This is a genomic window from Candidatus Jettenia sp. AMX1, from assembly GCF_030263775.1.
In the GTDB taxonomy this organism is placed as follows: domain Bacteria; phylum Planctomycetota; class Brocadiia; order Brocadiales; family Brocadiaceae; genus Jettenia; species Jettenia caeni.
Genome location: NZ_SZPP01000028.1, coordinates 1 through 42,518, shown reverse-complemented (window position 1 = coordinate 42,518; position 42,518 = coordinate 1). Strand labels below are relative to the sequence as shown.

39 protein-coding genes are annotated in these 42,518 nt (G+C 41.9%); 10 read left to right on the top strand and 29 right to left on the bottom strand.

Going from position 1 to position 42,518, the window contains the following annotated elements:
* Nucleotides 1–1,438 precede the first annotated feature (1,438 nt).
* From FBQ94_RS09895 to FBQ94_RS09875, 5 genes are all read right to left on the bottom strand, one after another.
* Entirely contained in the window at nt 1,439–1,594 is a 156-nt protein-coding gene (locus FBQ94_RS09895; RefSeq protein ID WP_285442116.1) for a hypothetical protein, read from the bottom strand.
* Nucleotides 1,587–1,784: a rhodanese-like domain-containing protein gene (locus tag FBQ94_RS09890; RefSeq protein WP_007221386.1), complete on the bottom strand. Its 198-nt coding sequence runs from the start codon at nt 1,782–1,784 to the stop codon at nt 1,587–1,589. The genes FBQ94_RS09895 and FBQ94_RS09890 overlap by 8 nt, the downstream gene beginning before the upstream one ends.
* Nucleotides 1,785–2,266: 482 nt before the next feature.
* A complete protein-coding gene (gene nifJ, locus FBQ94_RS09885) occupies nt 2,267–5,854 on the bottom strand; it encodes a pyruvate:ferredoxin (flavodoxin) oxidoreductase (protein ID WP_007221385.1) in 3,588 nt (1,195 codons plus the stop codon).
* A 265-nt stretch (nt 5,855–6,119) separates the two neighbouring features.
* On the bottom strand, nt 6,120–6,827 hold the full coding sequence (locus FBQ94_RS09880; RefSeq protein ID WP_051006168.1) for a sulfite exporter TauE/SafE family protein: 708 nt from the start codon (nt 6,825–6,827) through the stop codon (nt 6,120–6,122).
* Between the two features lie 345 nt (nt 6,828–7,172).
* Nucleotides 7,173–7,952 (bottom strand): sulfite exporter TauE/SafE family protein, encoded by a 780-nt coding sequence (locus tag FBQ94_RS09875; RefSeq protein ID WP_040543645.1) that lies wholly within the window; start codon nt 7,950–7,952, stop codon nt 7,173–7,175.
* 284 nt (nt 7,953–8,236) lie between these two features.
* Between FBQ94_RS09875 and hsdR the strand changes: the two genes are divergently transcribed.
* From hsdR to FBQ94_RS09855, 4 genes are all read left to right on the top strand, one after another.
* Nucleotides 8,237–10,597 (top strand): EcoAI/FtnUII family type I restriction enzme subunit R, encoded by a 2,361-nt coding sequence (gene hsdR / locus FBQ94_RS09870; RefSeq protein WP_007221382.1) that lies wholly within the window; start codon nt 8,237–8,239, stop codon nt 10,595–10,597.
* 318 nt (nt 10,598–10,915) lie between these two features.
* Complete coding sequence (locus FBQ94_RS09865; protein ID WP_007221381.1) at nt 10,916–12,466, top strand: class I SAM-dependent DNA methyltransferase; 1,551 nt, start codon at nt 10,916–10,918, stop codon at nt 12,464–12,466.
* Complete coding sequence (locus FBQ94_RS09860; RefSeq protein ID WP_007221380.1) at nt 12,463–13,158, top strand: DUF1016 N-terminal domain-containing protein; 696 nt, start codon at nt 12,463–12,465, stop codon at nt 13,156–13,158. The genes FBQ94_RS09865 and FBQ94_RS09860 overlap by 4 nt, the downstream gene beginning before the upstream one ends.
* Entirely contained in the window at nt 13,155–14,348 is a 1,194-nt protein-coding gene (locus FBQ94_RS09855) for a restriction endonuclease subunit S (protein ID WP_007221379.1), read from the top strand. The genes FBQ94_RS09860 and FBQ94_RS09855 overlap by 4 nt, the downstream gene beginning before the upstream one ends.
* A gap of 39 nt (nt 14,349–14,387) precedes the next feature.
* Here the strand turns inward: FBQ94_RS09855 and tcmP are convergent, their stop codons facing one another.
* From tcmP to FBQ94_RS09835, 4 genes are all read right to left on the bottom strand, one after another.
* A complete protein-coding gene (tcmP, locus tag FBQ94_RS09850; protein WP_083849243.1) occupies nt 14,388–15,161 on the bottom strand; it encodes a three-Cys-motif partner protein TcmP in 774 nt (257 codons plus the stop codon).
* Nucleotides 15,158–15,922, bottom strand: coding sequence for a DUF5131 family protein (locus FBQ94_RS09845; RefSeq protein WP_007221377.1), 765 nt, complete (start codon nt 15,920–15,922; stop codon nt 15,158–15,160). Before FBQ94_RS09845 ends, tcmP begins: the two co-directional genes overlap by 4 nt.
* Before the next feature lie 924 nt (nt 15,923–16,846).
* Nucleotides 16,847–17,170 (bottom strand): hypothetical protein, encoded by a 324-nt coding sequence (locus tag FBQ94_RS09840; RefSeq protein ID WP_007221376.1) that lies wholly within the window; start codon nt 17,168–17,170, stop codon nt 16,847–16,849.
* Nucleotides 17,167–17,388 (bottom strand): addiction module protein, encoded by a 222-nt coding sequence (locus FBQ94_RS09835; protein WP_007221375.1) that lies wholly within the window; start codon nt 17,386–17,388, stop codon nt 17,167–17,169. Before FBQ94_RS09835 ends, FBQ94_RS09840 begins: the two co-directional genes overlap by 4 nt.
* A 271-nt stretch (nt 17,389–17,659) precedes the next feature.
* Between FBQ94_RS09835 and FBQ94_RS09830 the strand changes: the two genes are divergently transcribed.
* On the top strand, nt 17,660–18,028 hold the full coding sequence (locus tag FBQ94_RS09830) for a calcium-binding protein (RefSeq protein WP_007221374.1): 369 nt from the start codon (nt 17,660–17,662) through the stop codon (nt 18,026–18,028).
* Nucleotides 18,029–18,117: 89 nt separating this feature from the next.
* Here the strand turns inward: FBQ94_RS09830 and vapC are convergent, their stop codons facing one another.
* Nucleotides 18,118–18,519: a type II toxin-antitoxin system tRNA(fMet)-specific endonuclease VapC gene (gene vapC / locus FBQ94_RS09825; protein ID WP_007221373.1), complete on the bottom strand. Its 402-nt coding sequence runs from the start codon at nt 18,517–18,519 to the stop codon at nt 18,118–18,120.
* Nucleotides 18,503–18,748: a type II toxin-antitoxin system antitoxin VapB gene (gene vapB / locus FBQ94_RS09820; protein WP_007221372.1), complete on the bottom strand. Its 246-nt coding sequence runs from the start codon at nt 18,746–18,748 to the stop codon at nt 18,503–18,505. The genes vapC and vapB overlap by 17 nt, the downstream gene beginning before the upstream one ends.
* Before the next feature lie 181 nt (nt 18,749–18,929).
* Between vapB and FBQ94_RS09815 the strand changes: the two genes are divergently transcribed.
* The 3 genes from FBQ94_RS09815 (at nt 18,930) to FBQ94_RS09805 (ending at nt 25,033) form a co-directional block, all read left to right on the top strand.
* Nucleotides 18,930–20,735: an ATP-binding cassette domain-containing protein gene (locus FBQ94_RS09815; protein ID WP_007221371.1), complete on the top strand. Its 1,806-nt coding sequence runs from the start codon at nt 18,930–18,932 to the stop codon at nt 20,733–20,735.
* Between the two features lie 133 nt (nt 20,736–20,868).
* Nucleotides 20,869–21,609, top strand: coding sequence for an SPL family radical SAM protein (locus FBQ94_RS09810; protein WP_007221370.1), 741 nt, complete (start codon nt 20,869–20,871; stop codon nt 21,607–21,609).
* A gap of 769 nt (nt 21,610–22,378) precedes the next feature.
* Nucleotides 22,379–25,033, top strand: coding sequence for a M16 family metallopeptidase (locus tag FBQ94_RS09805; RefSeq protein WP_285442115.1), 2,655 nt, complete (start codon nt 22,379–22,381; stop codon nt 25,031–25,033).
* 172 nt (nt 25,034–25,205) lie between these two features.
* Here FBQ94_RS09805 and FBQ94_RS09800 read toward each other — a convergent pair whose 3' ends face one another.
* From FBQ94_RS09800 to FBQ94_RS09740, 13 genes are all read right to left on the bottom strand, one after another.
* On the bottom strand, nt 25,206–25,643 hold the full coding sequence (locus FBQ94_RS09800) for a hypothetical protein (protein ID WP_007221368.1): 438 nt from the start codon (nt 25,641–25,643) through the stop codon (nt 25,206–25,208).
* A gap of 48 nt (nt 25,644–25,691) precedes the next feature.
* Nucleotides 25,692–26,168, bottom strand: a complete 477-nt coding sequence (locus tag FBQ94_RS09795) for a hypothetical protein (protein ID WP_285442114.1) — start codon at nt 26,166–26,168, stop codon at nt 25,692–25,694.
* Between the two features lie 49 nt (nt 26,169–26,217).
* Nucleotides 26,218–26,373 carry a hypothetical protein gene (locus FBQ94_RS09790; RefSeq protein WP_285442113.1) on the bottom strand — a complete coding sequence of 52 codons (156 nt, stop codon included), beginning with the start codon at nt 26,371–26,373 and terminating at the stop codon, nt 26,218–26,220.
* A 262-nt stretch (nt 26,374–26,635) separates the two neighbouring features.
* Nucleotides 26,636–27,175, bottom strand: coding sequence for a peptidase associated/transthyretin-like domain-containing protein (locus FBQ94_RS09785; protein ID WP_007221366.1), 540 nt, complete (start codon nt 27,173–27,175; stop codon nt 26,636–26,638).
* 287 nt (nt 27,176–27,462) lie between these two features.
* On the bottom strand, nt 27,463–27,924 hold the full coding sequence (locus FBQ94_RS09780; RefSeq protein WP_007221365.1) for a sll1863 family stress response protein: 462 nt from the start codon (nt 27,922–27,924) through the stop codon (nt 27,463–27,465).
* Between the two features lie 125 nt (nt 27,925–28,049).
* Nucleotides 28,050–28,496, bottom strand: a complete 447-nt coding sequence (locus FBQ94_RS09775; protein WP_007221364.1) for a hemerythrin domain-containing protein — start codon at nt 28,494–28,496, stop codon at nt 28,050–28,052.
* Nucleotides 28,497–28,544: 48 nt separating this feature from the next.
* On the bottom strand, nt 28,545–28,766 hold the full coding sequence (locus FBQ94_RS09770) for a CsbD family protein (protein WP_007221363.1): 222 nt from the start codon (nt 28,764–28,766) through the stop codon (nt 28,545–28,547).
* A 73-nt stretch (nt 28,767–28,839) separates the two neighbouring features.
* Nucleotides 28,840–28,998 carry a hypothetical protein gene (locus tag FBQ94_RS09765; RefSeq protein WP_007221362.1) on the bottom strand — a complete coding sequence of 53 codons (159 nt, stop codon included), beginning with the start codon at nt 28,996–28,998 and terminating at the stop codon, nt 28,840–28,842.
* A 150-nt stretch (nt 28,999–29,148) separates the two neighbouring features.
* Nucleotides 29,149–29,583 carry a hypothetical protein gene (locus tag FBQ94_RS09760; RefSeq protein ID WP_007221361.1) on the bottom strand — a complete coding sequence of 145 codons (435 nt, stop codon included), beginning with the start codon at nt 29,581–29,583 and terminating at the stop codon, nt 29,149–29,151.
* A gap of 86 nt (nt 29,584–29,669) precedes the next feature.
* A complete protein-coding gene (locus tag FBQ94_RS09755) occupies nt 29,670–30,014 on the bottom strand; it encodes an ElaB/YgaM/YqjD family protein (protein WP_007221360.1) in 345 nt (114 codons plus the stop codon).
* 51 nt (nt 30,015–30,065) lie between these two features.
* Entirely contained in the window at nt 30,066–30,488 is a 423-nt protein-coding gene (locus FBQ94_RS09750) for a hypothetical protein (RefSeq protein ID WP_007221359.1), read from the bottom strand.
* 164 nt (nt 30,489–30,652) lie between these two features.
* Nucleotides 30,653–31,042 (bottom strand): hypothetical protein, encoded by a 390-nt coding sequence (locus FBQ94_RS09745; RefSeq protein WP_040543643.1) that lies wholly within the window; start codon nt 31,040–31,042, stop codon nt 30,653–30,655.
* Nucleotides 31,043–31,061: 19 nt separating this feature from the next.
* On the bottom strand, nt 31,062–31,682 hold the full coding sequence (locus tag FBQ94_RS09740; protein WP_007221357.1) for a glycine zipper domain-containing protein: 621 nt from the start codon (nt 31,680–31,682) through the stop codon (nt 31,062–31,064).
* Between the two features lie 1,334 nt (nt 31,683–33,016).
* Here FBQ94_RS09740 and FBQ94_RS09735 point away from each other — a divergent pair.
* On the top strand, nt 33,017–33,985 hold the full coding sequence (locus FBQ94_RS09735) for a hypothetical protein (protein WP_007221355.1): 969 nt from the start codon (nt 33,017–33,019) through the stop codon (nt 33,983–33,985).
* Between the two features lie 154 nt (nt 33,986–34,139).
* Here FBQ94_RS09735 and FBQ94_RS09730 read toward each other — a convergent pair whose 3' ends face one another.
* The 5 genes from FBQ94_RS09730 to FBQ94_RS09710 all read right to left on the bottom strand — a co-directional run bounded on the left by FBQ94_RS09730 (nt 34,140) and on the right by FBQ94_RS09710 (nt 41,345).
* Complete coding sequence (locus FBQ94_RS09730; RefSeq protein WP_007221354.1) at nt 34,140–34,478, bottom strand: YnfA family protein; 339 nt, start codon at nt 34,476–34,478, stop codon at nt 34,140–34,142.
* Nucleotides 34,479–34,636: 158 nt separating this feature from the next.
* Complete coding sequence (locus FBQ94_RS09725; RefSeq protein WP_040543640.1) at nt 34,637–37,729, bottom strand: efflux RND transporter permease subunit; 3,093 nt, start codon at nt 37,727–37,729, stop codon at nt 34,637–34,639.
* A gap of 4 nt (nt 37,730–37,733) precedes the next feature.
* The gene (locus FBQ94_RS09720; protein WP_007221352.1) at nt 37,734–39,068 is read right to left on the bottom strand and encodes an efflux RND transporter periplasmic adaptor subunit; all 1,335 of its coding nucleotides are present in this window, start codon (nt 39,066–39,068) and stop codon (nt 37,734–37,736) included.
* Between the two features lie 115 nt (nt 39,069–39,183).
* Nucleotides 39,184–40,518, bottom strand: a complete 1,335-nt coding sequence (locus tag FBQ94_RS09715; RefSeq protein WP_007221351.1) for a TolC family protein — start codon at nt 40,516–40,518, stop codon at nt 39,184–39,186.
* Nucleotides 40,519–40,964: 446 nt separating this feature from the next.
* Nucleotides 40,965–41,345, bottom strand: coding sequence for a hypothetical protein (locus FBQ94_RS09710; protein ID WP_285442112.1), 381 nt, complete (start codon nt 41,343–41,345; stop codon nt 40,965–40,967).
* 153 nt (nt 41,346–41,498) lie between these two features.
* Here FBQ94_RS09710 and FBQ94_RS09705 point away from each other — a divergent pair.
* A partial coding sequence (locus tag FBQ94_RS09705) for a cache domain-containing protein (protein ID WP_285442111.1) occupies nt 41,499–42,518 on the top strand: 1,020 nt, incomplete at its 3' end.

The following is a 42,518-nucleotide window of genomic DNA, read 5'->3' as shown; positions in this document are numbered from 1 at the left end:
TCTATATATCAGTGTATACACTCAAATTGCTCATCTTCTCCTTATATGTCAATATCTTATGACTTTGCTTCGGCTTTACTTTAGTAAAGTCACGCTAGAGAAAATATTACCATATCATCAAATCCCGAAGGGATGATACCTCAACACAGATATCCTATGTCACCCCTTCGGGGTTAAACGGCCTTTTTCTGCTTTTTCGTACCTGTCAAAATCAAAGATTATCTTTCAAGATCCTGATAGTAGAGAAAATGTGCGTGATACAAAGTATGAGATTGATTAAACGTAATTACTCAAAATAAGGTGCAAACCAGACTCGGAAGTTGTCCAAAGGTTATCTTTTCACAGTTATTGCGAGCAAGGCAAAGAAGAAGTAATCCCCCTTGATCCCCCTTTAGAAAAGGAAGAGACGTATGAATGATTGAGAAAAGGAGGAGATAGGTGAATGTTTTGAAAAGGCAGGGCTTGGGAAGATCTGTCAAGAAGGAGGAAATACAGGAATTGTTAATTCTCTTTCCTCTTTCCGAAACGAAAGAAATACCTACATTTCCCCCTTTTTTAAACTTATCTTTACCCACAAGTCAGAGAGATAAATTTGAGTAGTGCGATAAGACGAAACAAGGTGGCACGGACAAACCATGTCCCCGTATATCTTGAACGGGGACATGGTTTGTCCGTGGTGTTCGAATACACCCATGGATAGGGAATATACCACACTGACAAACAGAGTTTGTCAGTGCCACCCGGGAAGAGGCTTACAGAGAATAAAAATTTCCAGAGGGACACCCCCGGCAAAACATCTCTTCATAGTGTTCTAAAGATGTGGGTAAGGATATGTTTTTTAAAGGGGGATTAAGATGCTTCAGTCCTCCGCCATGGCGATGATACGATACTGCCTATTACCCTCTTGGACAGCCCTTATCCATACAACCCTTACGATCCAACAGTATTTTGAGCAACTACGATTAAACTTATAGATATAGTATCCAAATGATGAAACCGAACATATCATCAGATGAAGAAAGATTCCCCAGTCTGTCATTGCGAGGGTCTTTTCCGAAGCAATCTCTTCTGAACTATTCAAGGGATTGCTTCGGACACTACCCTTGCAATGACATTTTCAGAATCCTCTGCATTTCATACACTTACTTATTAGCCAAAGACTCAACCTTCTCCCTATTCTGTTCGGTTTCATCTATTGAATACTATAAATTTATTATATTACGGAAATTAACACTGTCAGGATTCTAAACCCCGACAGTGTTCTGTAATTTCAACAAACATTGAAATTTCTATACATTACATGAAGTTTTTTGTACACTTGCATTCATTTTTAGGGCTTTTTGGAAAATTCTACGAGCAGCCGCACAAACAGTTACCGTCAACTCAGATCGATTTTCCAGTTCCCGATAATAACGATTCCTGTTAAATTTTCTCAACATTACATTCTATTTCGAATAGCTACTTGCATGAACCATCGGATACCCTGCCTTTTTCCATGCCTCAACACCACCGCCAAGAGCCTTTGCATTTTTGTATCCTTGCTCAATATATTTTGCTGCCTGACCGGCAGCGCTGTTTTCATTCGGTCAGGCACAATAGAAAATAATTTCCTTGTCCTTAGCAAGTGAAGGAAGCCTGGATTTAAATTCTCTGAGCGAAATTGCCTCTTGCAACTGCATTTGTTTATATTTTACATCATCCTCATATGCACATACAAGAATGGCCTCATGAGATTCAAGTTTTTTATGAGCTTCTTCCGGGGTAATACGTATAGGTTGTATCATAATTGTCTACCTCCTTATTTTTTGAATTGTACATTCTCAAACGACCAAACACATGCTTCTCCTCCGAAATATATTGTTTATAGTATTCCAAGTATGAAACCGAACATATCCTCTCCTCAACAGAGGAAAGACTGTCCCGATGTCATTGCGAGGGTAGTGTCCGAAGCAATCCTTTGCATGTTTCAGAAGAGATTGTTTCGGAAAAACCCCTCATAATGACATGTTTAAGGATTCCGTATGTTCCCTACACCTGCATACAACGAAAGATTAACTTTTGCCACATTCTGTTCGGTTTCATCTCCTGGATGCTATAGTTTCAATCGTTAATCACTATAGCACTAATTTTGGTACAATTTAAACATCAAAATCTATGCCAAAAATATGGAAAAGCGGTTTTGTTCTTATGCATTTTCCAAAATTTGCATAAAAGCATCTCAAAAGATAAGGCGGCTATTTATTGTACCCTTTGCACTTTGATGATTTTAAGCATTGCCCGGAGACCACGCTGCCATATGCTTGAGAAGTATCCACCGCCTTTTTACATCAGCCCCGGCCTCCTTCATGAGGGCTGCTGCCAGTTCCGGATTACTTGCTCTTAGCGACCGATATCGGTTCTCATTATAAGCATACTCTTCAAAAGAAATCGTTGGCTCTTCGCTATCAATAACGAGAGGATTCTTACCTTCTTTTTCCAGTACCGGATTATAGCGGTACAGGGGCCAGTGGCCGCAGGCAACGGCTTTTTTCATAGCTTCAACCCCTTTGCTCATTTCAATACCGTGTGCTATGCAGGTTGAATAGGCAATAATCAATGCAGGTCCATGATACGCCTCAGCCTCAGAGATTGCCTTCACTGTCTGTATCTGGTTAGCCCCAAAGGCTACCTGTGCAATGTAGATATTTCCGTACGTAGCCATGATCATACCAATATTCTTCTTCGGAGTTCTCTTTCCACCTGCTGCAAACTGGGCCATAGCTGCTAAAGGGGTTGACTTGGACATCTGACCGCCCGTGTTTGAATAGACTTCTGTATCCAGAATCAAAATCTTTATATTTTCACCGGAAGCCAGGACATGGTCTAAGCCCCCATAACCAATATCGTATGCCCATCCATCCCCCCCAATTGCCCATACTGATTTCCTGACAAGATAATCGGCAAGAGAATGGAGATGCTTTGCCTCAATGGAACTATCTTTCGATACTCTCTTTTTCAATTCCTCAACACGGGCACGCTGTGCCTCGATACCTTCCTGAGTTGACTGATCGGCATTTTTTATGGAGTCAAATAACCCTTTTGCATCTGCATATGAAGGATTTGTAGCAAGTCTGTCTATGAATTCCCGTGCCTGCATACAAAACTTATCTGCCGTCTGTCTCATACCAAGACCAAATTCGGCGTTATCTTCAAACAATGAGTTCGACCAGGCAGGTCCCCTGCCGTCATCCCTTTTTGTATAGGGGGTTGTTGGCAAATTTCCACCGTAGATCGAAGAACAACCCGTAGAGTTGGCAATAACTAACCGATCACCAAAGAGCTGGGTAAGTAATTTTATGTATGGGGTTTCTCCGCAGCCGGCACATGCGCTGTGATACTCAAAGAGTGGTTTTGAGAACTGACTTCCTTTCACGGTTGTAACCTTATACTTAGCCGGATCAAGCTCAGGCAAACTGAGAAAGAACTTATAATTTTCAGCCTCTACACGCCGCCGCGGCTCCTGAAGTCTCATGTTGATTGCCTTGAAATCCGGAATCTTTTTTCCTTCTGCGTCCTTTTTATATGCAGGGCACGTAAATACACACGAACCGCAACCGGTACAATCTTCAGGCGCTACCTGAACGGTAAATTTAAGTCCCTTGAGTTCCTTGCCGGTAGCATCAATAGATTGAAACGTGGAGGGTGCGTTCTGTAATAATGAAGGGTCATATGCCTTTATCCTGATCGTTGCATGGGGGCATACAAAAGAACACTGGCCACACTGTATGCAAATATCAGGCTCCCAAACAGGTATTTCAGTTCCTATACTCCTTTTCTCATACTGTGTAGTTCCCGTTGGCCAGGTGCCATCGTCAGGCATAGCCGAAACAGGCAGGGAATCCCCTTTATTGGCAATCATCCTTGCAGTTACACGCTTGACAAAATCAGGCGCATCTTCAGGTACGATCGCACGCATTCTGACCTTGCTGGTAACCTTGTCAGGCACCACTACCTCTGCAATGCTCTGGATTGCCTTGTCTACTGCTGCATAATTTAATTTCACCACTTCCTCACCCTTTTTTGCATACGTCTTTTTAATCTCAGACTTGATCGATTGAATCGCATCTTCCTTTGGGATGACCCCTGAAATAACAAAAAATGCGGTCTGCATAATCATGTTGATCTTCGCGCCAAGCCCAAGCTCTTCTGCAATGGCGCTGGCATCGATTATAGAGAACTTCATTCTCCTGGAAATAAGTTGTTCCTGCACCTCAACGGGTAAAGTATCCCAGATCTCGTCCTTATTTCGTGAGGTCGTGAGCAGAAAGGTTGCGCCGGTATCCGCATGGGATAGCATGTCAATTTTTTCCAGAAATACGGGATTATGGCATGCAATGAAATTTGCTTTTGGAAGGAGATAGGGATGACCAATCTCATCCTTTCCAAAACGGAGATGGGATACGGTCATAGCTCCTGACTTCTTCGAGTCGTAAAGGAAGTAACCCTGCGCATAATTATCCGTTTCCGTCCCTATAATCTTAATAGTATTCTTGTTGGCGCTGACCGTACCATCAGAACCCAATCCATAAAATAAGGCACGAAAGACACCGCTTCCTTCTATAGAGAACGACTCATCATATTCAAGACTGGTACCCGTAACATCATCATGGATACCTATCGTAAAGTGATTCTTTGGCCTCTTCTGTGAAATATTATCGACTATAGCCTTTACCATAGCAGGAGTAAAATCTTTTGATCCAAGCCCGTAGCGGCCGCCAACAACCGTTGGATAATTTCCAAACGTGACCAATCCTTTCTCCATCGCCTCGCCAATAGCAGTCCTTACATCGAGATATAATGGTTCACCAATCGCGCCCGGTTCCTTCGTGCGGTCAAGGACGGCAATTGCCCTGACATTCTTCGGTAAACTACCGACAAAAGCGTCTATATCGAAAGGGCGGAAAAGTCTTACCTGGACGAGACCTAATTTCCCCCCTTGTGCATTTAACGCGTGAATCGTATGTAATACCGTTTCTCCAGAAGAGCCCATAGTAACAATGACACGTTCAGCATCAGGGTCGCCGAAGTAATCAAAGAGTTTGTATCTGCGGCCGGCTATACCAGCAAACTTGTCCATTGCCTTCTGGATAATACCCGGAGCAGCGTTATAATATTTGTTTACCGTTTCTCTGCCCTGGAAATATACATCCGGGTTCTGGGCAGTGCCGCGTATATTCGGCCGGTCAGAAGTGAGTCCTCTCATCCGGTGAGCAATAACCAGGTCGTTATCGATCATCGCCCGCATATCATCAAAACTCACCTCTTCAATCTTCCGGACCTCATGAGAAGTCCTGAAGCCATCGAAAAAGTGCAGAAATGGCACTCTTGATTCAAGCGTGGCAGCCTGTGCAATTAAAGCAAAATCCATTGCCTCCTGGACATTTTGAGAGCACAGCATGGCAAAACCCGTACTTCTTGCAGCCATTACGTCTGAATGGTCTCCAAATATCGATAATCCCTGACATGCCAGAGAACGGGCGGTTACGTGAAATACGGTAGAGGTAAGTTCGCCTGCGATCTTGTACATATTGGGAATGATGAGCAATAAACCCTGGGAGGCTGAAATCGTGGTGGCAAGCGCACCGGTGGTGAGAGAACCGTGAACCGCACCGGCAACACCCGACTCCGATTGCATCTGACATACCTTTGGCACCATCCCCCATATATTCACCTGACCATCGGCAGTTTTTGCATCACAGATCTCCGCAATAGGTGATGAAGGAGTTATGGGATAAATCGTAATAATTTCATTAACAGCATGCACCACATGTGCACACGCCGTGCAGCCGTCAACGGTTATTGTCTTTCGATCCATAGCATTCATTCTCCGTATTTATTTTGAATTATAAGTATGATAAAAATAACCACAAAACATACAAAAGCACTCTTATGAAACAAGTATTTTATGGAATAATACCCTATTTCTCGCCTTTTGTCGAACAGATGTTTCCGTATCCTGTCTCTTAACCCAAACACATCGGAAAAGAAAGTAGGGCGAGGCTTTAGCCTTGCCAGGCAACTCTGAAAACTTTACAACAGTGCTTTGTAATTCTTCACAATTAAAAATATCGCAACTGCAATTACCAGGGCAGCAAACCATTTTTCAAACTCGCCGCAGATATATGATGGGAAAGGGCCGTGCCGATACAGGCGCCGCTTATAGCGATTATCGTTACCAGCATTGTTATCCGGACATCGAAGCTCCCATAACGCAAATGACCAGCCAACCCCGCAGCGCAATTAACTGCAATAATCAGAAGAGACGTGCCAATAGCGTCCTTCATCGAAAGACCGCAGAAGAATACCAGCGCAGGCACTGCAAGAAAACCACCGCCTACACCAAGAAATCCTGTTAGTAAACCTACGATCAAACCTGCCGCCAATGTTTTCAACCTGCTCTGGTCCTGATGGGTAATTACGTCCCGGTCATCGCTTCGCTCGAATAACATTGCGATACTGACAAGAATCATCAGCACGGCAAATGAAAGAAGCAGCGCAGCAGGTGAAAGCAGATACGTCAGATACGAACCAGCATAAGCTCCAACCACACCGGATATGCTAAAGAATGCCCCGGTTTTTACCTTGACCGTCCCCTGCCGGTAGTGAAGCCCTACGCCGGCAAGGCTTGTCATCCCAACAATAGCCAGTGACATGCCAATTGCCTGATGAGCTCCAATGCCCATAACGTAAACTAAAACCGGCACCATAATAGTCGAACCACCGCCACCAATGAGACCAAGGGTTATCCCCATCACTGCGCTCAAGATAAATCCTGCAATCAGATACATCTCCACTTGTATGTTCCCCTTCAATTCTATTACTCATACGCAGGTACTCAAAATACTGTTGGGCCGTAAGGGTATTATGAACAAGGGCTATCCAAAAAGGAGCATCATATCATTACAAAGAAGGAGAGCCTGAAACATGGTATCCACCTTTGCTCTGACATCTCGCTTGCCCGTAATGACCTTTACCGGGTAACCTTTTCGGAAAACTTCCGGGTCAGGTCTGTGCCTTATTTTGAGTAATTACAATACACGTAGGGATAAAGCATTTGCAAAATCATATGAGAATATATTCATTTCACAACCACACATGCTTTCTCCCGGCCACCTGCTGTTTTGCCCCATGTGTTAGTTTGACAATTGTTTATACAGGGCTATATAATTCTTGACCGTTATAAATAACGCTACCGCAATGACAAAAACAACAAACCACTTTTTTAAGCTTGCCAGAGAGGCACGATATGAAAGGGCAGTACCAATAAGTGTACCATCGATAGCGATGATGGTGATTAACATCAGCATACGGAAATCAATATTTCCGTAATGGAGATGACCGAGCATCCCGGCGCCGCAATGTGCTGTAACAATAAGAAGTGATGTACCAATAGCGTCTTTTGAAGAAAGGCCATGGAAGATCATAAGTGCAGGCATAATCGTAAGGCCGCCACCTACTCCAAGAAACCCTGTCAAAAAACCTATTATTAAACTCGTTAACACCTCCTTCAACTTACTTCGGCTCTGTAAAGCAATGGTATTTTGGTTGGTGTATCTTTTCATTAATAGCAATACACCAATAACCATCTTCAGAGAAGAAAATGAGAGAAGCAATGCAATGGATGAAAGCTGGTGTGTTACATGAGAGCCAAGGTAGGCGCCCACCATCCCCACTCCACTAAAAAGTATTCCAGCCCTTAACTTCACTGAGCCTCGCTGACTGTGAAGCCCGGCGCCAATTAAGCTCACCACCCCCACCACAGCCAATGACATGACAATTGCCTGATGGGTTTTAATGCCTATAATATAAATCAGAATCGATAGGGCAATGATCGAACCGCCGCCACCAATAAGACCCAGGGTTATTCCTATCACCGCACTTAAAATAAGCCCTATCATGATATGAATTTCCATTCCAATACCCTTGAATCGTCAGGTGGCAATAAATGTTATTTTTCGTAAGTTTTAATCCCCTCCCTACGGTTTTATGAATCAATGTTACTATTCAACACAACCTCTTTATGTCATAGCCTACCTTATTTCTCCCCCTTTGTCGAGTAAATGTAATACGCCGTATATTTCCATTTTAAATTTTATAAAATTCTTGACGTCAGATAACGAGTCTGCTACTTTAACTCAGCAATAATTCCATATCTGTTACCTTTAAAAGTAATAAAATCTTACAATCAGAAGCACATATGATGACCGAAGCCGATACCTGCAGAAAATATGTCCTACCAAAGCTCTATACTGCTGGCTGGAACGATGATCAAATCAGCGAACAGAAAACTTTTACCGATGGCAGGATTGTCATTACTGGAGATAAATGCTTTCGAAAGAAACAGAAAAGGTCCGATTATTTACTCAAATACAGAAGGGGTTTTACCCTTGCTGTTATCGAGGCAAAGTCCGTATATAAAACACCCGGCGATGGATTACAGCAGGCAAAGGAATATGCAGAAATTCTTGGTTTGAAATTCGCATACTCCACAAATGGCAAAGGGATTATTGAGCATGATTTTATTACCGGTAAAGATACTGATCTAGAAGACTTCCCGACTCCAGACGAACTATGGGTAAGGCTTAGCCAATCCGAGAGTATACTACCTGAGGTTACTGAAAGGCTTCTTACACCATGCAATACCCTGCCCGGCAAAACCCTCCGGTACTATCAGGAAATTGCAATTAACCGTGCTATTAAGGCTGTTCTCCAAAACAAGAACCGGATTCTGCTGACTCTGGCAACGGGTACAGGAAAGACATACATAGCATTTCAAATCATCTGGAAACTGTGGCATACCCGGTGGAACAGAACTGGGGAACACAGACACCCAAAGGTACTCTACCTTGCAGATAGAAATGTTCTCATTGATGATCCGAAAGATAAGACCTTTGCTCCTTTTGGTGATGCAAGATGGAGGATTCAAGGCGAACCTGTCAAAAGCAGGGAGATATATTTTTCAACATATCAGGCAATTGCAAAAGATGAACGAAGACCGGGTCTTTATAAACAATATCCGAGAAGCTTTTTTGATCTCATTCTTGTTGATGAATGTCACAGAGGTAGCGCCAAAGATGAAAGCAATTGGCGTGAAATACTGGAATATTTTGAGCCAGCATATCAGATAGGTATGACAGCAACACCCCTCAGAGAGGATAACAGAGATACCTATCGGTATTTTGGAAATCCAGTTTATATTTACAGTCTGAGACAAGGTATTGAAGACGGTTTCCTGGCACCGTACCGCGTTCACCGTATTGTACCAAATGTTGACGCAACTGGCTGGCGTCCAACAAGAGGAGAGTTGGACAAATACGGTCGGGAAATTCCCGATGGTATCTATGGAACGAATGAATTTGAGCGAGTTGTTTCATTAAAAGCCCGTACCGAGGCAGTGGCAAAACATCTTACCGGCTTCTTAATGAAAACCGATAGATTTGCAAAGACTATTGTATTCTGTGTCGATCAGGAACATGCCGAAGATATGCGGAAGGCACTTAATAATGGTAATCTGGATATTGCACAACAGCATCCTGACTATGTTTGCAGGGTAGTTTCCGAAGAAGGCAGTGTAGGAAGGGGCTATCTTGATAAATTTATGGAGATCGAGACCAAAACACCCGTCATACTAACCACTTCACAACTTTTAACAACAGGAATTGATGCGCCAACCTGTAAAAATATCGTACTATTTAAGGTTATTAACTCTATGGTAGATTTTAAACAGATTATTGGCCGTGGGACGCGTGTTCGGGATGACTATGGCAAACTCTATTTTACGATACTCGATTATACAGGCAGTGCAACACGTTTATTTGCAGACCCGGAGTTTGATGGTGAGCCAGCTATGATTACAGAGGAAGAAATCGATCAAAATGGCAATATCATTGCAGAGACTACCGAAGAATTACCAGAAAATGGATCCACAGAAGAAACCGAATCTACTGTTCATGATCCACCGATGTCCGATGATTCAGAAGGAATGCCGAGGAAATACTATGTACATGGAGGCTCCGTTGAAATTGTGGCAGATATTGTCTATGAGCTTGATTCTCAGGGCAAAAGACTCGATGTTATTAAATATACCGATTACACGGCACGAGAGTTAAGGAGCATGTACACATCTGCTGCAGATTTTTATCCGAAGTGGAGCAATGCTGATCAACGCCAGCAAATACTATCTATCCTGAAGGATAAAGGAATCACCTTTGAACAATTAGCCGAGGCCACAAAACAATACAATGCAGACCCTTTTGACCTTTTATGCCACGTTGCATACAATGCCCCACTGCGTACTCGAAGAGAACGCGCAGAAAGGGTTCTCAAGGAGAAGAAGGATTTCTTTGAAAAATTTGGAGATGAAGCAAGACACATCTTAAACGAAGTCCTTGATAAGTACATAGATTACGGAATTGAACAGCTTACGGATATGAATATCTTTAAAATACCGCCTATATCACGGTATGGGAATCTTATGGAAATCTCCGGGCTGTTTGGTGGACCAACAGCGCTAAGAAATAGCCTTGAAGAATTGCAAAATCTCATATACTCAAATTAGACAGGATTCACAGGATTTACAAGATTTAATTAAAATTTTTGCTGAAAATATTAAAAATACGTTTTACCATACTCAGCACCATATCACTCCTCTGGCGCTTTATTCTCATATTTTGTGTTTTAGCTGCGTATATTTCACCCCTACGGGGTTGTCTTTATTGAAGTATTACAAATTTATAAATCTTGCTTCTTTAGCAAAGTTTTTCTTCGTGAACTTCGTGTTCTTCGTGGTTAAAATCTTTTTGGTTGTGGCCTCGCCACGTTGTAATATTCCGTGTTTATCCGTGGTAAATTTTTACTGAATGAAAAATAAATTCCTATGGCACGAAAGTCAAAAACCGAAACGCCAAAAACTACAGCGCAGCAGCTTGGCAGTTTAATCAAATCTGCGCGTGATATTATGCGCAAGGATAAGGGTTTAAATGGCGACCTGGACCGCCTCCCAATGCTCACCTGGATACTGTTCTTAAAATTCCTCGATGATATGGAGAAGATGAGGGAAACCGAGGCAACACTTGAAGGAAAAAAGTTTAAGCCGGCAATCGAACCTCCCTATCGATGGAGGGATTGGGCTGCAAAAGAGGATGGAATTACCGGAGATGAACTCATCGCATTTATAAACAACGAGGAAACAAGCAGGCCTGATGGAACAATCGGACCGGGTCTATTTACCTACTTGAGGGATTTACACGGTGCAAACGGAGGTGACAGGCGCGATGTAATTGCCACGGTATTTAAGGGGACAATAAACCGTATGGTTAACGGATATCTCCTGCGTGATGTTATGAATAAAGTCAACAACATCCATTTCACCGCTTCTGAAGAAATCCATACCTTATCTCATCTTTATGAGACCATGCTAAAAGAGATGAGAGATACCGCAGGAGATTCAGGAGAATTCTACACGCCTCGTTCGGTAATCCGTTTCATGGTTGAAGTAACAGATCCGAGGCTAGGCGACGTAGTGCTCGATCCTGCCTGTGGTACGGGAGGATTCCTGGTTGAGACATTTGAACATCTCAGGAAACAGTGCAAAAGGACAGAAAATGTTCGGAAATTACAGAAGGAGTCAATTTTTGGCGCAGATGCAAAACCACTACCCTATTTACTATGTCAGATGAATCTACTCCTTCACGGCCTTGAGTATCCACAAATAGATCCAGGGAATTCACTCCGTTTCCCATTAAGGGAAATAGGGGATAAGGATAGAGTGGATGTCATACTTACCAATCCGCCATTTGGAGGAGAAGAGGAACGAGGGATACTTTCGAATTTTCCGGAGGACAAACAGACCGCCGAGACGGCGCTGCTTTTTCTTCAATTGATAATGAGAAAATTGAGAAGGCCAATAGGTGGAAAAAAAGGTGGTAGATGCGGCATCGTCGTTCCTAATGGTACCCTGTTTGGGGACGGCGTGTGTGCCCGCATCAAAAAAGAACTACTGGAAGAGTTTAATCTGCATACCATTGTACGCCTGCCCAACGGCGTCTTTGCGCCTTATACAGGAATTCCTACAAATCTGCTATTTTTTGAACGGGATGGCGCTGCCAGAGAAATCTGGTATTACGAGATACCCTTACCTGAAGGCCGGAAGCAGTATACCAAAACGCAGCCCATGCAGTTTGAGGAATTTAAACCGGTTATTGAGTGGTGGAAGGACAGACGGGAAAATGAGCATGCGTGGAAGGTTTCTGCCGGGAAGATCATCGAAAACGGTTATAACCTTGACGTCAAAAACCCAAACGGTAAGCAGGATTTAGAACACCTGCCGCCAGAGCAATTAGTTGAGTCCATCCTTAGGAAAGAACTCAGAATTGCAGAAATCATGAATGAGATCAAACAGATTCTGGCAGAAGGCATAAAACCATGAAAAAGAATTCAAAGAAAACCGTTCCAATCAATAACCGCACCACCACAAAAAGCTATGATGCCATCCTATCCGAGGTCGTTGACCTGCTCGAATCAGCACGCAGAACCTCAGTACGTACTATCAATACCATTATGACAGCCACATATTGGGAAATTGGGAGAAGGATTGTGGAGTATGAACAAGGTGGGATCGGCAAAGCCGATTACGGAAAGAAACTTATCGATCATCTAGCCATAGACTTGACTAAAAAGTTCGGACGTGGATTCGGGCGTAGTAATCTTTTTCAAATGCGTTCCTTCTATCTGGCTTACTCTACAATTGTCCAGACACCGTCTGGACAATTGAATAGCAATAACCCATCTCAAATATTCCAGACATCGTCTGGAGTATCCATGAGTATGAGCCATAACCAGATTAGCCAGACGGTGTCTGGCGAATCAAAATATGAGTTCGCTGGAAAACCATATCTTCAGACATTGTCAGAAAAATCGCAGATAGTGTCTGCAAAATCATATCTGGCTGAACTTGCAACGAGACTCCAACACCTTACGGGTTCAGGTTTGCAACCTGAACCCTTTATTTCGATATTTCCAGAGCACTTTGAATTTAAGAATACTATAAGCTACTTTGGATGTGCAAACTCTAAGGATTCAATTTACAAAATTGAACCCGCAAGAGAGCGGATGCAATGACTAAAAACTTCCCTAGAGTACCTTTAAGAGAATTACTAATACCTGTCAGTAGGCCAGAATCTGTTGACACTGAGAAGGAGTACCGCATTCTTGGAGCACACTGGTATGCTAAGGGGCTGTACGTAAAAGATATCAAATCAGGATCAGAGATTCAGGCTAATAAGGTCTATCGTGTTGAAAAGGGCGATTTTGTATATAACCGCCTTTTCGCCTGGAAAGGTTCTTTTGCCGTTGCAACAGATGAAAACCATAGTTGCTACGTATCAAACGAGTTTCCTTGCTTTAAAGTAAATCCAGAACGGATTGATGCTCAGTATTTATGGCATTATTTCAGTCGTGCTGTAGTTTGGGAAGAAGCCCTTGGGTTGAGCACTGGTGGAACACCTACAAGTCGAAACCGGCTAAAGGAAGAGAAACTCCTTGCTATGCAAATCCCTCTTCCCCCTCTTCCAGAGCAGCGCCGCATTGTGGTGAAGATTGAGGAACTGGCTGCTAAGATCGAGGAGGCATGCAGGCTGCGGCAGCAAGTAATGAAAGAAACCGAAGCACTATTGTGTGCAGAAATGACTAAATTCTTCAATAATGAACAGAAAAAATGGACTGTCTTACCTATTAGAGAAAGCCCGATTGAATTGAACCGAGAAACACGTAACCCGGCGAATACGAATCCTAATGACGAATTTCAATATCTCGATATTTCTAATGTGGAAGGAGGCACAGGGCGTATATTAAATACACAGATACTATTAGGACGCGATGCTCCATCCAGAGCACGGAGAGTTATACGGCAAGACGATATTGTTATGTCAACCGTACGTCCAAATCTGAAAAGCTTTACAATTATTCCTTCCGAACTTGACAATCAAATATGTTCAACAGGTTTTGCAGTATTTTCTTGCCATACTGATATCGAGCCTAAATTCTTACTATACCAAATGTTTTCTAATTATTTTGTTGATCAATGTACTGAGAGTATGAAGGGAGGGCATTACCCAGCAATAAACGAAAGAAATCTTCTGCGAGTCAATTTAATCCTTCCGCCTATTTCCGAACAGCGCAAAATCGTTGCCTACTTAGATAGCATTCAAGCAAAGGCAGACCACCTCAAATACCTTCAGGCTGAAATAGAAGCCGAGCTTGATGCCCTGCTGCCCTCAATCCTTGACAAGGCATTTCGAGGTAAGCTATGACTGGATTTATAAATAGAAAACAAGAAGCTTCATAGCCATCTACGGAAATTTTATAAATACACCTGAGGGAAAAGTTCCCTTTATCCACTTCTTACCGTTTTGCTTTTCTGGTCGTACCGTAATGCGTTCCACAGAGGGCAAATTTTCGTCCAGGTGCCTCTTTAAGGTAGCTTTCATGTGTGTTTCCAGGAATGCAGTGTCTTCTTCAACGAATTTAAGTATAGAATCAGTTAAAACCTCTTGCCCAGTAAAATGTCCTCGAAGAATAGGCCATAAAGTATCAGTGGGATCTAGCTCGAAAAAAACTGTTTGATAAGGATTAGTCGCGTCCGAAAATCGGAATTCACCTTTTAAATCAACTTCCCACATTGTCTCTTTCATTTTTACATAGCCAAGGCGATGATTACTTGCGAAAAATAAATAGTAAATGGCTCGATTATCGTAGTCCAGCATTTCAAAATACCTGACGTATTTTACCTCCCTTCTGAGTTGCTCTTGGTAGAGATTACACAAAGCGGCAATGCGATCGGGAGATTGCTTAATAATATCAAAACAATCGGATGTCCCAAACAATTCTGAAATATGATCTGTTATCTGTTGATCGGGATGATCTATCCATCGGTTAATCGAATCTACCATGAATGTTATTAATACTTCGCAACGTGGCTTGCTCAGCAATCTTTTAATTAGCGCAAAAGGCACACCTGAAAAGCCAAACGGGTCTATAAAAGCAAAAGTAGGAGCTATCTGTACCTGCTTTTTATCCAAATTATCTAATACAACGGATAGTTTCTCGTGAAAACATCCAGTTATTTAAGATAACCGATATTAAACCGAGATATAATAACTTCGGTCAGATTAGGATATTGATTCCAAATACGACCATCAAGTAGATTTCCACCAGACTTCGGTCGAATCCCACCCCATTGTTTGAAAAAGAAAGCGACACCTTTTTCATTACATTGGTCTCGAATCTCTCGAACCCATTCCGTCTTAAGGGGACGAAACCTTGGACCGCTTTCTCCACCTACAATAATCCAGTGTATTCCTTTAAGATCGAGTTTGTCGAGAGGCTCTAACAATGGTTCTAAGGAAAGAAATCGAACGTTTGAATTAGTCTGTTGTAAATGTCCAACTCGTGATAAAACAGAACGTTCTTCAACAGATACTCCGAGCCAGATATGTGAAGGTACAGACGAGTTTCTATATCGATCATTTATAAAATCTCTCATTCTAGAGCTACGCTTCGTTAAGATATGATAAGTATGCCATCGCGCTTTCTCCATAGTGTCAAAAATTTGTGAGATAAAATCACGGGGAATGCTCTCATGAAAGAGGTCGCTCATGGAATTAACAAAAATATAGCGAGAGCGTTTCCACTCAAACGGTAAATTTAAACGACTCGGCCATAGCTTTAAATCAAACCCTTGCTGATAAGGATGATCCTTTACTCCACGGAAGCGCTCTGAGAACCGTTTTGCATAGCAATGCTCACATCCCCTGCTTACTTTAGTACATCCAATAACAGGATTCCAAGTTGCGTCAGTCCATTCTATATTGCTTTTATCGGCCATAATATTCTCTTACTCAATACTATTTTAAACAAACGAAACATAAACCACAAAAAACTTAAAAACACACCTTAATAGAGATAACATACCATACTTTATCATATATATGCAACCATGTGATACTCATTAGCTGAAAGGTCTTTTGATACCAGGGATGTCCAGATTAATGGCGTACTTGCCCATTGACATTGAGGGCCATGAATTATGATCTTTAATCTTTCTATTTAAACCTCTTTTAATTAATCTATTCAAGATAGAGCAATTCACTCAGTTTTCAAGCAATCTGGCATAAGAGGTAAGATTGAGTTCTTGTAGGGAGAGGTTATGTCGTGTGTAAAACTGGAATACCTTCTTTACGGCACGGTAGCCTGCCTGTTCAGCATTCGGAACCGCTCCAAGCAAAGCATGGAGACAGGTACTGCACTGCTGGATTTCTCCCCACTGAAGAATACTGTACCTTCATTCGCGTGGGAGAAGAAGAGGTCGTAAGGAGGATGACCGGAGATGGCCTCGGCATTCCGAAGTTTATTGATAAACGCTTGCACTTCCTTGAGAGCTCGATTAGCCTTGTGGTTCGCCATCATACACAGTATGAGGAGTAAACTCAACAATCACAATACGGAAAGTATTCAATATGCTTAACATTAGGACAATGAACAACCACGAATAAAAAACCCCGAAGGGATGACACCAATACGCAAGTTTCTCATATCACCCCTTCAGGGTTGAAAATCTTTTTTCTGTTTTCCTATAATCATGACATCCCTTTGGGATTGAGAAAGAAAAAATACCTTATACCATAATCATGATTTCTCTTACCGTTCGGTTTCAGTCGTTGATCACTATAAAATATGAAGGTCCTCAAACACTTATGACCCTGCACGTTCAACAATTCTTGTCAATGTGACTTAAGACCGGGACCACATATCAAAGGCTTTTTGTTTCATCGCGATTTCGTAGTTGCGTTCTGACGGTATGAGGATCACGTGCACAATGGAAGAGACCAAATACAATAATCTGGTTGTTTTCTATTTTAAAGTAAATAGCGTATGGAAATCTTCTCAGCAGACGGCGGCGAAATTCGCTATAAACCTTTGGACAAAGTAAAGGATCATGTGAAATTTCATTAACGCAGGCATAAAAGATCCGAAGGAATTCCTCGCCAAGTCCAACCGACTTAGTCTCATACCATATATATCCACCAAAGACATCCTCCTCAACTTCAGGGAGAAAACGCAGGATATATGTCATTTTCTTTTTTCGATTCTTGTTTGAAGCTCCTCAAGAGATAATAAATTTCCCGGGGTAGATTCGTAGCCATTTAACCTTCTTTCCAACTCTTCCATGTGGCTCTGCGGAACAGGTACAACGGATTCATCTGCAGCGATACTATCCCACAGATCCTCTACCAGTAAGATTTTTTCTGCAGTGCTTAATTTCTTAATTTCGGGAATATCCTTCACATTCATTTTTATCTCCTCTCTTTGTAAGTATTTTTATAAATAATTTTTTTGGCTTTGATTAAGTAGTCATCTAACAAATTATTATACAGTTTTTGTTTTTTATCAGAGGCAAATAGGGAAGTCAAGAAAAAACAGTGAAAAGACAGAGATGATAAAACCATGGAGATTGTTTCAGGTGAACATTATTTTTATTAATCTATTCAAGATAGAGCAATTCACTCAGTTTCCAAGCAATCCGGCATAAGAGATAAGATTAAGTTCTCATAGGGAGATGGTTATGTCGCGTGTAAAAAAGGATACAATAAGAGAACATCGTATAGATATGGAAATAATTGTTGATGCCTATCACGAAGAAGAACGTGCAATGGGATGGTACTATTATCTTGAAGATAATCTTGCATTCCCATGTAAAGCAAAATGCACTGCGAAAAGGAGTATTTCGCCACTAAAGACAGGAGAGATTGTTGAGGTAACAGGCATGGCACCGGAGGAAGAATGTATGCATGAGATGTTCGTTGAAATCCAATGGGAGAAACAGAAATTGGCTGTACCTTTATCACAGTTGAAAGGTATCTCAGTTACCGATGAAACAAGGCAGGCAATTGAAGATTGGCATTATTGGGTATCAATGGGTTATCAGTTTTAGTTCTCTCATACATTCGTTGTGTTAACTTTTTACGATATTTGTATCGAGGCTAATCCTTCCCGTCATCCAGATTTACCCTTTCAAACTCCTCAGGCAGTCCAATCCACGACCTTTAAACTCTTTATATGCTTAAATTCCCTGATATTATTAGTAACAAGGGTTACGCCGACACTCAGGGCATGCGCCCCTATTAAGGTGACCAGAGAGCCTGTGGGCTTACCGGCCTTCTCAAGTTGTGAACGGATGATTCCATACATCTCTGCCGCCTTTTCATCAAAAGAGGCAATTTCAAGAGGCAGAACAAATGATTCAAGGGCAATTCTGTTTTGTTTCCTGTGCTGACTTTTGGCTACACCGTACCGAAGTTCTGCAAGGGTGATAGAAGAAATGCCTACTTCGCCTGCGGTATGTTTTTTTAAATGCTCTATAATTTTCTCGGACCGGCATTTGATGAGGTAAATGCAGATATTCGTATCAAGCATGAACTTCATCAAATAGGTCCTCCCGCTTCTGCGTTTCAGGCTGAGTTCTTTCACTCATAAAATCACCAGAAAATTTTTCAAGGCTCTTGATAAGGGTATCCCATGTCTTTTTTTCAGGAATAAGGATCACTATGTTACCCTCTTTTTTGATAAACACACGATCACCTTCGAATCTGAACTCCTTTGGCAATCGCACTGCCTGGCTCTGGCCATTTTTAAAAAGTTTTGCAGTCTTCATGTTTCACCTCCCTATAGTATATACCATAAATATATACTGTTTATATATAACTTACAAAGGTAAAAACAATTTTATGCAGCCAAACCTTGCGTTTCAGGACATTGCTGGTAAAATTATTACGAAATACTTTTCGCTGAATATTTTCAGGAATGGGTGAAAAAATTATGTCGGGAGGACATGCATGGCATTGTTAAGCTTACAGGATGTAAGTATGGGTTTTGGAAGGCCTTTATTACTTGAACAGGTGAATTTGCAGATAGAGCGGGGTGAGAGGGTGTGCCTTCTTGGTCGCAATGGCGCAGGCAAGTCTACTCTGCTAAAACTGATCAACGGAGATCTGCTGCCCGATTCAGGCGAGGTTGTCCGTCAAAAGGGGATGTATACCGCATATCTTTCTCAGGAAATTCCCGGAGAATTGCGCGGAACCGTGTCCGATGTTGTATCCGATGGGCTAAAGGTATCAGATCGTTATCAATCCATACAAAACAGAGATCAGGGATGGAAAAAGCAGCATCAGGTCGAAAAGGTAATCTCGCAGATGCAATTAGATGGTAATACTGAGTTCAATACCCTTTCCTCCGGCCTTAAACGCCGGGTGTTACTTGCCAGAGGATTGGTATGCGATCCTGATATTCTGTTACTCGATGAGCCGACGAACCATTTGGACGTTGATTCTATCGGCTGGCTGGAGGAGTTCCTTCTGCGTTATGGCGGAACGATACTCTTTGTTACCCACGACCGTACGTTTCTGAAGAAACTGGCTACCCGCATTATTGAACTTGACCGGGGAAATCTGGCAAACTGGGCGTGTGATTATGAGACCTTTCTGGTGCGCAAACAGGCAGTCTTTGACGCAGAAGAACGTCAGCATGCTGTTTTTGATAAGAAATTGGCACAGGAAGAGATATGGATCCGGCAAGGAATCAAGGCGCGGCGCACCAGAAATGAAGGGCGGGTACGGGCGCTGGAAGATATGCGCAGGGCCCGGCAGGAACGGAGGCAGGTCATGGGTACGGTGCGCATGCAGGCCCAGGAAGCTGATCGCTCCGGTGCACTCGTGATAAAGGTTGAAGACGCCACGTATAGCTATAATGCCAAACCGATTATCAGAGGTTTTTCTGCAGCAATTATGCGGGGCGATAAGATAGGGATAATTGGCCCCAATGGATCGGGGAAGACCACACTTTTGCGGCTTCTGCTGGGAGAATTGATTCCCCAACAGGGTAATGTGCGGCATGGCACTCGTCTCAACATTACCTATTTTGACCAGCTCCGCGCTCAATTGAAAGAGGATGCATCGGTATTTGATAATATAGGAGACGGGAACGACTTCATTACCTTTAACGGTAAACCACGGCACGTTATCAGTTATTTGCAGGATTTTCTGTTCCTTCCCGACCGTGCACGCATCCCTGTAAATGCCCTTTCAGGCGGAGAGCGCAATCGTCTCCTTCTGGCGCGGCTATTTTCCAGACCATCCAACGTCCTTGTGATGGATGAACCCACAAATGATCTGGACCTGGAGACCTTAGAGCTGTTGGAAGAATTACTTTTAGATTATCAGGGCACACTCCTCCTTGTCAGCCACGACCGAACCTTCCTCAATAATGTAGTAACCAGTACCCTTGTGTTTGAAGGAGAAGGAAAGGTGAATGAGTATATTGGCGGGTATGACGATTGGCAACGCCAGAGCGAAGGAAAAAAGAAAAATACCCTGGAGAAAACCTCATCGAAGACAGAATCTTTCCGCAAACAATGTGAACGACCCCGCAAGCTTAGTTTTAAAGAACAACGTGAACTTGAGACTTTACCGCAGCGTATTGAAATCCTGGAAACAGAGCAACAGCAATTGTATCAGGTTATGGGCGACCCCCTGTTTTATCAAAAAGGGAAAGACGAGATTGCAAATATCAAGGCCAGGGTATCATCCCTGGAATGCGAATTGGCTGAGGCTTATCAACGATGGGAGACTTTGGAAAAGTTTTAATTATTGGGTTTCACTCTGCTCAATCCCACTACAGAATTGGTTAAATCGTCCCCGGTTGCACCACATTATGTGGGCAGTTCTCTGTTTCAGTAACCCAGTGACAATACTATCTTTCCTGTGTTAAAATTATCATATGAGCTTAATCATTCAGGAAAAAACTGTTAAATCCGTTCTTAGTAAATCAGGCATTCCCGGTATTGACTACTGTATCAATCCCTACGTAGGCTGCTCTCATGGCTGCAGGTACTGTTACGCAACATTCATGAAAAGGTATACCGGCCATACCGAGAAGTGGGGAAGTTTTGTGGATGTTAAGATAAACGCACCGGAAATTCTCAAAAAACAGATGAAAAGAGCAGCACGGGGTACTATTATCATTAGCTCCGTAACGGATGCCTACCAGCCCATTGAGGCAAAATACAAACTCACAAGGCAGTGCCTTGAAGCTCTTTTACCGTATCAGTTCCCTATAGATATACTCACAAAATCCCCCCTGGTTTTGAGGGATATGGACCTGATAAAGCAATTTAAAGACAGAGAGGTTGGCATCACCATTCCAACTGATAACGAAGCGATCCGGAATATTTTTGAGCCACATGCACCATCCATTGACATGAGAATTCAGGCCCTAAAAGCGCTTCATGATAGTGGCATAAAGACCTATGCATTTATAGCCCCGATTCTGCCTATGAACCCTGAGGCACTTTTAGAGAGGATACGTCCTTATACCGGCAGCATCCTTATCGACAGAATGAACTATACCTCAAAGACTCTCGGTATATACAAACGAACAAATCTGGTCAGATGGCTTGATAAAGACTTTGTGGATACTATTATCAGGAAGTTAAGGACGGATCTACCGCCAAATCGGTAAGTATAGATACCCTTATGAGAATTATGGTATATCCTCATTTTCCTGGCTAGGAATTTCATTTCCGTGGGGCAAACCTTTCGGTTTGCTACCTCCCCGTGTATGGTCAGACGGCATATGCATTAAGATAATTTACAACAAGAGGCTCTGGAGTATTTATCATTGCGAGGGGTTTTTTCCCGAAGCAATCTTTTCTCAACTATGCAAGAGATTGCTTCGGACACTACCCTCGCAATAACACGTTAAACACAACACGGACAAACCATGTCCCTGGAGGGATCGTTTGTCCGTGCTTGTTTCAATACCGGAGCGAACAGGCAATATCATACACTGACAAACAAAGTTTGTCAGTGCCACCGTGGCTAAATAATACCTTGATACATATAGGATCAGACGGAAAGAGCAAGGCTAAAGCCTTGCCCTACATTAACTCCTGTTTTCTCATGAGAAGAGGCCGTAAATGAGAGAACAATGGCCAGGAGTGTTTCTCTTTAAGATATCTATAGCTACTGAAAAATGTATCCATACAAGCCGAAGAATGTATTTTCCTTTACCCTAAACCCTTCCCGACAATCTTCCGGAAAAAATTCCTGTGCCGTTTTTGTTTTGATTCCCGGCAAGTCATTGATAGAATACATGCACTCCCCTATAAAAAGCTGTAAATAAAAATCTGTCGAATATTCAGGGAGTCATTCGTAATAACGAGAAAAGTGAGGGAAAGTCTATGGTATGTATTCGCAAATTTTGTCGCTTGTTGAAACCTGTATATTTTATGAAAAAAATGAAAAGAGGGTTGAAAAACTGTATCACCATTCTGGCGCTGTTCTTTCTCATAAGTTATATGTGCTATGGCGAACATAGAGAAAACAAGGCATCTGATCTGTTTCAGAGAACACAACAGGCCTCGGTATTTTATCTCGATAATGGCATGGAGGTCATCTTTATTGAAAACCATGCCAATCCCATGATCGCAGCGGTTACTATCGTTAAAACCGGCAGCCGTAATGAGGATGCCGCCAGTAATGGATCAGCCCATTTTCTTGAACATCTGCTTTTTAATGGCACAAAAAAACGTACCCAGGAACAGATATATAGCGAAATAGATTTTTACGGCGGCTACAATAATGCCCATACTACCACAGACCACACGAATTATATGATTCTCATGCCGAAAGAGTATATCGCCCAGGGAATGGATATCCAGGCAGATATGCTGTTTAATTCCACCCTGCCTGTTGAAAAATTTGAGAAAGAGCGTGGCATCGTTATTGAAGAAATTGGAAAAAGTGCAAACCAGCCAACGTACCAGGTACAGAATCATTCCCAGCGAACTTTTTATACCGATACACCTTATGAACGTCCTATACTGGGAACGGTCTCCACTATCTCACATTTAAAACGAGACCGGGTGCTGACCTATTACCAAACCTGGTATGTACCGAACAATATGACCTTGATGGTAATTGGTGATTTTACAACCGCGGAGATGCTGGAACTGGTTAAAGAAAAATACGGCCTGTATCCGCCAGGACCGCTTCCCGACCACGAGTCCATCCAACTGAAACAGCCATCACATTTCCGTATCGTTCGGGCACATGGTGTAGGGAAATTTCCCGACAACCAGCAGTATCTTACCATGACCTATCTCCTGCCGCCGCCAGCTTCCGTAGACTTCGCTTCATTAGGATTCCTGACAGAATTTCTTGGTAGTAAAGAAAACTCCATCCTGGAGATGCTTTTCAACCAGGAACCTTACAAGGATATGGTTAACACCATCAGCGCAAGTCTGGATTTTAATCGTGATTTTTCTACCTTGCAAATTTCTGCAGAACTCCCTCTGAATACCGATGTGGACCGTGTGGTTGAATTAATTACACAGTCCGTACAGAATATGGCAAAAAATGCTATTCCTGCCAACGAAATATCATCAGCCCTGATAGCACAACAGACACAAGAGATTTATTTACTGGAGCAACTGCACTACTATGCCATGATGAAATCAAACTATCTTGTAGCAGGCGGTTACCCGTTTCTTCTGGATTATATGGATAAGGCGCTGCAGGTAACACCATTGTCTATCCGGAAAGCAGCAGAACACTATCTGCGAGACCGGATACCTATGGTTACTCTCATGTCACCTCCACTTCAGATTCCTGACATCACCAAAGCTCAGTCGCTCAATCAATACCACAGGGAAACCCTGGTAAATGGCTTAACCGTAGCGGTAAAAGAAAATAAGGATAGCCGGGTTACCGGCATTCATCTGCTCGCGAAGGAACGAGGCCTGAGCGAGGGAAAAGATGCATGGGGAATGACGGAGATTTTACAGCGGATGCTCCTTGAAGGCGGAACAGACAGGCATCCGGGCAAGGCGCTTTACCAGGAGTTTGAGTCTATTGGCGCCGAATTGAAGGTACATGACAATCCCTATATCCCCTTCGATGATTATTACCATACACCACAATTTGCTTATATTCGCTTGAAATCAATCGATACCTTTTTCGAAAAAGGACTAGAGTTGCTTGCTGAAATGGTATCACAGCCAAAACTCACAAAAGAGGCCTTTGACCAGGCAAAAAAACAGGTTATACCACTTTCTGCCACTGATGCTATGAGCACAGGAGCGGTTGCTTATCGGCTCTTATACGATAACCTATTCATAAGAAATCCCGGCTTCGGCTGGTTACTGGGCGATACAAAAAGGCTGGAAAAACTTCAACTGCATGAGGTACAAGCATTTCACCGCACGTTGTATAATCCTGCAAATTTGATGCTGGTCATCTCAGGCAACCTTCCCATAGAGGAGGTAATGAAGGTAGTTAAAAATTACTTCAGCAGTACATGGGGAGAGGCTGGATGGCAACCACCGGAATTTACACCACAGTTTGGTAAGCTCGGCACTACAGTACACGAAAAGATAGGCAAACCACAATCGTATATCGCTCTTGCAAATACGTTTGAGATGAAGGAAGAAGACAAGCCTGCAGTAAATATTTTGGGAAATCTTTTTTCTGACCGGCTTGCATTCAACCTCCGTGAGAAACAAGGGCTCGCCTATACGATTGGCATACAGCTTGGAAAATACCGGGATGCTCATTGGTACACGATTAGCATGGGTACCCGACCAGAAAATATCAAGCGTGCCATTACGGGTATTCAGGAAGAGATATCCCATATACGGAAAGCAACCTTTGAGGCAGATGAAGTGCAAAGAACTATTAATGCCGCTATCGGACGCCGCGGTATGAGGCGGTTGGATCGTGTGAACCAGGCCTATTACATAAGCATGGAGCTACTCGATGGTAATACACCTGAAGCAGATGACCAGTATAACGAACGATTGAAGAAAGTTACCCCGCAAGATTTAAAGCGTCTGGTACATAAGGTCTTTCAGAATGATAACCATCTCATTGTGATTGTGGAATAGGCGCTGCCCCTTCTCCGATTTCTTTCTCTTCGTTCCTGGAAATTATAGTATCCAATAGATGAAACCGAACAGAAGGGGAATCTTTCTTCAGTTGAGGATATGTTCGGTTTCATCATTCGGATACGATAGAACACGGAGGGACAGGTTTCAAACCTCTCCCTCCCTATAGAGCTTATTGCCCTTGTTCTCCTCTTCCTTCATCTTCTTTAAAGATCTCTTTTAGTTTTTGCTCATACTCATCATGTTTTTTCTCACATTTCCTCATTTCCTTATACTTATCCATCATGGCATTAACAAAAAGCTCTGCTACTTTATCTAATTTCTCCCCTATTTTTGCCTCAAGATGTGCCTTCATCTTTTCCTTTAACAGTTCCTTTTTCGCGCAATGCACCAGCGCAAACATTTCAGATGCATAATCTCCATCATGGGAGTGCCCGCAGCCGTATGATTTACATTTACTTCCATGAGAATCGCAACAATTACCTCCATGCGGATTTCCCGATTTTGACATTTCATCTGCCTGAGCAGCTTTTAATCCCGTAAAATTCATGACATAACACGATACAACTACAACTATGATACTGAATGGTATTCTTAATCTCCGTAACATATTTCTCTCCTTTCTGTTCTTTTGTCCATTACATTCAGGGCTTATTTACTATCTTTCTTTGCGCAAATACCGACCCTCTTGTGTGCCACCTGGATATTTCTCCGGTGCTTCGACATCCCGGATATGCTGGTGACAATCTATACAAATCATAACCATATGAGTATATTTATTTTGCACACCTTCCAGATTTTTATCTCTTGCCAGAGTTGCGAGTTCTTGCGCAATTTCATGGAATTCTGTATCGTGAGTCTCGAACTTACCTTTTGTCTTCTCTTCGGTCCAGCCTACCGTTTCACATACTGCCACAAGATTATCAGCGCTCTTCTCGATCTTTCCAAAATCCTCAACAACAACGCCCTCAAGCAATTCCTGGGCGTTCTGCAATTTCTTTCTCATCTGCTCCTTTAACTCCTTCTTTGATACTCCAGACTCTTTCCCAGTTTCCCCTGCCTGTATCACATGTATTGAACTTATGAATAGACAGAAAATACTCAATAAAGCAATAACACTTATACTCTTCCTCATAATCATAACCTCCATTTCATACGGTGCCTCCAGGCATAGACACCAATAGTTAACGAACGATACCTTGCCTGCTAAAGATAACATGATTAAAACACGGAAAGAGAACTTTATTTTGCTGTGCCATGACCGGACGAACAAATGTACTGTTTACCATACCAGCTATCATTACAACAATTGCAAGATGGCACTTAAATTTCTTTAACATTCTTTCCTCCTGTGTTATAAAATAAGAAATTCTCTGGCGGCAACTTTGCTGATTCAAGAGTTCCCGATTAAACCAGTATGGAAGCCTGAATCCAAAAAAACATTCTATAGATACTTTTATGAGAGTTATCGTGTACCCTCGTTTCCTGGTTAGGGATTTCATTTCCGCAGGGCAAACCTTTCGGTTTACTACCCACCGTGCATGGTCAGACAGGGGAGCAAGGCTAAAGCCTTGCCCTGCATTAACTCCTGTTCCTTAAGCTTTATAGATTAACAGGGATTAATACAAGATCGAATTTACTCTCAAGCTGTCCCTGGAGAGGATAGAATTGTGTGATCAATGGATGGTAGCCTTTTGCCTCAACTTTTATATGAATGTGTGAGGGTCTGCCGGAATAAGGGGGGGGAAAATGGCTTTCAAATCTGTATTCCCCGGTTTTCTTGGAAAACATTGTGGCACGGTAATTATCGTTGTATTTACCATCAGGACCAGCCAGCCAAAGTTCGATACGTACACCCTCAAGGGGTGAGCAATCCTTACTTGACCGGACAACACCGCTCAGCACATGGCCCTTACCAACAGTTACCCGCTCCGGTGCGTTTGGCTCATAAAACGGGCCTAATACATCAGAAGGGGTAGGCTCACACGGAAGGGCTGGCTCTGTCTGAGATGTATGAGTTCCTGCTTCTGCTTTTGCCTGCGTTAGTTCAGGTAAAAAAGTCTCTTTAGGAAAATTTCCAAAGCCTGTAAGGAAAAATACCGGAAAGCACAGAATACCATAGGGCATTACGAATCGGTTCATACTCTATTCTCCAAAATTATGCAACTATATCCTGATCCCTTGTCAACATAATTTACCATAAGAGGTTCTGGAGTATTTGTCATTGCGAGGGGTTTTTTCCCGAAACAATCTTTTCTCAACTATGCAAGAGATTGCTTCGGACACTACCCTCGCAATGACACGTTAAACACAACACGGATAAACCATGTCCCCGTACGCCTTGAACGGGGGCATATCCCTGTAAGGATCGTTTGTCTGTGCCACCCTGAAAACCGCTTACATACAATGAAAATTCCTCTGCAATTAAGTTACCGAAACTGGGAAAACTCCCTGTCATAATAAAGCGCCAGATCGGCCATAGAACCGTCTAATTGCATCTTTACATCCTTCCAGGATTTACTACTTCCTACTTTTAATTCCTTTAACTTCTCATAGGCAGCATGTTTCTTATGCTCAAATTCTGCCCTTTTGTCAATATACTTGACCCTGGTTTCCGCCTTAAGATTTGCAGATTTCGCATTTAATTCGCTTACAATGCTATCGTATTCCCTCAGCTTAGATTCTATAAGCCGTTGATATTCTTCTTTTTGTTGATCTGTGTAATCCGTTGTAATTTCAAGAGATTCTTTTGTCTCTTCTCTTACCCTTTCAAGAGGGACAACACCTTCTTTTGCTATCTCATGGTCATGCTGATAATGCTTTTTACATGAAGCACATAGGCCTATACTTAAAATACTGAGTAAAATCATGAAAAATTTACCTTGTTGCATTGTAAAATCCTTCCTGTGCTATTTTTTCTCTTTTGAAATTTGTGGAGAATTTTTATTGACGTAAACAGATGTGTACACGATAGCGCGCGCTATCATTTTTATGCCGTGAACTCTTTCAGAATATTTTAAGCCATTTGATAGACATTCTTCTTTTCTTCCTCAAAGCGATTGCACATCTCTTGCGCCTGTTCTTTATTTAAAACTTTACGCGCCTTTTTGAACAAGCCACTTTCCTCTTCCTTAATATGGTGGGTTACAATCTCTTTTAACACTATTAACTTAGCAGCCCATTTCTCATCATCTCTTGATATTTTACCCATGTCTTCGATTATTCTTTTGACAACATGATGTTCCTCATACGACTTAAGTATATCCTCCCGCATAGTCTCATCCTGCTCAAGAGCCGGATAGAATAATTTCTCTTCACCTTCCATATGCATATGCAATTCTTTTTCAATCTCTGAAAAGAAATCCTCCTGAGGTTCCTGAGCGGTCTTCGTTTTCCCTTTTATCTTTTTAAACAGATCCTTAACCTTACTATGATCTTTTTTTAACAATTGATAAATATCCATATTCTTCCTCCACTACAGTTATTTTAAAACTTTAACATTTACATACTTTTATCTCTTTTCCTTGCTTTCATCAGCATACAAGTCGAGAAACTGATCAACTTCCTCTTCTGCCTGCTCCCTGGAATAACCATATTTCTCTTGTAAAATGCCTGCCAATTTATCACTCTTTCCCTCAATCCCCATGATATCATCGTCGGTAAGATCTGCCCAGCGTTGTTTTATCTCACCCTTTAATTGTTTCCATTTTCCCTGAAAGATATCTTTATTCATATTCCCAGTCTCCCTTCTTGCTTAAAAATTTTAAATCTCAGATAAGCGGCACAGCATCCAACTCGTATCATTTTTAATATTCTTCATCATGATAATGATACTGTTGTTTAACCCTTAATTTCTTTGCCGCCTGTTTCCGATATCTATTTTTCTTATGAAAATGTTCTCTTATACGCTCATATCCCTCTATTTCATCATCATCTAATCCTCGTAGATACTTTTTTGTTGCCATATTGCCTTCCTCTCTTTCTTTCTGATTTCATTAACATTTTTTATGAAATATTTTCTGTTTATTACAATTTTCAGTCATCTTTTCATCCCCTTATCCTGAGAGATTTCAGAATTTGTACTCTCTGAAAAAATCACTTCCTTTCACCTTAATCTAACACCGGTACTTTACTTCTGAACGCATGGAGCCACTCATCATATAACCGGAAAGGAAGAAACCCACTGCTACCATGCCTAAAAATAACCAGGGATTATTATGCACCCTTTTGTCAATATCTGTTGTCAGTTCTTGTATTCTTTCCTTTCCATCCGCTACGGCTTCATTAAAACTCTGTCTCTTTTCCTGTACCACTTCTCTATACGATTCTGTTGCCTCATACATAACTTCTCTTACATGAGAATATTTTTCGGCAAGTAAATGACCAAGCACTTCCTTCTTTTCCTCTGCTGCTTCATTCAGCAACTGAAGCGCTTCCTGTATTTTCCAAGTGCCGCGATGTTCCCTCGCTTTTTTTGCAATACGGCTTTCTCTCGGACTGATCAGGACATCTCTACCGCATTTGGGATTCTCTTTGACTTGATAACCCACAATACATTCTCCTTTCCCATGAATTTCTTGTTTCAGAGTTACTTCTCATACCCTTGCATTACCCATGTACAACCAAAATTTTTGTTTTATCGTTTGCGACTTTCAAAAACATAGCCTAAAAGGAAACCGGCGGCAGCAGCAATACCTACCGATGTCCAGGGATTTTCACGAACCCTTGTATCGACACCTGTCGCCATCTCTCTTGCCTTTTCCTGTCCACTGGCTACAGTCTCTGTCACTTTGTGTTTTGCTTTTCCCAGTGTCTCTTTGCTCGGGTACCATTGACTCATAGTCTCCTTAAGATTTGAATACTTTTCACTAATCAACCGGTTAATCTCATCCTTTTTCCCTTTTATTTCCTTATTAAGGAATTCAAGCGCTTCATCAACATTTAACTTATCTTTCGAAGTCTCTTTCGTCTGTTCATTCATAATAACATCCCCTTTCGTAGGTATTTTGTTTTAAAAAATTTTTCTCTTCTGTTATTTCTCTTCCGGAGATTTAGAACCGTGTGTCATATAACCCCACAGGAAAAAACCTGCTGCAGCAAGGCCTAAATATAACCATGGATTCTCACGAACTTTTTTATCGATGTCTGCCGTCATTCCTTTTAACTTTTCTTCTCCGCCTAACAGGGCCTCGCTTACGTTATGGATTATCTTCTCCGTTATCTTATTTTCACCTGTCACTCCACTCACCATATCTTTGATATGTGAATATTTTTCAGTAATCAACCGATTAAATTCTTCTTTTTTTTCCTGTACTGCCTCGTTCAGTAAATCAATTACTTCGGTAATTTTCTCAGGGCCTCTCTGCTCTTTCGCTTCTTTTGTGCCAATAGCTTCTGCTGGATTGTTGAGGACATTTACACCCGACTTCTGACCTCCTTTTGCCTGGTTACCCATACAACATTCTCCTTTCTCAATCAGGCTGCCTTTTTGATAGCAAACCTTTAAGCTCCTCTCTAACAAGAGGAAATGGAGGGTGTGTTAAAGCTAATGTACACCCCTGAATCCCCTTTTTTACAGGGGGATTTATACAAGATTAATCCTATACGCAAACTTAATCATCAGCCCCTATCAAGAACCTTATCTACCAGCTTATTGGCCTTTGAAAGCTTCATCCAGACTTTTTGTGAAGTAAAGTAGAAAAGCGCTCCTATTGGGATCACGAAATAGAAAATACCGAGCGAAAATATAATTAAGGTTTTTACCTCTTTACTCAAAGGGAAATAATAAAGGAATGAAACATGCAGAAACATAAAACCATTAATCATTACAATGAAACTGAGGATGAATAGAAATATGCCAATATAGACCGACCTTACGACTTTAATGGCCTTGACGTAATAAAATACCGCTTTGATTTTTGCAAAACCTAATGATGTTTGGTGATATTTCCTTACAAGGTCCGTTGCCATACATAAAAGATAATTGAAAATCGTTTGCCTGGTTTTCATAATACCCCCTAACTATTCCTTATGTCTGATTTTTATTTCCGGCAATCACATAGCCCAGCAAAAACCCTCCGGCAGCGGCAATACCTATATATAACCATGGATTTTCATGAATTTTTTTGTCAATATCCGTTGTCATTTCTTTCAATTTCTCTTCTCCGCCTGCCATAGCCTCGCTCATATCGTGTTTTATTTTTTCCATCACTTCACTTGTACCTGTTGCCCTGATCATAATGCCTTTCATAGCAGAATATTTCTCACTAATCAATCGATTGATCTCCTCTTTCTTTCCCTTCGCTTCCTCATTGAGAAATTCAAGCGCTTCGTTTATTTTTGATGAATCGCCTTGTCCTTGTGGCTCTTTCGCACTACCACCCTTTTTCTCTTTACTAAGATCGTCTGTATCCTCTTGCCGACCCTCTTCAGTCTGATCGCTCATAACGCCAGCTCCTTTCCTCTTCGTTTTGTTACCTTTTGAACTTCCTGTCTTTCTTATGCGTTGTTTTGCTATGGCTTTCTCATCGCTTCTTTTTTCGCGTTGCTCTCTATGTTTATCTCCTTTTTTTTCATTTTTTCTTATCATTTTACTCTCGCGCCGCTTTCTGGTACCCGGGCTTTTTAAGCCTTCTTTCTTTAATGGCATAAGTAAAATCTCCTTTTATTTTTATGATAGAAGAGGAGGGATGCCCGCCAATGGGATTGGGAGTATGGCGGAAGTCCCTTTGCTTATAATCCGAGGAGTTAATCTGCAACCTCTTCTTTTCATAAGTATGTTATTCCATCGCCCTAACGATCGTCTTTCTTTGTAAAGATGTTGAGAAACTTTTCTACATCAATCTTTTATTGTATCCTAACGCCTAACCTTCGTACAACAGGAACAGGCGGACACCAGTCCTGAACCATATGCCGGAACTTGAAAATAAATCCTTATCTCCCACGATCTCTATTCATAATCATTGATTCCAAAAAGCTCATGCTGTATTTACAACATGCCATCAAGAAAGCTTATCTCGTATAGTACAAACAACATGCCTGCTAAAGAAGCTACGCACCGGGAAATTTTTATAAGAATAAAATTCATATGTAACTATTTAAATAGCTATCTATTACATTCAAATACGGTATTTATTATTTTATTTTTAATCAGGAAAGGTAGATCGTATTTTCCGTATGTATATAGATACAGAATTTATCTTTATCGTATCTAAGCGATTGCTGCACATAAACATATGTTACAGCTTATATGTTGGTAAAAACATACTCCTGGTAGGTAATTGCATGCATCTTTCTTTAAGAAATATTGATGTACTGATTTTCTCTGGTTCTTTCGATGGAGCTAACTACAAAATAATATTGTTGAATAAACGAGGAATAAAAACTTTAACCAAAACCGACAGGATGTGCCATGTCACAGATGTGTATCAGATGAGAAGTGTACTCTGTTACATTCAGGGTAATGTCATTAAGCATTTTTATTAAGGGAATGGTAAAAGTGCTAAGAGGCTGTCTGCGAAGTGCATATTCATGTCTGGAATTTATCCATCATTGCATCGTAATGACATTGGGTGGCAGGGTAGACCCTATCTCGGTGTGCAGGGATTATTTGTCCATGCAGGGTATCATCTCCACTTTTTTAGTTTTTTGTTTTTATTTACTGGTGTTTGTACTCTCATGGTACACATATTGCGCACTATTCTATAACGATATCAAATTTTCTCATTTGGAAAATTGGAAAAGAGGTAAGAATTATGAGGGAATCAGAAAGGGCACAGGATATTCAGATTACAATTTAAACATCCGGATAGGCATGTTAACAGAAATTTGACTATCAGCTTTTCCCACTGTTTTTTCAATACATCATAGTACTAAACTTCATATCAATAAAGTCATTAAAAGTCAGGTTGTTTTCATCAAGAGAACTTTTGTTTTTATCTTTATAACTATTTTTCATCCATTAATTAAAGGAAAGGAGAAGTTATGGTTAATTTAATCGATAAAGGTACTGAAAGAAGATTAAGTGAAAGACGGGTAGGATACTTCGAAAGCGGCATAGCAGCTTTCAAACGGATTTCATGGGGAGCCGTATTTGGAGGGCTTGTGATAGCATTAGTTGTTCAATTAATGCTTAGTTTGCTGGGAATAGGAGTTGGAATGGGAACCGTAGACCCATTACAGGAAAGCAACCCCTTCGCCGGATTAGGCATAGCCGCATTAGCCTGGGGCATTCTTAGTATGTTGTTAGCGCTCTTTGCCGGAGGTTTAGTAGCAGGGCGTCTTGCCGGTATTCCAAGAACAATCGACAGTGTACTACACGGTTTACTAACATTTTGCCTTTTTACCATAGTCGTGTTCTATTTAATTACAACAACTGCCGGTTCTATTGTAAGCGGTATTAGCGGTCTTGCCATGCAAACCTTATCTGTAGCAGGTAAAGGAGTCGGCGCTGCTGCAGGTAAAGCAACTGACAAAATTGCTCAAAACGGTGTTGATTTAGGCGATATTAAAAGAGAAGCAAGAGCACTGTTAATGCCGGCAGAAAAGCCTGAATGGAATCAGAATACGGCAGGCGCGGAATCCGATAACCTTATTGATCAGTTATTCAGCAATGGGGATAAAAAGATCGATAAGGAAGCTGTTGTAAATGCTATCGTAGCCCGTACTGGTAAAAGCCATGAGGAAGCTAACAGAATAGCTGATAACTGGATACAGAATTATCAAAATGCTAAAAAAGAATTGAATGAATTTAAAGCAAAATCAGAACAAGAAGCGCGTGAAGCCGGGGCTGTTGCTGCTTCTGCCACGTCTAAAGCAGGTATTTTCTTATTTGTCGGATTAGTACTTGGCGCTGCTGCCGCTGCTGCCGGAGGTAAATTAGGCGAGCCTCATACCGCTGCTTTACGTACAGAGACAGAAAGCACTATCAGTTCAGAACGTAATTACCGATGAATAAAAGAAAAGCTGTCGTGATAAAGCACAGAAACTTGTTATAGACCCATTCCTTCATCTTTATGAAACAGGGTAGATGGAACAAGCAGGCAAGATAGATGTCTCATCTCTCCTGTTTATCCTGTCTACCCCTGTTTCACTCGTTTATCCAAAATTATCCTCTTGGCCAATACATGATGATACATACACCGATGAGGGCTATAAGAGCACCTATCAGATCGAATGTATCAGGGGATATCTTATCAACCTTCCACCCCCAGAAAATAGAGAGAACTATAAATACACCACCATAAGCAGCATAAACCCGCCCAAAGCTTGCAGGTTGAAAGGTTGGAATAATTCCATACATAACTAATACGATTGCTCCAAATAAGCCATACCAGATATTCTTCCCTTCCCGCAGCCAGAGCCATACCAAATATCCTCCCCCTATTTCGCAAAATCCTGCAAGGATAAAAAAGAGAAGTGATTTAACCATAGTAATTTTTTCCATTTTTTACCTCATCAAATAAAATTAAACGTAAATAGTAAAAGAATAACAACGGAGCATTTCTCCTTAAGTTATCTATAGGTACTCAAAATACTGTTGGATCGAAGCATCTTACCTCTTGCATCTCTATTTATCTCCGTGTCCTCTGCGGTAAAACTATCTTATGCAAACTCAATCCTTTTCGGAAACCATTGATAGAGGGAAGGGATCACGAAAAGGGTTAAAAAGCTTGAGAAACATACCCCGCCAACGATCACGGTTGCCAGGGGTTTCTGTACCTCAGCCCCTACATCAGTAGACATGGTCATCGGCAATAATCCAATAATGTCTGTTATAACAGTTATCACGACAGGTCTCAGTCGTGTTGTAGCAGCCTCTACGACGGTATCTCTCGTCTCTTTTCCTTTTTGCAAAAATTCATTAATACACGATACCATGACCGTGCCGTTTAATACGCAGAGCCCGAAGAGAGAAATAAATCCCACCCCCGCAGAAACGCTTAAAGGCATATTCCTTAAGAACAGCGCCACAATCCCGCCTGTTGCTGCAAAAGGAACGTTTATATAGATAAGGGCAGCATTTTTAAAAGAACGGAAACTCATATAAAGGAGTATGAAAATCAATCCCATGGAAATGGGGATAACGATTGCGAGGCGATTCCGCGCCTGCTGCATATTCTCGAACTGACCGCCCCAATCGAGGTAATACCCGGACGGGATATCTACCCTCTCCTGTATCTTCTTCTGCGTCTCTGACACAAAGCTGCCGATATCCCTGTCCCGCACATTACACTCGACCACGATACGGCGATGCCCGTTCTCACGGCTGACCTGCGCCGGTCCCTCCTCAAGAGAGATATCAGCCAGTTGAATAAGTGGCACACGCACACCGCCTGGGGTACTAATCAGGATATTTTTAATTTCCTCTATGTTGTTCCTTGCCTCCTCAGTGAAACGAACCACAAGGTCAAATCGCATCTGACCTTCCAGTACCTGCGATGCAGCCTTGCCGCCAATGGCTGTTGTAATAACATCCTGTATATCCGATACGTTGATCCCGTAACGGGCAATTGCGCTTCTGTTAATCTTTATTTGTATCACCGGTAATCCCGCCACCTGTTCCGCCTTCACATCTTCAGCTCCCCGGATAGAAGTAACAACCCGTTCAATCTCTTCAGCTTTTGACTTCAATACTTCAAAATCCTCACCAAAAAGCTTAATGGCAATATCAGAACGAACGCCGGCTATCAACTCGCTAACCCGTAATTTAATGGGTTGTGAAAAACTGTATCGCATGCCTGGTATCTTTTCCAGATCCTCTTCCATACGGGCAATGAGGCCTTCTTTGGTCCTTGCCGTCTGCCACGTCTTCTTCGGTTTGAGCATCACAAAAACATCACTAATTTCCTGCCCCATAGGATCTGTGGCAATTTCTGGCCGCCCTGTCTTGGATACAACCGTCTCTACCTCCGGATACTTCATAAGGGCCTTTTCTATAAGGGCAGAGAGATCTACTGATTCCTTTAAAGAAACACTGGGCAGGCGTACCACATTGATTGCAATAGCGCCTTCATCCAATTCGGGCATAAACTCTGAACCCAAAAAGGGAACAAGAGCAAGACTTGCAAGGAAACATGAGGCCGCAATACTTAAGGTTAACCTGGGATGAGATACAACCTTCTGTAATAGCGGCCTGTAACGATTCTTTAAGAACTGCATTATCCGATTATCCGTTTCCTCCGTGTGCGCCCTTGTCTTTGTCCCCTTTCTGAAGCTAAGCGAGCACAGGGTAGGCATGATGGCCAGGGCAACAAAAAGGGAACTGAGCATAGCAAGACTTACGGTAAGTGCCACGGGCTTAAACATCTTGCCTTCAACACCCCGGAGGGTCAGGAGGGGCAAATAAATAATAATGATAATGCTCACGGCAAAGAAGATGGGGCGCCCCACCTCCTGGGCTGCATGCTGTATTGTTTCCTTGTAACTCTTGTTACTTTTTCTGAGGGTAAGGCGTTGGAGGATATTTTCCACAGTACACACTGAACCATCGGTAATATTGCCGAACCCCAGAGAGCCAACGCTCATTACTGTAGCAGCAATCCCTGCATAATACATACCTGAGAATGTTAAAAAGATCGTTAAAGGTACGGAGAAAGCCACAAGGAGTGATACCCGCCAGTTTCCTACCGTCAGGGTAAGAACAATAATAATCAGGAGGATACCTGAGATGACGTTGGTAATAACCGTATGAATAACATTGCTGACAAGATCAGCCCGATCATAAAATGGTATGATATCAACACCTTCCGGCAGGTTTTGCCTGATCTCTTCAACCTTTTGCTTTACCCTTTCCACTACAGTACGGCTATTCTCACCCTTGAGCATCATGGCAATTCCCGTAACGACCTCTCCTTTACCATCTTTGGTAACTGCTCCATAGCGCACCTCAGGACCTAATACCACATCTGCTACATTTCTTATATAAATGGGAGTGCCCTCTTCCGTCGCATGAACGATGATATTTTCAATATCCTGCATGGTATCAATAAGACCTATTCCCCTTATGAGATACTGTTCTGAGGCATGTTCTATGTATTGCCCGCCGGCATTTGCATTATTGGCAGCCAGGGCATCAAAGACCTGACGGAGGGTGATATCATAGGTGATAAGCTTTTGGGGATCTACCAGCACCTGGTACTGCTTTACAAAACCACCAAAACTATTGACCTCAATAACCCCTGGTGTGGTGAGCAGCCTGGGTCTGATAATCCAGTCCTGGATGGTCCTGAGTTCCATAGCATCTTTGCCCTTACCAGTAATCACGTACTGATAGATCTCTCCAAGACCTGTGCTAATTGGCCCCATAACAGGCTGAGCCATGAAAACCTGCGGGAGCTGGTCTTTTGCCGTTTGTAAACGTTCCAAAACTAATTGGCGGGCAAAATAGATGTTTACATAGTCAGCAAATATTACCGTGACTTGAGAAAGCCCTGTCTTTGAAAGGGAGCGTACTTCCACAACGTCTGGTAAACTACTCATGGAAAATTCAATAGGAAACGTAATAAGCTTTTCCGCTTCAACGGGACCGAGCCCAGGTACCTCAGTATTAATCTGTACCTGATTTGTGGTAACATCAGGGACGGCATCAATCGGCAAATGGACAATGTAGTATAAACCGAGCCCTATAATGACACATATTACGACAATAACAAGGAATCCCTGCTTTAATCCATATTCGATAAGTCTGTTGATCATGAGATTAGTGCGCGCACCCCTCCCCAAACCTTTCCTTCATAATTTCAGATTTGAGAAGAAAACCACCTTTAACAACCACACGATCGTTATCGTTTAAGCCACTGATAACCTTCACATAGCCATTTGCCCGGGATCCCAGGATTACATCCCTTCTCAGAAAATACCCCTTATCAAATGACACAAAGACAAAGTGTTTTTGCCCGTCTGTCTGGACAGTTTCCTCTGGTATTACCGGCGCATTATTACCTGTTTTTGGTGAAAGTTGGAGCATTACCCTGGCAAACATGCCGGGCTTTAACTTCTCATGGCGATTGTCTACCTCAGCCCGAACCTTCACGGTACGTGTCTTTTCATCAACCACAGCTCCTATATACGTAACAATACCCTCAAATTGTTCTCCTGGATAAGAGGCTACCGATATCATTACATTATTTCCTATCTTAACCTTTTGAATATCTTTCTCATAAACATCAAACCATACCCATAAATGGGTAAGATCCGTGAGGGTAACAACAGAAGTAAAGGCATCCTTCAGTTCGCCAATGGCAACATTTTTCTCAATTACCGTACCGTCAAAAGGAGCTGTGAGGATAAAGAACGGAGAAACAGAATCTTCTGTTATATTCCGGATATCACGTTCCTGTTGGCCTATGAGCAGTAACTTTTCTTTTAGCGCTTTTAACTCTATCTCCGCCTGCTCGTAAGCGCTTTCGGCCTCCAGAAAATGTTTTTTTGAAGAAATATTTTGATCATAGAGAGATTTTTCCCTCGAATAATTCTTCTTTGCCAATCTCAGCATCGCCATCGCTTTTGTGTAATTAGCCCTTGCCTCTCCAAGCTCTATACTGTCCAACAGGGCCAGTTTCTGCCCCTTCCTCACATAATCTCCCCAGTCTACAAACATCTCCTTAACGACTCCGGGTATTCTGGGAGAAACGATAACAAAACGGTCCCTGTTTGGCCGTACCTCACCGGTTGCAATGAGAGAGGCGTTGATATCTAACGACTCAACTTCTTTTATGGTAATAACCTCTCCCAGTATCGATGTATCAACCTTAACGGCTCCAACCTCATAGCGACACCCGTCACACTCGATGATGGAGATATTATGTTCACATTGTTTTTTTAACAGTTCCTCATACGTATTGCCTTTCATAATAGGGTTACACGAAGAACATGCTCTTTCTGAAACGCCATGCTCAGGGCATATTTCGTCTTTATGCGTATCCTGACAACCCTGATGCGCAAAGATGTTCGCAAGGGGAAGGATTCCCATAAGGAGGAAAAAAATAATTACCCGTGTAATCGTTCGTATTTTATATGTTGGTAAATATGTCATAGATTCCCTTTACTCAAAAATAGGTAAAATGGTGAAAAAAATAACTATCTCATTATGAAAATAGATGCAGAAGGAAAACGAAGCCGTTTCGATACATAAAGTATCTCGCCTCATGTTATTGTTTCCCTATTTTAGTCACTGCCAGCCTTTCAATATCGGCGATTAACAGGTTTAAATCTTTTAAGGATTCTATGTATGAAATCCTCGTGTCAGCCCAGGTTCTTTGGGCATCCAGCAGATCCATATAGTCAAATTCACCCTCTTTATATCCTCTTGTAATTAACATAAGTGACTCTTCCGCCTTGGGCAGAATAGTATCTCTGTATTCAAGAACACGTCTCTTCTCTACATTGTATGAGTTAAAATTCCTTTTTAGCTGAGAGAGCAAATCATGGTAAACGGATTGATTATCATGTTTAGCCTTTTTTGAGAGAGCCTTGCCTCTCTGTATGTTGCCCTGATTACGATTAAAAAACGGAACGGGTATCTCAATACCCAGCTGGACGGTATCCAGTTCTTCACGACTAAGCCGCTTATAACCAGCGGATACAAGAATATCAGGTATAATTTGCCGCTTCTCTAACGTGAGCTGAGTTTCCGCTATTTCAATATTCTTCTTTGATACCTTAAGGAATGGTTGATTATTCCTCATCCTGGATTCAAGATCCTGAAGCGACAACTCTGCAGGTTTTGTAGAAAGCCTTCCCGACGCACCGGCAAGGGTTTCTTCCGGAATACCCATTACTGTCAGTAATTCCTTTATTGAATTTTGCAGATTTCCCTCTGCTATAAAAACAAGGTTCCGCGCTTTTGATAGTTCTACTTCCCCCCTGAGGACATTCGTTGCAGGAACCTCGCCTGCTTCAAACCTTACTTTCTCACTCTCGTAAATTTGTTTTGCAATTTTTTCCGTTTCCTTTGCTATGGAAAGCCCTTCCTGATCTGCAATAGTCCTGTAAAATGCCTTCTTTGTATCAGCCATGACCTGTAACAAAACAGTATCCCGCTCAAAGGTATCCCTCTCTTTTAACTGCTCACTCACCTGTATCCCGAGTCTCCTCTTACCCCCGGTGATAATTGGCTGGGTTATAGCCACAAGGTTTTGACTTTGATTTAGCCCAATTTCATTGGTAGGGACTTCTTCAGCCAAAAGATCCAGGACGGGATTCGGATACAATTTTGACTGTCGTAAAGCGCCTGTTGCAGCATCAACCTGATCTCTTGCCGATTGCAATTGTGGATTTTTTTCAATAGCAATGGCAATAGCCTCCCCGAGTGAAATTTTTCTGTTTACTGGTTTAGAATTCCTGTCCTCAATTTTATTCAGGGGATCGCCTCCAGGGGCTGTTGACCAAAAGCAGGGTAGACAGATAAAGAGGAACATCCCCGCAATATAAATTACGGTCTTGTTTTTTTGAAAAATGGACTGGTAATGAAAATAGGTATCCATAATAAAGCCTTTCGTATCGTAAATAAAATAAGTACAGGGAGGTATCTTCCTTGTAAAAAGAACAGCGCGTGTCCATGCTCCCCTCTAATCCCCCCTTTAAAAAAGAGGGGAAAAGAAAGAAGCTCCCCTTTAGAAAGAGGGAAACAAGGGATTTCCCCCTTTTCTAAAGCTGATCAAAGATATCAAATATTTCCCCCTTTAGAAAAGGGGGACTATGCATCTCCCCCTTTTCTAAAGGGGGATTAAGGGGGATTATGTTATTCTCCACCGTTTCCACATTTTTAGCTTCATGCATATGAGGCTAAAGCCTTGCCCTACATTGATTCTGCTTTTTCATGATTGGCACGGATTAAAAGTCTATGACTATCAATGCCCGTCTAGCCCCGTATTTATCGGGCATTTTAGTAATATTTTGATCTTTCTGTGATGAAGTATTATAAGATGAATTATGCGGTTAAACGCGGCGGATGATAGATAATACTTTGGAAGATAGTGTTGGATTGCTTGAAAAGAGGCGCCTTGAACCGGTAAAAAGAACCCGCTAAGGTATACGGAGAGTTCTGGTTCATATGCATAACTAAATTATGGATACACAGTACACAACAACCGGAGCAGTGTGAATTATCTTGCGGAAGAGAAGGGTCGGTAGCATTATGAGTAACAGTAACTGATTCATTCCCGGCACAATGAAATGCATGTTTTTCTGCGCAACCTAACAATAAGCAATCTCCTGGTAATATGCATACAAAAAACCACAGCACCAAAATAGTTTGTAATGCTCTTTTCAGGAAAATAGTTTTACCCATACTGTATAAATTACATGACAAATATTTTTAATACTCTCCTATAATTTATCATAATAATGAGTGACCTGCTTTAAAACAAGGAGAAAATTATTTTGGTTTACTCAGTATCTGTTTACCGATATACTAATTGCCCCTAAATTGAATAATTTTGAAAGTAATTATGGAGAAATAGTAATGTATATCTCGATTAAAACCCGGCTTATTCTTTTACTTATTGTGTTTACGATACTCCCCTTTGTTCTGTTAAAGATTATTGCCTATCCACGAATACAGGCAGATCTTCAGGAGGTGCTGATACGGGACCTTGATGGTATGGGACACAAACAGGCAGAGTTAGTGACCAATTGGATGCAGGAAAGAATACTGAATACCCGTGTGATAGCAAATAATCCTTTGATGGCTAAAAGTGTAAAGATTACGAAAGAGGATGAGGACTATCATGATATCGTTCAGTACCTTGAGGTAGTAAAGAATGAGTATGGGTATAAGGGGATACTGGTAAGCAATGATAAAGGGATCGTAACCATTGCTACATCGGAAGAAGGATTGGGAAATGATGTCTCACAGATGGATTATTTCAAAGAGGCGGCGCAAGGGAAAACCTATGTATCGAGTGTAGTGCCATCTGAAATTCCCCTTATGAATGAGTATGGAGAAAAAGAACTCGGCCTGCCTAACATGCTGGTCTCATCACCACTGAAAGACAGGGAGGGAAATATCATCGGTATTGTTGCGCTAAGGATTGATGTATTGAAACTGAGCGAATTAATGTTAAGCCTCAGTTTAGGACAGACGGAAGAAACCTACCTTATTAACAAAGACGGATACATGATTACCGAATCAAGATTTGCAGGGCACCTCAAAGAAATGGGACTGGTAAAAAAGCGATGCGCCCTGGAATTGAAACTGATTAACCAGGAAACAGGAAAATTAACCGAAGGCGCACAACAGTGCATTTCAGGCAATAACGGCTTTGATGCGCAGGGCTATAAGGATTACGGCGGGGTAACCGTACTGGGGGTATGGCGCTGGTTACCGGAGTTTCATTGGGGCGTTATCACGGAAATCGACAGAGATGAAGGGTACGGGCCGGCTTATAATCTGAATTATATCGTAAGCTCTGTGCTCTTAATCCTTGCATTTCCCTTTGTTATGGTAGCATACCTTGTGGGGAAAAAACTTTCCGTGCCGATT

Coding starts and splice junctions, on each gene's coding strand:
- FBQ94_RS09890 (WP_007221386.1), bottom strand. CDS start 1,784: ATGATACAACCTATACGTATTACCCCGGAAGAAGCTCATAAAAAACTT.
- nifJ (WP_007221385.1), bottom strand. CDS start 5,854: ATGGATCGAAAGACAATAACCGTTGACGGCTGCACGGCGTGTGCACAT.
- FBQ94_RS09880 (WP_051006168.1), bottom strand. CDS start 6,827: ATGTATCTGATTGCAGGATTTATCTTGAGCGCAGTGATGGGGATAACC.
- FBQ94_RS09875 (WP_040543645.1), bottom strand. CDS start 7,952: ATGGAAATTCATATCATGATAGGGCTTATTTTAAGTGCGGTGATAGGA.
- hsdR (WP_007221382.1), top strand. CDS start 8,237: ATGATGACCGAAGCCGATACCTGCAGAAAATATGTCCTACCAAAGCTC.
- FBQ94_RS09865 (WP_007221381.1), top strand. CDS start 10,916: ATGGCACGAAAGTCAAAAACCGAAACGCCAAAAACTACAGCGCAGCAG.
- FBQ94_RS09860 (WP_007221380.1), top strand. CDS start 12,463: ATGAAAAAGAATTCAAAGAAAACCGTTCCAATCAATAACCGCACCACC.
- FBQ94_RS09855 (WP_007221379.1), top strand. CDS start 13,155: ATGACTAAAAACTTCCCTAGAGTACCTTTAAGAGAATTACTAATACCT.
- FBQ94_RS09845 (WP_007221377.1), bottom strand. CDS start 15,922: ATGGCCGATAAAAGCAATATAGAATGGACTGACGCAACTTGGAATCCT.
- FBQ94_RS09840 (WP_007221376.1), bottom strand. CDS start 17,170: ATGACATATATCCTGCGTTTTCTCCCTGAAGTTGAGGAGGATGTCTTT.
- FBQ94_RS09835 (WP_007221375.1), bottom strand. CDS start 17,388: ATGAATGTGAAGGATATTCCCGAAATTAAGAAATTAAGCACTGCAGAA.
- FBQ94_RS09830 (WP_007221374.1), top strand. CDS start 17,660: ATGTCGCGTGTAAAAAAGGATACAATAAGAGAACATCGTATAGATATG.
- vapC (WP_007221373.1), bottom strand. CDS start 18,519: ATGAAGTTCATGCTTGATACGAATATCTGCATTTACCTCATCAAATGC.
- vapB (WP_007221372.1), bottom strand. CDS start 18,748: ATGAAGACTGCAAAACTTTTTAAAAATGGCCAGAGCCAGGCAGTGCGA.
- FBQ94_RS09815 (WP_007221371.1), top strand. CDS start 18,930: ATGGCATTGTTAAGCTTACAGGATGTAAGTATGGGTTTTGGAAGGCCT.
- FBQ94_RS09810 (WP_007221370.1), top strand. CDS start 20,869: ATGAGCTTAATCATTCAGGAAAAAACTGTTAAATCCGTTCTTAGTAAA.
- FBQ94_RS09805 (WP_285442115.1), top strand. CDS start 22,379: ATGAAAAAAATGAAAAGAGGGTTGAAAAACTGTATCACCATTCTGGCG.
- FBQ94_RS09800 (WP_007221368.1), bottom strand. CDS start 25,643: ATGTTACGGAGATTAAGAATACCATTCAGTATCATAGTTGTAGTTGTA.
- FBQ94_RS09795 (WP_285442114.1), bottom strand. CDS start 26,168: ATGAGGAAGAGTATAAGTGTTATTGCTTTATTGAGTATTTTCTGTCTA.
- FBQ94_RS09790 (WP_285442113.1), bottom strand. CDS start 26,373: ATGTTAAAGAAATTTAAGTGCCATCTTGCAATTGTTGTAATGATAGCT.
- FBQ94_RS09785 (WP_007221366.1), bottom strand. CDS start 27,175: ATGAACCGATTCGTAATGCCCTATGGTATTCTGTGCTTTCCGGTATTT.
- FBQ94_RS09780 (WP_007221365.1), bottom strand. CDS start 27,924: ATGCAACAAGGTAAATTTTTCATGATTTTACTCAGTATTTTAAGTATA.
- FBQ94_RS09775 (WP_007221364.1), bottom strand. CDS start 28,496: ATGGATATTTATCAATTGTTAAAAAAAGATCATAGTAAGGTTAAGGAT.
- FBQ94_RS09770 (WP_007221363.1), bottom strand. CDS start 28,766: ATGAATAAAGATATCTTTCAGGGAAAATGGAAACAATTAAAGGGTGAG.
- FBQ94_RS09765 (WP_007221362.1), bottom strand. CDS start 28,998: ATGGCAACAAAAAAGTATCTACGAGGATTAGATGATGATGAAATAGAG.
- FBQ94_RS09755 (WP_007221360.1), bottom strand. CDS start 30,014: ATGAATGAACAGACGAAAGAGACTTCGAAAGATAAGTTAAATGTTGAT.
- FBQ94_RS09750 (WP_007221359.1), bottom strand. CDS start 30,488: ATGGGTAACCAGGCAAAAGGAGGTCAGAAGTCGGGTGTAAATGTCCTC.
- FBQ94_RS09745 (WP_040543643.1), bottom strand. CDS start 31,042: ATGAAAACCAGGCAAACGATTTTCAATTATCTTTTATGTATGGCAACG.
- FBQ94_RS09740 (WP_007221357.1), bottom strand. CDS start 31,682: ATGCCATTAAAGAAAGAAGGCTTAAAAAGCCCGGGTACCAGAAAGCGG.
- FBQ94_RS09735 (WP_007221355.1), top strand. CDS start 33,017: ATGGTTAATTTAATCGATAAAGGTACTGAAAGAAGATTAAGTGAAAGA.
- FBQ94_RS09730 (WP_007221354.1), bottom strand. CDS start 34,478: ATGGAAAAAATTACTATGGTTAAATCACTTCTCTTTTTTATCCTTGCA.
- FBQ94_RS09725 (WP_040543640.1), bottom strand. CDS start 37,729: ATGATCAACAGACTTATCGAATATGGATTAAAGCAGGGATTCCTTGTT.
- FBQ94_RS09720 (WP_007221352.1), bottom strand. CDS start 39,068: ATGACATATTTACCAACATATAAAATACGAACGATTACACGGGTAATT.
- FBQ94_RS09715 (WP_007221351.1), bottom strand. CDS start 40,518: ATGGATACCTATTTTCATTACCAGTCCATTTTTCAAAAAAACAAGACC.